The sequence below is a fragment of the Pseudomonas pichavaramensis genome, assembly GCF_050473265.1.
Lineage (GTDB): Bacteria > Pseudomonadota > Gammaproteobacteria > Pseudomonadales > Pseudomonadaceae > Aquipseudomonas.
Window position 1 is genome coordinate 56169 of the sequence record NZ_JBJKFJ010000017.1, and the last position, 44418, is coordinate 100586.

Below are 44418 nucleotides of genomic sequence, written 5' to 3' on the forward strand. Positions count from 1 at the left end.
GAGCCTATCCCGTAGGGTGCGCCATGCGCACCAGGCCGCATGGCTGAGCGGGGCGCGCGGCGCACCCTACCAGGGATCAGTTGTGGGCGTGCAGGGCTTCATTCAGCTCGATAGCCGACTTGTGGGTCTTGCACTCCACGGCGCCGGTCAGCGAGTTGCGGCGGAACAGCAGGTCCGGCTGGCCAGCCAGATCACGCGCCTTGACCACTTGCACCAGCTCGTTCTTGTCGTCGAGCAGGTTCACCTTGGTGCCGGCGGTGATGTACAGGCCGGCTTCAACGGTGTTGCGGTCGCCCAGCGGGATGCCGATACCGGCGTTGGCGCCGATCAGGCAGCCTTCGCCAACGCTGATGACGATGTTGCCGCCGCCGGACAGGGTGCCCATGGTCGAGCAGCCGCCGCCCAGGTCCGAACCCTTGCCGACGAACACGCCAGCGGAAACGCGGCCTTCGATCATGCCCGGGCCTTCGGTGCCGGCGTTGAAGTTGGCGAAGCCTTCGTGCATGACGGTGGTGCCTTCACCGATGTAGGCACCCAGACGCACGCGGGCGCTGTCGGCGATACGCACGCCGGCCGGTACCACGTAGTCGGTCATTTTCGGGAACTTGTCCACCGAGAACACTTCCAGCAGCTCGCCCTTCAGGCGGGCTTCCAGCTGACGCTCGGCCAGTTCGCTCAGGTCGATGGCGCCCTGGCTGGTCCAGGCCACATTCGGCAGCAGCGGGAAGATGCCGGCCAGGCTCACGCCGTGCGGCTTGACCAGACGGTGCGACAGCAGCTGCAGCTTCAGATAGGCCTCGGGGGTGCTGCTCAGCGCGGCGTCTTCAGCGAGGAAGGTGGCGACCAGCGGGTTGTGGCTTTCGGCCAGGCGGGTCAGCAGTGCTGCCTGGCCAGCGTCGACACCTTTCAGGGCTTCAGCCAGTTCGGCAGCCTGCGCGGTGGTGAAGGCGATGGCTTGGTTGCCACCTTCATAACCCAGCTTCTCGGCGGCCTTGGCCACCAGTTCGGCGCTCGGGTTGAGCAGTGGTTGGGCGTAGAAGACTTCCAGCCAGTTGCCCTGACGGTTCTGGGTGCCAACGCCGAAGGCGATGCTGAAGAGAGAAGTGCTCATAGATGGGTTCCTTGCAACGAAATCGGGGTGAGATTGTTCAGGCCAGCGCGGCTTGGTAGTTATCCGGTTTGAAACCGACCAGGGTCTTGTCGCCCAGATCAAGCACCGGGCGCTTGATCATCGAAGGCGCGGCCAGCATCAGCTCGATGGCCTTGGCCTGGTCGAGATCGCTTTTCTGCGCGTCATCCAGTTTGCGAAAGGTGGTGCCGGCGCGGTTGAGGATGGTCTGCCAGCCGTGCTCGTTGCACCACTTTTCCAGGCTCGCACGGTCGATTCCGGCGCTCTTGTAGTCGTGAAAGGCATAGTCGACCTGGTGTTCATCGAGCCAGGTTCTGGCTTTTTTCATGGTGTCACAGGCCTTGATGCCATACAGGACGTAACTCATTGATCTTCCTCTGATGAGTGGCGTGCCGGAAGGTCCGGGAAATACGGCGCGCCATTATGCCACGTCATGTCCCGACTTGGCGGTGGCTGTCACTGCGATGTGTTACGGCGCTAGAATTGCCATCTTTCGCCTAGTGCCAGTCAGTTAAGCCTCAATGCACCGAAACTGTAGGAGTGGCGCCCCGCCGCGAACCCGTACGACGCGGACTCGAAGCGCTTCGCCCCGGGTCGGGGCTCCTACGGAAAGCTGCCAGGGGCCTATCTGATCAGCATTAGCCTTTCGCCCCTTCCCGCCGGTTTCGCACCATGCAATTGCTCTACACCATCCTGACCATGTTGCTGGTGGTCAGTGGCACCCGTATTACCGCCCAGTTCATTCCCCTGCCGCTGCCGTTGTTGCAGATTCTGATCGGTGCGCTGCTGGCCATTCCGGCACTGGGCATGCACGTACGGCTCGACCCTGAACTGTTCCTGCTGCTGTTCATTCCGCCGCTGCTGTTCGTCGATGGCTGGCGCATGCCCAAGGGGCAGTTCCGCGAGCTGCGTACGCCCATTCTGCTGCTGGCCTTCGCCCTGGTATTCGTCACCATTCTGGGAGCAGGGCACTTCATCCACTGGCTACTGCCACAGGTGCCGCTGGCCGCCTGCTTTGCGCTGGCTGCCGTGTTGTCGCCGACCGATGCGGTCGCGGTGTCGGCGATCACTCATGGGCGTTTACCCAGCACGCTGAACAATCTGCTGCAGGGCGAGGCGCTGATGAACGATGCGTCCGGCCTGGTGGCGTTCAAGTTCGCTGTCGCGGCAACGCTCACCGGTATGTTCTCGATCACCGATGCCGGCCTGCAGTTTCTTCTGGTGGCTTTTGGCGGTCTGGCGATTGGCGTGGCGCTCAGCTATCTGCTGGGGCGTCTGCGTGCCTGGATGATTGGTCGTGGCTGGGAAGATCCGGCGCCGCATGTGCTGTTGCTCCTGCTGCTGCCGTTCGCGGCCTATGTGGCGGCCGAGCACCTGGGGCTGTCGGGGATTCTCTCCGCCGTGGCCGCGGGGATGATGCAGAGCCGCCTTGACCTGCTGCCCAGGCAGACCTCGACACGTTTGCTCAATCGCAGTGTCTGGGCGCTGCTGGAGTTCACCTTCAACGGCCTGATCTTCCTGCTGCTCGGCTTGCAGTTGCCAGACATTCTCGAGGCGGCGCTGGGTGGGCACGCGGCGCCCTGGCAGTTCGCACTGCAGGCGCTGGCCATGGTGGCGGCGATCTACCTGGTGTTGATGGTGTTGCGCTTCTGCTGGGTATACGGCTACTGGCGTATATCCGGAGCGCTGCGCCGTTTGCGCGGCGAACCGACACGGTTTGCCGGGCAGTCGCGTATTGCCTTGAGTGCGGTGCTGACTCTGGGCGGTGTGCGTGGGGCGGTGACGCTGGCGGGTGTGATGTCGCTGCCATTGCTGCTCAACAGTGGTGACGCGTTTCCTGAGCGCGACCTGCTGATTCTGATCGCTGCGGGGGTGATTCTGCTGTCGTTGCTGGTAGCCAGCATCGCCTTGCCGCGCATCCTGCCGCGGTTGCCGCAGGACAATGCCGCCGTGCATGAGCGCGAACTCAATTGTCATCGGGCGGTGATGCTGGAGTCGGCGATTCGCTATCTGGAGTCCGAGGATGAACGCGCTGCAGATGCCGATGGCGCCATTGCCTCGGTCGAGGTGAAGGCACGATTGATGAGTGAGTATCGCGATCTGCTGGAGCGCGCCCGTGGAGGGGAAGAGGCGCGCGAACAACAGCGTGAGGTCGACCGCCTGGAATACCGCCTGCGTTTGCAGGCGCTGCGCACTCAGCGTCTGGAGCTGTATCGCATGCGCAAGGACAACGAGCTGGACGACGATATGCTGAGCGAGATCCTGCGTGATCTGGATATCGCCGAGGCGCGGCTGCACAAGAGCTAGCAGCGCGTTGTTACTGTAGGAGCCCGCTTGCGGGCGATGGCCTCTGATTAAGCCATCGCCGGCAAGCCGGCTCCTACGGTTGTTGCGATTTCAGGCGCCGCGAATAAAGCGGGCAATACGCTCGGCGGCTTCGATGCATTCGGCCAGCGGCGCGACCAGCGCCATGCGCACACGGCCGGCCCCCGGATTGACGCAGTTCACTTCGCGCGACAGGTACGAACCCGGCACCACGGTGACATGCTCGCTGGCGAACAGGTCGCGGGTGAAGCTGGCATCGTCACCAGGCGTGCGTGCCCACAGGTAGAAGCCGCCATCAGGCCGTTGCACGTCCATCACCGGCGCCAGAATCTCCAGCACTGCATCGAACTTCTCGCGGTACAGGTCGCGGTTGGCGCGCACGTGGGCCTCATCGTTCCAGGCGGCGACGCTGGCCAGTTGGGTTTGCACCGGCATGGCGCAGCCGTGGTAGGTGCGATAGAGCAGAAAGTGCTTGAGGATTTGTGCATCGCCGGCGACGAAGCCCGAGCGCAGGCCGGGCAGGTTGGAGCGCTTGGACAGGCTGTGGAACACCACGCAACGCTTGAAGTCGCTGCGGCCGAGTTCTGCGCAGGCGCTGAGCAGACCGGGTGGCGGCGCGTCCTCGTCGAAGTACAGTTCGCTGTAGCACTCGTCGGCGGCGATCACGAAGTCATGCTGGTCGGCCAGGGCGATCAGCTTCTTCAGCGTGTCGAGTGGGATCAGCGCGCCGGTGGGGTTGCCCGGCGAGCAGAGGAACAGAATCTGGCAGCGCTGCCAGACTTCACCCGGTACCGCATCGAAGTCCGGGTTGAAACCATGGGCTTCCAGACACGGCAGGTAATGTGGCTCGGCGCCGGCGAGAAAGGCTGCGCCTTCGTAGATCTGATAGAAGGGGTTGGGGCTGACCACCAGGCCCTTGGCATTGCGGTCGACCACGGCCTGGGTGAAGGCGAACAGCGCTTCGCGAGTGCCGTTGACCGGCAGCACGTGGCGCGCGGGATCCAGCCAGCCAGCCGGCACGCCGAAGCGGCGTTCACACCAGTTGGCGATGCTCTGGCGCAGCTCCGGCAGGCCCAGGGTGGTCGGATAGACGGCAAGCTTGTCGAGGTTGGCGGTCAGTGCCTCGCCGACGAAGTCCGGCGAGCGGTGCTTGGGCTCGCCGATGGACAACGCGATGGGGCGCTTGTCCGCTGCCGGTTGCACGCTGCCGAGCAGTGCGCGCAGTTTCTCGAAGGGGTAGGGCTGGAGCTGGTCGAGGGCTGGGTTCATCGTGATCTCGTGTGCATCGGAAAGCGGGGCGGTTCGATCAGATACTGATCTGCTGCGTCTGCGGTTGAGTGCTGGGCTCGGACAGGCGGCGGATGATGGTTTCCTGCAGGCGTGCGCAGAGCTCCGGGTCGGACAGCGGCTGGTTGTTGGCGTCGGTGACGAAGAACACGTCCTCGACGCGCTCGCCGAGGGTGGCGATCTTGGCGTTCTGCAGCGACAGGTCGTATTCGAGGAATATCCGTCCGATACGTGCCAGCAGGCCGGGGCGGTCCGGGGCGGTCAGCTCGAGGACGGTCACCGGGCGTTGCGCGTCGTTGTGAATGGTCACCTGCGGGGCGAAGGCGAAATGCTTGAGCTGGCGCGGTACCCGGCGCTGGATGATGGTCGGGTAGTCGTCCGGGTTCTTCAGCGCCTCGATCAGGCCTTCACGGATCTGCTGGATACGCGCCGGGTTGTTGCCGATCGAGCCGCCGTCGGCATCCAGCACCACATAGGTGTCGAGGGTGAACTGGCTGGTGGAGGTGATGATCCGCGCGTCGTGAATGTTCAGGTTGAGCTGGCTCATCGCGGCCACGGTCACGGCGAAGAAGTCATGCTGGTCCGGTGCGTAGATGAAGATCTGCGTGCCGCCTTCGAACTCACGCTGGGTGGTTTCCTTCATCAATACCAGCGGGCCGCCATCGTTGGGGTGCTGGAGGATGGCGTCGGTATGCCAGGCCACGTCGCTGGCGGTATGACGCAGGAAGTAGTCGTCACCGAGCTGGCTCCACAGCTGTTCGGCATCGTCCGGGTCGGTACCGCCGCGGACCAGGGTATCCAGCGCGGCGCTCTGCGTCTGGCGAATCTGCTCTTCGCGGTCCAGCGGGTTTTCCAGGCCGCGGCGCAGGGCGCGTTTGGTCTCGGTGTAGAGCTGACGCAGCAGGCTGGCGCGCCAGGAATTCCACAGACTCGGGTTGGTGGCGTTGATGTCGGCCACGGTCAACACGTAGAGGTAATCCAGGTGGGTCTGGTCACCGACGAACTGGGCGAAATCATGGATCACCTGCGGGTCGGAGAGGTCCTTGCGCTGCGCGGTGGTGGACATCACCAGGTGGTGCTGCACCAGCCAGGTGACCAGGGCGCCGTCCCAGGCCGGCAGGTGGTGACGACGGGCGAAGGCGTCGGCGTCCACCGCGCCCAGTTCCGAGTGGTCACCGCCGCGGCCTTTGCCGATGTCGTGGTAGAGGCCGGCCAGGTAGATCAGCTCGGGTTTGGGCAGGCGCTCAATGAGTTTGCTGGCCAGCGGGAATTTCTCCGCCAGCTCCGGCCAGCGGAACTTGCGCAGATGCTTGATCAGGTTGAGGGTGTGCGCGTCGACCGTGTAGATGTGGAACAGGTCGTGCTGCATCTGCCCGACGATATGGCCGAACTCCGGCAGATAACGGCCGAGAATGCCGTAGCGGTTCATGCGCCGCAGGTTGCGGTGGATGCCCTCGCGGCATTTGAACAGTTCGATGAACAGGCTGGTATTACGGATATCGTTGCGGAAGTCGTCGTCGATCAGGTGGCGGCTGTCGCGCAGCAGGCGAATGCTGTCGGCGCGCACGCCCTTGATTTCCGGGTGTTGCGCCATCAGCACGAAAATCTCGATGATGGCGAACGGCGTGCGCTTGAAAACATTCGGATGGGTGACTTCGATATAACGGTCACGCACCTGAAAGCGGCTGTTCAGTGGTGTGGCCTGACCGCTTTCGCCGGCACGCAGGATGACTTCCTCGAAGTGCTGGTTGATCAGGTCCGACAGTTCGGAAATGGCCATGACCACGCGATAGTACTTCTGCATGAAGTGTTCGATGCTGCGCTTGCCATCGCCATCCTGGTAGCCGAACAGCGCGGCGATTCGGGCCTGGTGGTCGAACAGCAGGCGATCCTCGGCGCGCCCGGCGAGCATGTGCAGGGCGTAGCGCACCTTCCACAGGAACTCCTGGCTGGAGGAGAGCAGGGCATATTCGCTTTCCAGCAGGAAGCCCTGGCCGACCAGTGCCTGCAGGTTGAGCGTACCGAACTGGCGGCGGGCGACCCAGAGTACCGTCTGGATGTCGCGCAGACCGCCGGGCGAGCCTTTGACGTTGGGTTCGAGGTTGTACTCGGTGTCGTTGTACTTGCCGTGACGCGCCTTGCGCTCTTCACGTTTGGCCAGATAGAAGTGCTTGCTCGGCCACATCTCGTCCGTGCTGGTGACCTGCTGCATGCGCTGGCGTAGATGCTCGGGGCCGGCGATGGTACGGCTTTCCATCAGGTTGGTGATCACCGTCAGGTCGGCGCGGGCCTCCTCGGCGCATTCGTCGACCGAGCGTACGCTCTGGCCAACTTCCAGGCCGATGTCCCACAGCAGGGTAAGGAAGCCTTCGATGGGGTCGCGGAAGATCTCGTGATCGCTGCTGTCGAGCAGGATCAGCAGGTCGATGTCCGAATAGGGATGCAGTTCGCCACGCCCATAGCCGCCGACCGCCAGCAGGGCGATATCCGCATCTTCGCTCCAGGTGAAGCGCTTCCAGGCTTCTTGCAGGATCTGGTCGACGAACCAGGCGCGATCTTCGACCAGGCGGCGGATATCGCGACCGGCATGAAAGCGCGCATCGAGCACCTCATGCGCGCCGCGGATGGCTTTCTTGAATGCGGCGATGGGGCTGGACTTTAGTGCCAGCTCGGCCTGGAACTGACCACGGTCAAACAGTTCGGGGTCCATCTGCGGCATGCAATTGCCTTCCTTTATATCGGTCATGGGGTACGGAGTGCGCACCGTTGCGGTTGCTGGCGTAGCCGGCTCAGGCCGAAGTGCGGGCGATGGTGTCATCGCTGCGCAGGGTGAAGATCTCGTAACCGTCGGCCGTGACCAGAATGGTGTGCTCCCACTGTGCGGAGAGCTTGCGGTCCTTGGTGATGGCGGTCCAGCCGTCGCCGAGCAGGCGGGTTTCCGCGCGGCCCTGGTTGATCATCGGCTCGATGGTGAAGGTCATGCCTTCCTTGAGTTCCATGCCGGTGCCCGCCTTGCCGTAGTGCAGCACTTGCGGCTCTTCGTGGAACACGGCGCCGATGCCGTGGCCGCAGTACTCGCGCACCACGGAGAAACCGTTCTTCTCGGCATGTTTCTGGATCACTTCGCCGATATCGCCCAGGCGGGTGCCGGGTTTGACCAGCTCGATGCCTTTATACATGCACTCTTGGGTGACCTTTGCCAGGCGCTCGGCCCATTCGGCGACCTTGCCGACCATGAACATCTTGCTGGTGTCGCCGTGGTAGCCGTCCTTGATCACGGTGACGTCGATGTTCAGTACGTCGCCGTCTTTGAGAGGCTTGTCGTTGGGAATGCCGTGACAGACCACGTGGTTGATCGAAGTGCAGATCGACTTGGGAAAGCCCTTGTAGTTGAGCGGGGCGGGGATGGCCTTCTGTACGTTGACGATGTAGTCGTGGCAGAGGCGGTCCAGCTCATCGGTGGTGACGCCGGGCTTGACGTGCTCGCCGATCATTTCCAGCACTTCGGCGGCCAGGCGGCCGGCCACGCGCATTTTCTCGATTTCTTCGGCGGATTTGATGGTGACGGTCATATGAAGCTCTCGGGCACGAACGGAAAGGGCGCTATCTTAGCAGCTTCGCCGTGCCAGCCCCAAAGGGGCGCATGATCCGGCCGGAGTTGGGTTCGGATGTCTGCTTTGTTTGCCAGCTTTTGTAGCTTGCGCCGGCTTTGTGTGGTATAAAACGCGCCGCTTTACGGGCGCTGTGCCCGAAAGCTCAAACCCACACACGTATCGACACGGTTTTCTGGGTGCCTTTCGACAAGTTCGGAGGTTGGAAGCTGGGATACGTGGAGGCCTAACCCGACTTACTCAAGGAACTATCATGTCCCAAGTCAATATGCGCGATATGCTGAAGGCCGGTGTGCACTTCGGCCACCAGACCCGTTACTGGAACCCGAAAATGGGCAAGTACATTTTCGGCGCGCGCAACAAGATTCACATCATCAACCTCGAAAAAACCCTGCCGATGTTCAACGAAGCTCAGGCTTTCGTTGAGAAGCTGGCTGCTGGCAAGAACAAGATCCTGTTCGTCGGCACCAAGCGTTCCGCTGGCAAGATCGTTCGCGAAGAAGCTGCTCGTTGCGGCTCGCCGTTCGTCGATCACCGCTGGTTGGGCGGCATGCTGACCAACTACAAAACCATCCGTGCTTCGATCAAGCGCCTGCGCGAGCTGGAAACCCAGTCCCAGGACGGCACCTTCGCCAAGCTGACCAAGAAAGAAGCCCTGATGCGTTCGCGTGATCTGGAAAAACTGGATCGCAGCCTGGGCGGTATCAAGGACATGGGCGGCCTGCCGGACGCACTGTTCGTAATCGACGTTGACCACGAGCGCATCGCTATCACCGAAGCCAACAAGCTGGGCATCCCGGTTATCGGCATCGTCGATACCAACAGCAGCCCGGAAGGCGTTGACTACATCATCCCGGGTAACGATGACGCCATCCGCGCCATCCAGCTGTACATGGGTGCCATGGCTGACGCCGTGATCCGTGGTCGCAGCAACGCTGGTGGTGCCACCGAAGAGTTCGTCGAAGAAGCTCCGGCCGCTGAAGCTGCCGAAGGCTAAGCAGTAACGTTGCTCATATAGCGTTACGTGCTGAGCAAAAAGGGGGCTAGGCCCCCTTTTTGCCACTCAAAGATTTGATTTGGTTGAAGACCTACCGAGAGGATTTTCAAGATGGCAGAGATTACTGCAGCCCTGGTTAAAGAACTGCGCGAGCGCACCGGTCAAGGCATGATGGAGTGCAAGAAAGCACTGGTTGCTGCTGGTGGTGACATCGAGAAAGCGATCGACGACATGCGCGCTTCCGGCGCCATCAAGGCGGCCAAGAAGGCCGGCAACATCGCTGCTGAAGGCTCCATCGCCGTTCGTGTCGAAGGCGGTCGTGGTCTGATCATCGAAGTCAACTCGCAGACCGACTTCCTGGCTCTGCAGGACGACTTCAAAGGCTTCGTAAAAGAGAGCCTGGACGAAGCTTTCGAGCAGAACCTGACCGAAGCTGCTCCGCTGATCGCCTCGCGCGAATCCGCTCGTGAAGCGCTGGTTGCCAAGTGCGGCGAGAACGTCAACATCCGTCGTCTGACCGCTGTAACCGGTGACACCGTTGGTGCTTACCTGCACGGCCACCGCATCGGTGTTCTGGTTGTCCTGAAGGGCGGCAACGACGAACTGGCCAAGCACGTTGCCATGCACGTCGCTGCCTCCAACCCTGCCGTTGTTTCGCCGGACCAGGTTTCCGAGGAACTGGTTGCCAAGGAAAAAGAAATCTTCCTGCAGCTGAACGCCGAGAAAATCGCCGGCAAGCCGGAGAACATCGTCGAGAACATGGTCAAAGGCCGTATCGCCAAGTTCCTGGCCGAAGCCAGCCTGGTCGAGCAAGCCTTCATCATGGATCCGGAAGTCAAGGTCGGTGACCTGGTGAAGAAAGCCGGTGCTGAAGTCGTTTCCTTCGTTCGTTACGAAGTGGGTGAAGGCATCGAGAAAGCCGAGACCGACTTCGCTGCCGAAGTTGCCGCCCAGGTTGCTGCCAGCAAGCAGTAATTAGCGGTTCGGTAAGTGCCCCAAAGAGGCTGCCCGCTAACGCGTGCGGCCTCTTTGCCGAATAAGGGGGCGCAAAGTGACAGGGTCATCATGACAGGTGACTGGCGACACTAAGAAGGTGTCCGACAATTGCAGCTCTATGCTGCATACAGAATTCAAATCGCCGCAGGAGAGACTTGCTATGGCTCAGCAGACGACTGGTCGCCAACCACGCTACAAACGCATTCTGCTCAAACTTAGCGGCGAAGCCCTGATGGGCTCGGAAGACTTCGGCATCGATCCCAAGGTGCTCGATCGCATGGCGCTGGAAGTCGGCCAACTGGTCGGCATCGGCGTGCAGGTCGGCCTGGTGATCGGCGGCGGTAACCTGTTCCGCGGAGCCGCGCTGTCCGCTGCCGGCATGGACCGGGTCACCGGTGATCACATGGGTATGCTGGCCACGGTGATGAACGCCCTGGCCATGCGCGATGCGCTGGAGCGCTCGAACATTCCGGCCATCGTCATGTCGGCCATTTCCATGGTCGGCGTTACCGATCATTACGACCGCCGCAAGGCCATGCGCCATCTGAAAGGTGGTGAGGTGGTGATCTTTGCTGCCGGCACTGGCAACCCGTTCTTCACCACCGATTCGGCCGCCTGCCTGCGCGCCATCGAAATCGATGCCGATGTGGTGCTGAAGGCGACCAAGGTCGATGGCGTGTACACTGCCGACCCGTTCAAGGACCCGCATGCCGAGAAATTCGAGCGTCTGACCTATGACGAAGTGCTGGATCGCAAGCTGGGCGTGATGGATCTGACGGCGATTTGTCTGTGCCGCGACCACGCCATGCCGCTGCGGGTCTTCAATATGAACAAACCTGGCGCTCTGCTCAATGTAGTGGTGGGCGGCGCCGAAGGAACCCTGATCGAGGAGGAAGCACAATGATCAACGACATCAAGAAAGACGCTCAGGAACGTATGAGCAAGTCCCTGGACGCCCTGGGTCGCAACCTGGCCTCCATTCGTACCGGTCGTGCCCACCCGAGCATTCTCGACAGCATCAAGGTGCCGGCCTGGGGTAGCGACATGCCGCTGAATCAGGTGGCTGCGATTACCGTCGAGGACGCGCGCACCCTGAAGATCGTGGCCCACGACAAGAACCTCAGCGCGGCCATCGAGAAGGCCATCCTGACTTCCGATCTGGGCCTCAACCCGAGCAGCGCTGGCACCACCATCCGTGTGCCGATGCCGGCTCTGACCGAAGAGACCCGCAAGGGCTACACCAAGCAGGCGCGTGGCGTAGCTGAAGATGCCAAGGTGGCCGTGCGCAACGTGCGTCGCGATGCCCTGGCCGAGCTGAAGAAGCTGTCCAAGGCCAAGGAGATCAGCGAGGACGAGGAGCGTCGTGCCGCTGACGAGCTGCAGAAGATCACCGACAAGTTCGTTGCTGACGTAGACAAGGCCCTGGAGGCCAAGGAAGCGGACCTGATGGCCGTTTGACGGCTGAGCGCCAGACATGGACAAGAACAAACAGGCGGTGCCGCGGCATGTCGCCATCATCATGGACGGCAACAACCGCTGGGCAAAGAAGCGCCTGTTGCCGGGCGTGGCAGGGCACAAGGCGGGGGTCGACGCCGTTCGTGCGGTGATCGAGGTCTGTGCCGAGTCGGGTGTCGAGGTGTTGACCCTGTTCGCCTTCTCCAGTGAGAACTGGCAGCGTCCCGCCGATGAGGTTGGAGCGCTGATGGAGTTGTTCCTCAGTGCGCTGCGCCGAGAGGCCAAGCGCCTGCAGGACAACGACATCAGTCTGCGCATCATCGGTGACCGCTCACGCTTTCATCCGGAGCTACAGGCCGCAATGCGTGAGGCGGAGTTGCTGACAGCGGGCAGTCGCCGTTTCATCCTGCAAATTGCCGCCAATTATGGTGGGCAGTGGGATATTGCCCAGGCGGCTCAACGCCTGGCGCGCGAGGTTCAGGCTGGTCATCTGCAAGTCGAGGACATTACGCCCGGATTGCTGCAGGGTTGTCTGGCTACCGGCGACCTGCCGTTACCGGACCTGTGCATTCGTACGGGCGGCGAACATCGCATTAGCAATTTTCTCCTCTGGCAGCTGGCCTATAGCGAGCTGTATTTCTCCGACCTGTATTGGCCGGACTTCAAGCACGAGGCCATGCGCAAGGCGCTGGCTGATTTCGCCAACCGCCAGCGTCGCTTTGGCAAGACCAGCGAGCAGGTGGAGGCTGAGGCGGGTTCCTGATGCTCAAACAACGAATCATCACGGCATTGGTGCTGTTGCCCATTGCTCTGGGTGGATTCTTTCTGCTCGACGGTGCTGCCTTTGCCTTGTTCATCGGTGCGGTCGTTACGCTGGGCGCTTGGGAATGGGCGCGTTTGGCTGGGCTCGATGCCCAGTCGCAGCGAGTTGCTTACGCCGCCGCCGTGGCGGTGTTGCTGGGTGTGCTGTACCTGACGCCAGTCGTTGCGCCGCTGCTGTTGGTGGTGGCTGTGGCCTGGTGGCTGGTGGCAACCTTTCTGGTGCTCACCTACCCGGACAGTAGTCGCCTCTGGAGGGGCGTTGCGCGTCGGTTGCTGATCGGCTTGCTGATCCTGCTGCCGGCCTGGCAGGGCCTGGTTCTGCTGAAACAATGGCCGCAGGCCAATGCGCTGATCATTGCAGTGATGGTGCTGGTGTGGGGTGCAGACATTGGCGCCTACTTCTCCGGCAAGGCGTTCGGCAAGCGCAAGCTGGCGTCGAAGGTCAGTCCCGGTAAGAGTTGGGAAGGGGTGTATGGCGGGCTGGCGGCGAGTTTGTTGATCACCTTGCTGGTCGGTTTGCAGCAAGACTGGTCCTTCTCCGGGCTGCTGCTGGCGCTGCTGGGTGCGGCGCTGGTGGTGTTTATTTCCGTGATCGGCGACCTGACCGAAAGCATGTTCAAGCGCCAGTCCGGAATCAAGGACAGCAGTAATCTGCTGCCGGGACATGGCGGCGTGCTCGATCGTATCGACAGTCTTACCGCCGCCGTTCCGCTGTTCGCCGCGCTGCTCTGGCTGGCCGGCTGGGGTTCGCTGTGAGTGCAGTGCAGCGGGTCACCGTGCTTGGGGCTACTGGTTCGATCGGGCTCAGCACGCTGGATGTGATCGCCCGCCATCCCGAGCGTTACAGCGTGTTTGCCTTGAGCGGCTTTTCGCGTCTGGCCGAGTTGCGGGTGCTGTGTCTCAAGCATCGTCCTCGCTATGCCGTGGTGCCCGATGCCAAGGCTGCAAGCAGCTTGCAGGGCAGCCTGCAGGCTGACGGCCTGGATACTCAGGTGCTGTTCGGTGAAGAGGGTTTGTGCGCCGTCTCTACCGATGCCGAGGTCGATTGCGTGATGGCTGCGATTGTCGGGGCGGCTGGGCTGCGCCCGACACTGGCGGCCGTGCAGGCAGGCAAGAAGGTGTTGCTGGCCAACAAGGAGGCGCTGGTGATGACCGGCGCCCTGTTCATGCAGGCGGTCAGAAACAGTGGCGCCGTGTTGCTGCCGATCGACAGCGAGCACAATGCGATTTTTCAGTGCCTGCCGGGCGACTACTCCCAGGGTTTGCAACAGGTGGGTGTTCGCCGCGTGCTGTTGACGGCCTCCGGTGGGCCGTTCCGTGAAACCCCCCTGGCAGAGCTGGAGCATGTGACGCCCGAGCAGGCTTGTGCTCATCCGAACTGGTCAATGGGGCGCAAGATCTCCGTCGACTCGGCGAGCATGATGAACAAGGGGCTGGAACTGATCGAGGCGTGCTGGTTGTTCGATGCCCGCCCTGAGCAGATCGAGGTGGTGATTCACCGGCAGAGCGTGATCCATTCGTTGGTCGATTACGTCGATGGTTCAGTGCTGGCGCAACTGGGCAATCCTGATATGCGTACACCCATCGCCCATGCGCTGGCTTGGCCGGAACGCATCGATTCGGGGGTGTCGCCACTGGATCTGTTCGCTGTCGGTCGTCTCGACTTCGAGCGTCCTGACGAGCAGCGTTTCCCTTGTCTGCGTCTCGCTCGCGAAGCGGTGCAGGCCGGTGGCAGCGCGCCGGCGATACTCAATGCTGCCAACGAGGTAGCTGTAGAGGCCTTCCTGCAGCGACGCATACGTTTCAGCGACATCCCGCGTATGATTGAGTCCGTGTTGAACGCGCAACCGGTGCAGGCTGTCGAAGCGCTCGATGTTGTATTCGAGGCCGACGCACAGGCGCGTGCGTTGGCCGGCGAATGGTTTGCCCGTCATTGACGGAGCCTGTATTGACCCGGCGTGCGCCCGGCCGTGAGCGCCTCGTAGAGCTGGAGAAGTGAAATGAGTGGGTTGTACATGCTACTTGGCACCCTGATCGCTCTGGGTGTGCTGGTGACCTTTCACGAGTTCGGGCATTTCTGGGTGGCCCGCCGCTGCGGGGTCAAGGTGCTGCGTTTCTCCGTCGGCTTTGGCGCGCCATTGCTGCGTTGGCATGATCGTCAGGGGACCGAGTTCGTGGTGGCCGCCATTCCTCTGGGTGGCTACGTGAAGATGCTCGATGAGCGCGAGGGTAATGTGCCGGCCGAGCAGGTCGAGCAGGCCTTCAACCGCAAGAGCGTGCGTCAGCGTATTGCCATCGTTGCTGCCGGACCTGTAGCCAATTTCCTCCTGGCTCTACTGTTCTTCTGGTTCGTTGCCATGCTGGGCAGTCAGCAGGTGCGCCCGGTGATTGGCGCGGTGCAGCCTGACAGTCTGGCCGATCAGGCCGGCTTGCGTGCCGGAGAAGAGATCGTTGCGGTCAATGGTGAGGCCACCAGCGGCTGGGCGGCGGTCAACCTGCAGCTGGTCAGGCGCCTTGGTGAGAGCGGCGCCCTGAGTCTGCGGGTGCTCGAGCCTGGTTCGAGTGTCGAAACGACCAAGCAGGTGCAGTTGGATAACTGGCTGCGTGGCGTCGACGAGCCGGACCCGATTGGTTCTCTCGGTGTTCGTCCCTGGCGGCCGGTGCTCGAGCCGGTACTGGCCGAGGTCGATTCCAAGGGGCCGGCCTATGCTGCCGGCCTGAAAGAGGGTGATCGTCTGCTCGCGCTCGATGGCGAGTCGCTGGCTGACTGGCAGGATTTGGTTGACCGCGTGCGCAAGCTGCCGGGAGAAGCCGTGACCCTGCGCTTCGAGCGTGACGGGCAACTGCAGGATATTCAGTTGACCCTGGCCGCACGTGGTGAGGGTGAGGCGCGCAGTGGTTACCTTGGCGCGGGAGTGAAGGGGGTCGACTGGCCACCGGAAATGCTGCGCGAAGTTCGCTATGGGCCGCTCGAGGGCATTGCCGAAGGCGCTCGTCAGACCTGGTCGATGAGCCTTCTGACCCTCGATTCGCTGAAGAAAATGCTGTTCGGGGAGCTCTCGGTAAAAAACTTGAGCGGGCCGATAACCATTGCTAAAGTGGCGGGCGCTTCAGCTGAGTCAGGGCTGGGGGATTTCCTGAAATTCCTTGCATATCTGAGTATTAGCTTGGGGGTTCTCAATCTGCTGCCCATTCCTGTACTGGATGGTGGGCATCTGCTGTTTTACCTGGTTGAGTGGGTGCGTGGTCGCCCCTTGTCCGAGCGGATTCAGGGTTGGGGGATGCAGATCGGCATCAGTCTGGTGATCGGGGTCATGTTGTTGGCGCTGGTCAACGACCTCAGCCGTCTGTAAGCATTGCTGAATTGCGTTCTTGAGATTCATAAGAAGTGTCGCTTAGAGCGGCAGCTTTTATCGTCAGTTGGAATAAGAAAGGACTTCATGAAACGTCTGCTGCTACCTGCGGTTCTGTCCGCATTGATGATCGCCGAAGTTCACGCCGAGTCCTTCACCATCTCCGATATACGCGTCAATGGCCTGCAGCGGGTTTCCGCTGGCAGTGTATTCGGCGCGCTGCCGTTGAACGTGGGCGAGCAGGTCGATGATCGTCAGTTGGTCGACGCTACCCGATCGCTGTTCCGCACCGGTTTCTTCCAGGACATCCAGCTCGGTCGCGACGGCGACGTTCTGGTTGTCACCGTGGTCGAGCGTCCCTCCATCTCCGGCATCGAGATCGAGGGCAACAAGGCCATCAGCACCGAAGATCTGCTCAAGGGTCTGAATCAGTCCGGCCTGGCCGAAGGCGAGATCTTCCAGCGCGCCACCCTCGAAGGCGTGCGTAACGAATTGCAGCGTCAGTACGTAGCCCAGGGTCGTTACTCGGCCGAGATCGAAGCGGAAGTGATTCCACAGCCACGTAACCGTGTGGCGCTGAAGATCAACATCAACGAGGGCACCGTTGCGGCGATTTCCCACATCAACGTCGTGGGCAATACCGTCTTTTCCGATGAAGATCTGGTCGATCTCTTCGAGCTGAAGACCACCAACTGGTTGTCGTTCTTCCGCAACGATGACAAATACGCTCGCGAAAAACTCTCCGGTGACCTCGAGCGTCTGCGTTCCTACTATCTGGACCGCGGCTACATCAACATGGATATCAGCTCCACCCAGGTATCCATTACCCCGGACAAGAAGCACGTCTACATCACCGTCAACGTCGAGGAAGGCGAGAAATACAGCGTTCGCGACGTGAAACTGTCCGGTGACCTCAAGGTGCCGGAAGAAGACGTACGCGCGCTGCTGCTGGTCAAGGAAGGGCAGGTCTTCTCGCGCAAGATCATGACCACTACCAGTGAGCTGATCACGCGCCGTCTGGGTAACGAGGGCTACACCTTCGCCAACGTCAACGGCGTGCCGGAAGCGCACGACGAGGACAATACCGTCTCGATTACCTTCTTCGTCGACCCAGGCAAGCGTGCCTACGTCAATCGCATCAACTTCCGTGGCAACACCAAGTCCGAGGATGAAGTGCTGCGCCGTGAGATGCGTCAGATGGAAGGCGGCTGGGCCTCGACCTACCTGATCGATCAGTCCAAGGTTCGCCTGGAGCGCCTTGGCTTCTTCAAGGAAGTCAACGTCGAGACCCCGCAGGTGCCGGGCACTGACGACCAGATCGACGTCAACTACAGTGTCGAAGAGCAGCCGTCCGGCTCCATCACCGCCAGCGTCGGCTTTGCTCAGAATGCCGGCCTGATCCTGGGTGGCTCGATCAGTCAGAACAACTTCCTGGGTACTGGTAACAAGGTCAGCATCGGCCTGACCCGCAGTGAATATCAGACCCGTTACAGCTTCGGCTTCGTTGACCCCTACTGGACCGTCGACGGCGTCAGCCTGGGTTACAACGCCTTCTACCGCACCACTGACTACGACGAACTCGATGTCGACGTATCCAGCTATTCGGTCGACAGCCTCGGTGCCGGCGTCAATATCGGTTACCCGATCAGCGAGACCTCGCGTCTGACCTATGGTCTGAGCGTGCAGCAGGACAGCATCGATACCGGGCGTTACACCGTCGACGAGATCTTCGACTTCATCGATGCCGAAGGCGACAACTACCTGAACTTCAAGGGTTCGATCGGCTGGAGTGAGTCGACGCTGAACCGCGGCACCCTGGCGACTCGCGGACATTCGCAAAGCCTGGTGCTGGAGAGCACCTTGCCGGGCAGCGACCTGTCGTTCTACAAACTCGACTACCGTGGCCAGGTATTTACCCCGCTCAGCGATAACTACACGCTGCGCTTCCATACCCAGTTGGGCTATGGCGACAGCTATGGCAGCACTGCCGAGTTGCCGTTCTACGAGCACTACTACGCCGGTGGTTTCAACTCGGTACGTGGTTTCGAGGACAGCAGCCTGGGGCCACGTAGTACGCCGAGTACTGGTACCAAACCTGGCACTATCGCCGACCCGGATCAGGATCCGCTGCCGTTCGGCGGTAACGTGCTGGTGCAGGGTGGCGTGGAAATGCTGTTCCCGCTGCCTTTCGTGAAGGACCAGCGTTCCTTGCGTACTGCGTTGTTCTGGGATGTGGGTAACGTGTTCGACACCAACTGCAGCTCGACGCAGAAGCGTCTGAGCGACAGCTGCGATATCGATTTCAGCAGTCTGGCCAGCTCCGTGGGTGTCGGTGTCACCTGGATCACCGCACTGGGTCCTCTGAGTTTCAGCCTGGCAATGCCGATCAAGAAACCGGATGATGCCGATACTCAGGTATTCCAGTTCTCCCTGGGTCAGACCTTCTAACTTGTTTCACCGAAAGCCAACAGTTTTGTTGCAGGAGTGCATTGTGCGTAAGTTGACTCAACTGGTTCTGTTCACCGCCGCCCTGATCGCCACTCCGGCGTTCGCCGAGATGAAGGTGGCCGTGCTGAACTATCAGATGGCACTGCTCGAGTCGGATGCTGCCAAGCGTTATGCCGTCGATGCCGAGAAGAAGTTCGGTCCGCAGCTGAACAAGCTCAAGACCCTGGAAAGCGATGCCAAGCGTATCCAAGATCGTATGGTCAAAGACGGCGAGAAGATGCAGCAGGCCGAGCGCGAACGTCTTGAACTCGAGTTCAAGCAAAAGGCCCGTGACTTCCAGTTCCAGTCCAAGGAGCTTAACGAAGCCAAGGCGGTTGCCGACCGTGAGATGCTGGCCAAGCTCAAGCCGAACCTGGACAAGGCGGTGGAAGAAGTCATCAAGAATGGCAACTTCGACCTGGTACTCGAGCGCGGTGCGGTGATCGATGTCAAACCTCAGTACGACATCACTCGCCAGGTCATCGAGCGCATGAATCAGATGCGTTAAGCATGGCCGCGACATATACCCTCGGCCAGTTGGCCGAGCGCCTGGGTGCCACCTTGCGTGGCGCCGAAGGCAAGGTTATCTCGGGCCTGGCCACCTTGCAGGGGGCCGGGCCCGAACAGTTGAGTTTCCTGGCCAACGCCCAGTACCGCAAGTACCTGGCGCAGGCTCAGGCCGGTGCAGTGCTGCTGACGGCCGCTGACGCGGAAGGTTATGCGGGGGATGCGCTGATCGTCGCGAACCCCTATCTTGCCTACGCCCAGCTTTCCCATCTGTTCGATCGCAAACCCGTGGCCGCGGCAGGTATTCATGCCACTGCTCAGGTCGCCGATGATGCGCAGGTGGATCCGAGTGCCAGTATCGGCGCTTATGCGGTTATCGAGAGCGGTGCGCGTATCGGTGCAGACGTCAGCATTGGCGCGCATTGCGTGGTCGGTGCGCGCAGCATCATCGGTGATGGCGGCTGGCTGGCACCGCGGGTGACGCTGTACCACGACGTACAGATCGGCAAGCGTGTGGTCATTCAGTCTGGTGCCGTGATCGGTGGTGAAGGTTTTGGTTTCGCCAACGAGAAGGGCGTCTGGCAGAAGATCGCGCAAATCGGCGGAGTCACCATCGGCGATGACGTCGAGATCGGTGCCAACACCACAGTGGATCGCGGTGCGCTCTCCGACACCCTGATCGGCAATGGCGTGAAGCTGGATAACCAGATCATGATCGCGCACAACGTGCAGATCGGTGACAACACCGCCATGGCCGGTTGCTGCGGGATTTCCGGCAGCACCAAGATCGGCAAGAACTGCATGATCGCAGGCGGCGTTGGCATGGTTGGCCATATCGAGGTCTGCGACAACGTGTTCGTCACCGGGATGACCATGGTGACCCGTTCGATCACCGAGCCTGGAGCCTATTCTTCCGGTACCGCCATGCAACCGGCGGGTGAGTGGAAGAAGAGTGCGGCTCGTATTCGTCAGTTGGACGAGATGGCCAAGCGTCTGCGTGAGCTGGAAAAGCAGCTGGCCGCCGTGACCCAGACGGCGAATGTCTCATCTGATGCCTGAGCATGGCGCGCTGCCGTGCTCTTTTCTTTTCTTACAGGCTTAACCGGACATGATGGACATCAACGAAATTCGTGAATATTTGCCGCACCGCTATCCCTTCCTGCTGGTGGATCGTGTGGTGGACCTGGACGTCGAAGGCAAGACTGTTCGCGCCTACAAGAATGTCAGCATCAACGAGCCCTTCTTCAATGGCCACTTTCCCGAGCATCCGATCATGCCGGGCGTGCTGATCATCGAAGCCATGGCTCAGGCTGCCGGGATTCTCGGCTTCAAGATGATGGGCGTTAAGCCCGCCGATGGCACCCTGTATTACTTCGTCGGCTCCGACAAGCTGCGCTTCCGTTCTCCTGTCACACCGGGCGATCAGCTTGTGCTGGAAGCCAAATACCTGAGCGACCGTCGCAGCATCTGGAAATTCGAGTGCCGCGCTACTGTCGACGGCAAGGAAGTCTGCTCCGCTGAAATCATCTGTGCGGAACGCAAGCTATGAGTTCGATTGACCCTCGCGCCATCATCGACCCCAGTGCCAGATTGGCCGACGACGTAGTCGTCGGCCCTTGGAGCATTGTCGGGCCCGATGTGGAAATTGGCGAGGGTACCGTCATAGGTCCGCACGTAGTGCTCAAGGGACCGACCGTAATCGGTAAGCACAATCGTATCTATCAGTTTTCCTCGGTAGGCGAAGACACGCCGGACCTCAAATACAAGGGGGAGCCGACGCGCCTGGTGATCGGGGATCGCAATGTGATCCGCGAAGGCGTGACCATTCATCGCGGTACCGTGCAGGATCGTAGTGAAACCACCATCGGTGACCACAACCTGATCATGGCCTATGCCCATATTGGTCATGACAGCGTCATCGGCAATCACTGCATCCTGGTCAATAACACGGCTTTGGCGGGTCACGTATGGGTCGATGACTGGGCGATTTTGTCGGGCTACACCCTTGTGCATCAGTTCTGCCGCATCGGCGCGCACAGCTTTTCCGGCATGGGTACCGCCATTGGCAAGGATGTTCCTGCATTCGTCACCGTATTCGGCAACCCGGCCGAAGCGCGCAGCATGAATTTCGAAGGTATGCGTCGGCGTGGTTTTTCCGCCGAGGCAATTGCCGCATTGCGTAAAGGTTACAAGCTGGTATACCGCCAGGGGCTGACCGTCGAGCAGGCGCTGAACGAGCTGGCGGACTCCGCCGCCCAGTTTCCCGAAGTCGCAATATTTCGCGACTCCATTCAGGCGTCCACGCGCGGTATCACGCGCTAATCTCCGGTTCATTATGTACGGTCTCAGGCCTGAGCTCGTGCGCCGGCCGATCAGCATGTCCAGTCACCACTCCTTACATTCTGCTTTTGCCCTGCACGGCTTTAGCTCGTGAGACTTTCAGCAGGTTCCGAGACAGCTATGACCAGACCTCTTCGCGTCGCACTGGTCGCCGGTGAGGCGTCCGGTGACATTCTTGGTTCGGGCCTCATGCAGGCCATCAAGCAGCGCTACCCGGATGCCGAATTCATCGGTGTGGGTGGTGCGCGCATGGAAGCCGAGGGCCTGAAATCCTATTTCCCCATGGAGCGCCTGGCGGTCATGGGCTTGGTCGAGGTGCTCGGCCGTCTGTTCGAGCTTCTCGGTCGTCGTCGTCAGCTCGCTCGTGACCTGATCGCTGCGCAGCCCGATGTGTTCATTGGCATCGATGCACCAGATTTCAACCTCGGCCTGGAGCTCAAGCTGCGCCGTGCCGGAATCAAGACCGTCCACTATGTCAGCCCGTCGGTCTGGGCCTGGCGGCAGAAGCGCGTGCTGAAAATCCGCGAAGCCTGTGATCTGATGCTGACGCTGTTCCCCTTCGAAGCGCAGTTCTACGACGAGCACCAGGTGCCTGTGCGTTTCGTCGGTCATCCACTGGCTGATGCGATTCCGCAGCAGGCGGACCGCGCGGCTGCTCGTGAAGCGCTGGATCTGCCTCAGAACGAGCCGGTGGTAGCCTTGATGCCGGGCAGCCGCGGCGGAGAAGTGGGGCGCCTGGGCGATCTCTTTCTCGATGCCGCCATTCGTCTTCGTTCGCTGCGACCCGGTGTTCGCTTCCTGCTGCCCTGCGCCACGCCCGAGCGGCGCACGCAACTCGAACAGATGCTCGCCAGTCGTGATTTGCCGCTGACCCTTCTCGATGGCCGTTCTCACGAGGCGCTGGCCGCTTGCGATGCGGTGCTGATCGCCTCGGGCACTGCGACTCTGGAAGCGCTGCTGTACAAGCGCCCGATGGTTGTCGCCTACCGCGTAGCGCCCATGACGTATCGGATTCTCAAGCGCCTGGTGAAAAGTCCTTACATCTCGCTGCCTAACCTGTTGGCCGAGCGTCTGCTGGTGCCGGAGCTGATCCAGGATGCAGCCACTGCAGATGCTCTGGCTCAGGCTGTAGCGCCCCTTATCGACGGTGGTCAGGTGCAGACCGAGGGCTTCGATGTGATTCATCGTGCGCTGCGCCGCGACGCCTCTGTGTCAGCGGCCGATGCCGTGCTGAAACTGGCGGGGCGCGCCTGATGCAGCTTGGGTTGGATTTCACGCTGGTCGAAGAACTGGTGGCCGGTGTCGACGAAGTCGGCCGCGGCCCGCTCTGCGGTGCGGTGGTCACGGCTGCGGTGATCCTTGATCCGGCCCGTCCGATTCTGGGCTTGAACGATTCGAAGAAGCTCACTGAATTACGCCGTGAGGCACTGTTCGATGAGATCCGCGAAAAGGCGCTGGCCTGGTGCATTGCCCGCGCCGAGGTGGAAGAGATCGACCGCCTGAATATCCTCCACGCCACCATGCTGGCCATGCAGCGTGCCGTTGAAGGCTTGTCGGTGACGCCCAGGCTGGCGTTGATCGATGGTAATCGCTGCCCGAAGCTGGCGGTGCCCAGTGCGCCGGTGGTCAAGGGTGACAGCCGGGTGCCGGCGATTGCTGCTGCCTCGATCCTGGCCAAAGTCAGCCGCGACCGTGAGATGCTCGAGATGGATCGCCTGTATCCGGGCTACGGCATCGCCGGGCACAAGGGCTACCCCACGCCGGTGCACCTCGAAGCGCTCAAGCGCCTGGGACCGACGCCGATTCACCGGCGTTCCTTCGCCCCGGTGCGTGCCTTGTTGGAAGGCGTTTAACTGTGTAGCCCGGATGCAATCCGGGAAATGCCAAAGCTGCTGAACCTCTGGCCCTAAGCCAGACCCTCTTAGGCTACAATTCGCGCTTTGTCGTTTTCACCTGCAAGGCCGCCCATGACCCAAGCGTTCGTCCATCTGCGTCTGCACACCGAATATTCCCTGGTCGATGGCTTGGTGCGGGTCAAACCGCTGATCAAAGCCGTTGCCGGTGCCGGTATGCCGGCGGTGGCAGTCACCGACATGAGCAACATGTGCTCGCTGGTGAAGTTCTACAAGACCGCCATGGGCGCTGGGGTCAAACCAATCTGCGGTGCCGACATCTGGATGGCCAGCGCCGAGGAAGATGGTCCGCTGACCCGCCTGACCCTGTTGGCGATGAATGCCAAGGGCTATCGCAACCTTACCGAGCTGATCTCGCGTGGCTGGTCCGAAGGGCAAAGCAACGATCTGGTGATCATCCAGCGTGACTGGGTCAAGGCTGCTGCCGAAGGGCTCATCGCGCTCTCCGGCGCGCGCGAAGGCGAAGTTGGTATGGCCTTGCTGGCCGGTGACGAGGCTTTGGCCGAGACGCGTCTGCGTGAGTGGATGCAGGTGTTCCCGGAGCGTTTCTATCTGGAGGTGCAGCGCACCAGTCGCGTCGGTGACGAGGAGTATCTGCACGCCGCCGTGGCGCTGGCTGATCGTGTCGAAGCACCGCTAGTGGCCACCAATGATGTGCGCTTCATCAAGCAGGACGACTTCGAGGCCCACGAGACCCGCGTCTGCATCGGTGAAGGTCGCACCCTAGATGATCCGCGCCGGCCGCGGCATTACTCCGACCAGCAGTACCTGAAAAGCGCCGAGGAGATGTGGGAGCTGTTTTCCGACCTGCCGGAGGCCCTGGAAAACACCGTCGAGATCGCCAAGCGCTGCAACATCGAGGTGCAGCTCGGTAAATACTTCCTGCCGGATTTCCCCACGCCGGGCGGCATGGGCATCGACGACTACCTGCGCCATGCCTCCTTCGAAGGTCTGGAAGAGCGCCTCGAGGTGCTACTGCCTAAGGACACGCCGGACTACGAGGCGAAGAAGCAGGTCTACATCGACCGCCTCAACTTCGAACTCGACATCATCATTCAGATGGGTTTCCCCGGTTACTTCCTGATCGTGATGGACTTCATCCAGTGGGCCAAGAACAACGGCGTGCCGGTCGGCCCGGGCCGTGGTTCGGGTGCCGGTTCGCTGGTGGCCTACGTGCTGAAGATCACCGACCTCGACCCGCTGGCCTATGACCTGCTGTTCGAACGCTTCCTCAACCCCGAGCGGATCTCCATGCCCGACTTCGACGTCGACTTCTGCATGGATGGCCGCGACCGGGTAATCGACTACGTGGCCGAGAAATACGGGCGTAACGCGGTGAGTCAGATCATCACCTTCGGCTCCATGGCGGCCAAGGCGGTGGTGCGCGACGTGGCGCGGGCGCAGGGCAAGTCCTACGGCCTGGCCGATCGTCTGTCGAAGATGATCCCCTTCGAAGTGGGCATGACCCTGGAGAAAGCCTTCGAGATGGAGGAGCCGCTACGCGACTTCCTCAAGAACGACGAAGAAGCCCAGGAAATCTGGGACATGTCGCTCAAGCTCGAAGGCGTGGTGCGCGGTACCGGCAAGCACGCCGGGGGGGTGGTGATCGCGCCGACCAAGCTCACCGACTTTTCGCCGATCGCCTGTGACGAGGAGGGCGGCGGCCTGGTGACCCAGTTCGACAAGGATGACGTCGAGCAGGCCGGGCTGGTCAAGTTCGACTTCCTCGGCCTGCGTACCCTGACCATCATCAAGTGGGCGATGGAAACCATCCACCGCGAGCAGAAGCGCGCCGGTGCCAGCGATGAAGAGCTGGTCAACATCGACTTCATCCCACTGGATGACAAGAAAACCTACGACATGCTGCAGAAGGCGGAGACCACCGCGGTCTTCCAGCTTGAATCGCGCGGCATGAAGGAGCTGATCAAGAAGCTCAAGCCCGACTGCCTGGAAGACATGATCGCACTGGTGGCGCTGTTCCGCCCCGGTCCGCTGCAGTCCGGCATGGTGGATGACTTCATCAACCGTAAGCATGGTCGTGCCGAGCTGTCCTACCCGCACCCGGACTACCAGTACGCCGGCCTGGAGCCGGTGCTCAAGCCGACTTACGGCATCATTCTGTATCAGGAACAGGTGATGCAGATCGCTCAGGTCATGGGTGGCTACACCTTGGGCCAGGCGGACATGCTGCGCCGCGCCATGGGTAAGAAGAAGCCCGAGGAAATGGCCAAGCAGCGTGGCGGCTTCATCGAAGGTTGTGCCAACAACAACATCGACGCCGAGCTCGCGGGCAACATCTTCGACCTGGTGGAAAAGTTCGCCGGCTACGGTTTCAACAAATCCCACTCGGCGGCCTATGGCCTGGTGTCCTACCAGACTGCCTGGCTCAAGGCGCATTACCCGGCGCCGTTCATGGCCGCGGTGCTCTCGGCGGATATGCACAACACCGACAAGGTGGTGATCCTGGTCGAAGAGTGCCGCAACATGAAGTTGCGCATCGATCCGCCGGACGTGAACGTCTCCGAGTACAAGTTCACCGTCAATGATGACGGCCGTATCGTCTACGGCCTGGGGGCGGTCAAGGGCGTAGGCGAGGGGCCGGTCGAGGCCATCGTCGAATGCCGCGCCGAAGGTGGGCCGTTCAAGGACCTGTTCGACTTCTGTAACCGCGTCGACCTCAAACGTATCAACAAGCGCACGCTCGAGGCGCTGGTTCGCAGCGGCGCGCTGGATCGTCTCGGCCCGTACTACCAGGATGAGCTCAAGGCCTACCAGGCCAGTGTGGACAAGAATCGCGCGGTGCTGCTGGCCTCCATGGAGGAGGCCGTGCAGTCCGCCGAGCAGACTGCACGCAGTGCCGAGAGTGGCCATATGGATCTGTTCGGTGGCCTGTTCGCCGAGCCTGAGGCGGATGTCTACGCCAATCACCGCAAGGCTCGTGAATTGCCGATCAAGGAGCGCCTGAAGGGCGAGAAGGACACCCTGGGCATTTATTTGTCCGGTCACCCCATCGACGAATACGAAGGCGAGATCCGCCGCTTCGCCCGTCAGCGCATCGTCGAGCTCAAACCGGCGCGCGATACCCAGACCATCGCCGGGATGATCGTCAACCTGCGGGTAATGAAGAACAAGAAGGGCGACAAGATGGGCTTCATCACCCTCGATGACCGTTCCGGGCGTATCGAGGCCTCCCTGTTCGCCGACGCATTCGCCAGCAACCAGGCGCTGCTGCAAAACGATGCGCTGGTGGTGGTCGAAGGTGAAGTCAGCAACGATGACTTCTCCGGTGGCCTGCGCCTGCGCGCCAAGCGCGTGATGAGCCTGGAGGAAGCGCGTACTGGCCTGGCTGATAGCCTGCGGGTAAAAGTTGCCAGTGCTGCTTTGAAGGGCGATCGTTTGCGTTGGCTGGCCGAGTTGTGCAGCAAGCACAAGGGCGCCTGCCCGGTGACGCTGGACTACAGTGGTGAAGAGGCACGCGCCTTGCTTCAGTTTGGCGACGCCTGGCGAATCGATCCGGCTGATACTTTGATTCAGGCATTGCGTGACCAGTTCGGGCGCGACAACGTCTTTTTGCACTACCGCTGATGCAAGTGGGGGAAATCCCCCGGTATTGGCAACGACACCCGTGGGTGTCGACCCGCTGCGCCCTATCCATTAAGGTAGGGCGCCTAATGGATACAGCTCCCCGGCCACTTGGCCGTCGACGCAAGACGGATGACTATGAACCCGAATTTCCTCGACTTCGAACAGCCGATCGCCGACCTGCAAGCCAAGATCGAAGAGCTACGCCTGGTTGGTAACGACAACTCGCTGAACATCAGCGATGAGATCGCCCGCCTGCAGGACAAGAGCAGCGCTCTGACTGAAAGCATTTTCGGCAACCTGACCAGCTGGCAGATCGCTCAGCTCGCCCGTCATCCTCGCCGCCCTTATACCCTGGACTACATCCAGCACATCTTCACCGAGTTCGATGAGCTGCATGGCGATCGTCACTTCTCCGACGACGCTGCCATCGTCGGTGGTGTGGCGCGTCTCGGCGATCAGCCGGTGATGATCATCGGTCACCAGAAAGGCCGCGAAGTGCGTGAGAAGGTGCGTCGCAACTTCGGCATGCCGCGTCCTGAAGGCTACCGCAAGGCCTGCCGCCTGATGGAAATGGCCGAGCGCTTCAACATGCCGATACTCACCTTCATCGACACCCCCGGTGCCTACCCAGGTATCGATGCCGAGGAGCGTGGGCAGAGCGAGGCCATCGCCTGGAACCTGCGTGTGATGGCACGCCTGAAAACCCCTATCATCGCCACCGTTATCGGTGAAGGTGGTTCTGGCGGCGCACTGGCCATCGGCGTGTGTGATCAACTGAACATGCTGCAGTACTCCACCTATTCGGTGATCTCGCCGGAAGGCTGCGCCTCGATCCTGTGGCGTACCGCCGAGAAGGCGCCGGATGCAGCTGAAGCCATGGGTATCACTGCCGAGCGTCTGAAGGATCTGGGCATCGTCGATCAGGTGATCGCCGAGCCGTTGGGCGGCGCCCATCGCGATCCGGCTGCGGCCTCCGAGTCGATCCGTCAGGAGCTGACCAAGCAACTGGCCAGCCTGCAGAAGCACGACACCGATGCGCTGCTCAAGCGCCGCTATGACCGCCTGATGAGCTACGGCATCGCCTGATTCATCACGCGCAAACAACAACGGGCCTTCGGGCCCGTTGTTGTTTTAAGCTTGGCCGATGACTGCACTCGACTCACGCCTGCGCCAGGCGCTGCAACCCTGGCGCGAGGCTTCCTCCTGGCGTGTTGCCTTTTCCGGTGGGCTGGACTCCAGCGTGCTGCTGCATCTGCTCGCCAGGCTGGCACGGCAGGAGAAACTGCCGCCGCTTTCCGCCATTCATGTCCATCATGGTCTGCAGCCGGCGGCCGATGCCTGGCCAGCGCATTGCGCGCGCATTTGCGCGCAGCTGGCCATTCCCCTGGAGATTGTTGCGGTGCAGGTGGCCCCGGGTGCCAGCCTCGAACAGGCGGCGCGACGTGCGCGCTATGCCGCTTTCAGTGAGCGGCTGGGGCATGACGAGATATTGCTCAGTGCCCAACATCGTGACGATCAGGCCGAAACCCTGTTGTTTCGCCTGTTGCGCGGGGCGGGGGTGCGTGGCCTTGCAGGCATGCCTGCCAGTCGTTCGCTTGGAGGGGGGCGGTTGGTTCGGCCATTGTTGAATTGCTCGCGAGCCGAATTGCTTAGCTATGCACAGGCGCATGACCTGCACTGGATTGAAGACCCGAGCAATGCCGACGAGCGTTTCAGTCGCAACTTTCTGCGCCGGCAGGTGATGCCGCTGCTGGCGGGGCAATGGCCGCAGGTGACGAAAAGTCTCGCGCGCAGCGCCGCGCATTTGCATGAGGCAGAGCAATTGCTGGGCGAGCTGGCCCGGATGGATTTGTTTGCAGCTGCTGCTGACTCGCCTTTTTCCTGGCTGCCATTACCGTCGCTCAGTTTGTCGGCGGTAAAGCAACTGAGCGATGCTCGGCAGCGCAACCTGTTGCGCTATTGGCTGGGGTCTTTGAGCCGTATGCCCGACAGCGATCACTGGGCCGGCTGGCGTGATTTGCGCGACGCGGCCGGGGATGCCTGCCCCGTCTGGAGGCTGGCGGATGGCGAGCTACTGCGTGCCGACGATCGTTTGTGCTGGCTCAGTGGTGAATGGCTTGCGCAGCCTGTGCGGCTGGACCTCCCTTGTGATGGGCTTTACGGCGCATTCGACCTGCCTGGTAATGGTCGTGCGCAGGTGATGGGTAGCTTGCCTCAGGGAAACTGGCGACTGCGATACCGCCAGGGCGGCGAATCGCTGCAGCTGGCCAGCCGCGGCAGGCGTGATCTCAAGCGGCTACTCAATGAGATGCGTGTGCCGGCATTCGTCCGTCCCAGGCTGCCATTGTTGTTCGATGGCGATGAGCTGATGGCGGTGGCTAATCTGGCTCAATCAGCGCATTTGCAGGCGTGTGGCGTGCATCTTCACTGGTCGCCGCCGATCGGCGCGCAAGGTTTGAGCTGGTAAGGCCTTTCGGGTAGACTACGCTCCCGTCTTAATACAGCTTTTGCCGACTCCCGCAGGGAGCTTGGCGGGCTTGCCATTGTTCGTTGCTAGTAATGGCGTTCCTTCGCTTTCCCCGGCGGCACTGACCGCTTAAACGCAGACTTCTAGGGTTTTTCATGACGCGCTACATCTTCGTCACGGGTGGTGTTGTTTCTTCATTGGGGAAAGGCATCGCCTCGGCTTCACTGGCGGCCATCCTGGAGGCGCGGGGCCTGAAGGTCACCATGCTCAAGCTGGACCCTTACATCAACGTCGATCCGGGCACCATGAGCCCGTTCCAGCACGGTGAGGTGTTCGTCACCCACGACGGCGCCGAGACCGACCTCGACCTGGGCCACTACGAGCGGTTCATCCGCACCACGATGACCAAGGGCAACAACTTCACCACGGGACGCGTGTACGAGGACGTACTGCGCAAGGAGCGCCGTGGTGACTACCTGGGCGCGACCATTCAGGTCATCCCGCACATCACCGACGAGATCAAGCGTCGCATCATCAAAGGCGCCGGCGATGCCGACGTAGCCCTGGTGGAGATCGGCGGCACCGTGGGTGACATCGAGTCGCAGCCGTTCCTCGAGGCTATTCGTCAGCTGCGTGTAGAAGTGGGTGCCAAGCGCGCCATGCTCATGCACCTGACCCTGGTGCCGTACATCGCTACCGCTGGCGAGACCAAGACCAAGCCGACCCAGCACTCGGTCAAAGAGCTGCGCTCCATCGGCCTGCAGCCGGACGTGTTGGTGTGCCGCTCCGATCATCCGATCGACGTGTCTTCGCGCCGCAAGATCGCCCTGTTCACCAACGTTGAAGAGCGTGCGGTGATCAGCCTGGAAGACGTCGATACCATCTACAAGATTCCGGGCGTGCTGCACGCTCAGGGGCTGGATGACTTCGTCGTCGAGCGCTTCGGTCTGGAGTGCGGCAGCGCCGACCTGTCCGAGTGGGATCGCGTAGTCGATGCCAAGCTCAACCCGGAAAAAGAAGTCACCATCGCCATGGTCGGTAAGTACATGGAGCTGCTCGATGCGTACAAGTCGCTGATCGAAGCGATGAGCCACGCCGGCATCCAGAACCGTACCAAGGTCAATCTGCGCTATATCGATTCCGAAGATATCGAGAACCAGGGCACCAGCCTGCTCGAAGGTGTCGACGCCATTCTGGTGCCGGGTGGCTTCGGTCTGCGCGGTGTGGAAGGCAAGATCAAGACCGTGCAGTACGCCCGTGAAAACAAGATCCCTTACCTGGGTATCTGCCTCGGCATGCAGGTTGCGGTCATCGAATACGCCCGTAACGTGGTGGGCTGGAATGATGCCAACTCCACCGAGTTCGACATGGCCAGCCAGCACCCGGTGGTCGGTCTGATCACCGAGTGGCAAGACGCGACCGGCGCCACCGAGCAACGCAGCGAGAGCTCCGACCTGGGGGGCACCATGCGTCTGGGCGCCCAGGACTGCCAGCTGCTGGCCGGCTCCAAGGTGCACGGTTGCTATGGCAAGGACGTGATCGTCGAGCGTCACCGTCACCGCTACGAGGTGAACAACAACCTGCTGCCGCAGCTGACCGGGGCAGGTCTGAAGGTCACCGGTCGTTCCGGCGACGGCGCATTGGTCGAAGTGGTCGAGGCGCCGGATCATCCGTGGTTCGTGGCCTGCCAGTTCCACCCGGAATTCACCTCCACGCCACGTGATGGCCACCCGCTGTTCAGCGGTTTCGTCAACGCTGCGCTGGCGCAGAAAGCGAAGAAGGTCTGACCCATGGCGCAGAAGATCATCAAGGTTCGCGATATCGAGATCGCCAACGACAAGCCATTCGTGCTGTTCGGTGGCATCAACGTACTCGAGTCGCGTGACCTGGCCATGCAGGCTTGTGAAGAGTACGTGCGAGTGACCGAAAAACTCGGCATTCCCTACGTGTTCAAGGCCAGCTTCGACAAGGCCAACCGCTCCTCCGTCACGTCCTTCCGCGGCCCTGGCCTGGAAGAGGGCATGAAGATCTTCGAAGAGGTGAAGAAGACCTTCGGTGTGCCGGTGATCACCGACGTGCACGAGCCGCATCAGGCGGCTCCTGTGGCTGAAGTGTGCGACATCATCCAGCTGCCGGCCTTCCTCTCGCGGCAGACCGATCTGGTGGTGGCCATGGCCAAGACCGGTGCGGTGATCAACATCAAGAAGGCGCAGTTCCTCGCGCCGCAAGAGATGAAGCACATCCTCAACAAGTGTGAGGAAGCCGGTAACGATCAACTGATCCTCTGCGAGCGTGGTTCGAGCTTCGGCTACAACAACCTGGTGGTGGACATGCTCGGCTTCGGCATCATGAAGCAGTTCGAGTACCCGGTGTTCTTCGACGTGACCCACGCCCTGCAAATGCCAGGTGGTCGCGCCGACTCCGCTGGCGGTCGTCGTGCCCAGGTCACCGACCTGGCCAAGGCGGGCATGAGCCAGGGCCTGGCCGGCCTGTTTCTGGAGGCGCATCCGGACCCGGAAAATGCCAAATGCGATGGTCCTTGTGCGCTGCGCCTGAACAAGCTGGAACCGTTCCTTGCACAGCTCAAGCAGCTGGATGACCTGGTGAAGGGTTTTCCGCCAATCGAGACTGCCTGAATCGGTCGCAATCCGGTAAAGTGCCGCCCCAGCTAAATCCCCCTGACCCGTGAGTCAGAGTGAGCCGTCGATCTGCCCGCGGGTAGCGACGGCCCAGTGCAGCCTGTTGCTGCCGTCTTATCGTCAACTTTGGAGCGTTATCAAGAATGGCAAAGATCGTCGACATCAAGGGTCGTGAGGTTCTCGACTCCCGTGGCAACCCCACTGTGGAAGCCGATGTAATTCTGGAAGGTGGCATTGTTGGTAGTGCGTGTGCTCCGTCTGGCGCCTCCACCGGCTCGCGCGAAGCGCTGGAGCTGCGTGATGGTGACAAGAGCCGTTACCTGGGCAAGGGCGTCCTGAAAGCCGTGGCCAATATCAACGGTCCGATCCGTGATCTGCTGCTGGGCAAGGATGCAACCGCCCAGGTCGAGCTGGACCGCGCAATGATCGAACTCGACGGTACCGAGAACAAGGCCAAGCTGGGCGCCAACGCCATCCTCGCCGTGTCCCTGGCTGCTGCCAAGGCTGCTGCGCAAGCCAAAGGCGTGCCGCTGTACGCGCACATCGCCGACCTCAACGGTACCCCGGGCGTCTACTCGATGCCGGTACCGATGATGAACATCATCAACGGCGGCGAACATGCCGACAACAACGTCGACATTCAGGAATTCATGGTGCAGCCGGTTGGCGCCAAGAACTTCGCCGATGCGCTGCGTATGGGCGCCGAAATCTTCCATCACCTCAAAGCCGTACTGAAGGCCCGTGGCCTGAACACCGCTGTCGGTGACGAAGGCGGCTTCGCGCCGAACCTGGCGTCCAACGAAGACGCTCTGGCGGCCATCGCCGAAGCCGTGGCCAACGCCGGCTACAAGCTGGGCGACGACGTCACCCTGGCCCTGGATTGCGCTTCCAGCGAGTTCTACAAGGATGGTCAGTACGACCTGGCCGGTGAAGGCAAGGTGTTCAGCGGTGAAGGCTTCGCCGACTACCTGGCCGGTCTGACCGAGCGTTATCCGATCATCTCCATCGAAGACGGCATGGACGAGTCCGACTGGGCCAGCTGGAAAGTCCTGACTGACAAGATCGGTGCCAAGGTGCAGCTGGTTGGCGACGACCTGTTCGTCACCAACACCAAGATTCTCAAGCGCGGTATCGACGAGAAAATCGGTAACTCGATCCTGATCAAGTTCAACCAGATCGGCTCGCTGACCGAGACCCTGGAAGCCATCCAGATGGCCAAGGCCGCTGGCTTCACCGCTGTGATCTCGCACCGCAGCGGCGAAACCGAAGACAGCACCATCGCCGACCTGGCCGTGGGTACTGCTGCCGGCCAGATCAAGACCGGTTCGCTGTGCCGCTCCGATCGCGTCTCCAAGTACAACCAACTGCTGCGTATTGAAGAGCAGCTCGGTGCTAAAGCCCCGTACAAGGGCCGTGCCGAGTTCCGCGGCTAAGCATCGCGTGACGAAAAAGGGCGACGCAAGTCGCCCTTTTTCGTGGGCGAGTCGCTCACTACAGGGAACCATTGCACGGATGCAGGACCTTAAAACCCATGTCACTCATCAGTCCGCTTCTTTTCAAGCATGAATACAGCCCCTACCATGCCGATGACTCTTTTCGCGAGCCGCCGCTCCATGCGTAGTCCGTACTGGCTGTTCATCGTGCTGATCCTGTTGCTGGCTGGCCTGCAATATCGCCTGTGGGTCGGTGAGGGCAGTCTCGCTCAGGTGAGCCGACTGCAGCAGCAGATTGCCGAGCAGCGCGGCGAGAACGAGCGCCTGCTGGAGCGTAACCGTATCCTCGAGGCCGAGGTGATGGAGCTCAAGCGCGGTATGGAAACCGTGGAAGAGCGCGCCCGCCAGGAATTGGGCATGCTCAAAGAGGGCGAGACCCTCTATCTGTTGACCGAATGAGCACCCACTTCTGGCTGGTGATCCCGGCCGCTGGTATTGGCTCGCGCATGGCGGCAGATCGGCCCAAGCAATACTTGCAGGTGGCCGGCCTGAGTATTCTCGAACACACCCTGCAGCGTTTTCTCGATCATCCTGCCTTGCGTGGTGTGGTGGTGAGCCTGGCTGCCGATGATCCTTTCTGGCCCGAGCTGGCCGTTGCCCGCGACCCGCGTATCCGGCGCGCCGCAGGTGGTCGAGAGCGGGCTGACTCGGTGCTGGCCGGTCTCGAAACCTTGAAGAGCTGTGGCGCTGCCGATGATGACTGGGTGCTGGTGCATGATGCCGCGCGTCCCAATCTGGCGGCCGATGATCTGCAGCGCCTGCTGGATAGCCTTGCCGACGACCCTGTCGGCGGTCTCCTGGCGGTGCCGGCACGTGACACGCTCAAGCGCGCCGGGCCTGATGGCCGGGTCCTGGAAACCGTCGACCGCAGCGTGATCTGGCAAGCCTATACACCGCAGATGTTCCGTCTGAATGCCTTGCATCAGGCGTTGACGAGGGCTTTGCAGGCTCAGGTGGCGATCACCGATGAAGCCTCGGCGATGGAGTGGGCCGGGCTGGCCCCGCGTTTGATCGAGGGCAGGGCGGATAACCTCAAGGTGACCCGCCCGGAAGACCTGCAGTATCTGCAGCGTTTGTGGTCAGAGGCGCTTTGAGCGACTCAGTGTGCCCAGGGCTTGGCTTCCTTGCCGAGGTTGCGTTCCAGGGCGCTGGTCAGCTTGTTCATGGCGCCGTCGATTGCCTGGTGCAGTTCAGGCGCATCGTGGGAAACCGTTAGCGGATCGCGTCCTTTCATGCGCGCCTCCATCTTGCAGCGTTTGTCCTGTGGGCCGTTCTTGAGTGCATTCTCGTCGGAGAGATGGAATTCGATCCGGGTGAGATGGTCTTCGTAGCGTTGCAGCTTGGCGTGTACGCGATTGCGAATGTCGTCTCTAAGGGCCATAGAGGAGGCAACGTGCTTGCCGCTGTTGACCAGAACCTGCATAACCAATTCCTCATGCTGATCAGTATCGGACGCCCCTGGCGTGGGGCTCATGGTTACGACGCGGTTGCCTGGCGCGAGTTTCCCGCCAGCTTGTGACATTCCATGACCATTCAGTCTGGCGTCAGCTCGAGAGGCTGTATTCGGCGCGCTGGCTGAGGCCTGAGCGCAAGGTGTCGATGAGTTGACGTACCTTGGGTGACAAGTGACGTTGCTGTGGATAGAGCGCCCACACTGCAGTGTTGGGTGGGCGGTGTTGTTCCAGCAGTGAAATCAGGCGCCCGCTGTGCAGGTGTTCGAGCACGTAGTAATCCGGCAGTTGGCAGAGGCCGAAGCCCCTTAGCGCGGCGTCGAGCACCGACTGACCGCTGTTGCAGCGCCAGTTGCCCTGCACGCGGACCTGGGTTTCCCGGCCACCTTGCGCAAAACTCCAGTGATCGCTGCTGCCAATCAGGCAGTTGTGTCGCGCCAGCTCCGATAACGAATGCGGGCGGCCGTAGCGTTGCAGGTACTCCGGTGCCGCACACAGATACATCTCGCGCGGTGCCAGACGTGCGGCCATCAAACGTGAATCCTGCAGGCGGCCCAGGCGAATGGCCAGATCCAGACCCTCATGCAGCAGGTCGAGCTGGCGGTTGGATAGCTCGATTTCCACGCGCAACTGGGGGTGCCTGGCCATGAAGTCATTGACCAACGGCACGATGAAGCGCTCGCCGTAGGCCACGGCACAGGTCATGCGCAGCAGGCCCTTGGGTTCGGCACCGAGATCGCCGACTGCGCGCAGGGCCTCTTCGCGGGCGTCCTGCAGGCGCTGGCAGTGTTGCAGAAAGGTCTGTCCGGCCTCGGTCAGCACCACGCGCCGGGTACTGCGGTAGAACAGGCGGCTCTGCAGGCGCTCTTCGAGACGCGAGACCTGGCGGCTGACCTGCGAGGTCGACAGGCCCAGATGTTCGGCAGCGATATTGAACTGGCCGCATTCGGCCACGGCGACGAATTCGTCGAGTCCTTCCCAGCGATTCATCTCGTTTCCTTGGTTGATTGCGCAAAGCGTGCCGCGATTATCCCTGTATGGCAATAATGTTTTGATGTTTGCTCAATTGTCTCGCTTTTCCTATGTATTAGACTGCCCGCCACTTTCATCCATGCTCAGGAGAGCTTTCATGATCAAGTCCCGTGCTGCCGTCGCTTTCGGCCCCAACGAGCCGCTGAAAATCGTCGAGATCGACGTCGAGCCGCCAAAGGCCGGTGAAGTGCTGGTACGCATCGTCGCCACCGGTGTCTGCCACACCGACGCCTACACCCTGTCCGGTCAGGACTCCGAGGGTGTGTTCCCCTGCGTGCTGGGTCACGAGGGTGGCGGCGTCGTTGAAGCCGTGGGCGAGGGCGTGACCTCGGTCAAGGTCGGTGATCACGTGATCCCGCTGTACACCGCCGAGTGTGGCGAGTGCAAATTCTGCAAATCGCAGAAGACCAACCTGTGCAGCTCGGTCCGTGCGACCCAGGGCAAGGGCCTGATGCCGGACGGCACCACCCGCTTCAGCTACAACGGCGAGCCGATCTACCACTACATGGGTTGCTCGACCTTCTCCGAGTACACCGTGCTGCCGGAAGTCTCGGTTGCCGTGATCCCGAAAGAAGCCCCGCTGGACAAGGTCTGCCTGCTCGGCTGCGGCGTAACCACCGGCATCGGTGCCGTGCTCAACACCGCCAAGGTGGAAGAGGGCGCTACCGTGGCCATCTTCGGTCTGGGCGGCATCGGTCTGGCGGCGATCATCGGTGCCAAGATGGCCAAGGCCTCGCGCATCATCGGTATCGACATCAACCCGGGCAAGGAAGCGGTTGCCCGTGAGCTGGGCGTGACCGATTTCGTCAACCCGAAAGAGCACAGCAAGCCGATCCAGGAAGTCATCGTCGAGATGACCGACGGCGGCGTCGACTACAGCTTCGAGTGCATCGGCAACGTGCAGCTGATGCGTGCGGCGCTGGAGTGCTGCCACAAGGGTTGGGGCGAGTCGACCATCATCGGCGTGGCCCCGGCCGGTGCCGAGATCAGCACCCGTCCTTTCCAGCTGGTGACTGGTCGCGTCTGGCGCGGCAGCGCCTTCGGTGGCGTCAAGGGCCGTACCGAGCTGCCAGGCTACGTCGAGAAGTCGCAGAAGGGCGAAATCCCGCTGGACACCTTCATCACCCACAACATGGGTCTGGACGAAATCAACGAAGCCTTCGAGCTGATGCACGAAGGCAAGAGCATCCGTACCGTCATCCACTTCTGAGTCTATGGGCGCAGCCTGCTCTGCAGGGCTGCGCCGCAGGCTGAATGGACTGACGCGCCCGTGGCCTCTGGCTGCGGGCGACGGTTTCCTCTTTCGCTGGAGGTTTCATGGAAAATATTTCCTGCCAGAAGAGCTTCGGTGGCTGGCACAAGCGTTACAAGCACCGTTCGAGCACCCTCGGTTGCGACATGGTGTTCGCCGTCTACCTGCCGCCACAGGCCGAGCAGGGCGTCAAGCTGCCGGTGCTGTACTGGCTGAGCGGGCTGACCTGCACCGACGAGAACTTCATGCAGAAAGCCGGCGCGCAGCGCCTGGCGGCCGAGCTGGGTCTGGTCATCGTGGCGCCGGACACCAGTCCGCGTGGCGAAGGTGTGCCGGACGATGAAGCGGGTGCCTACGACTTCGGTCTGGGTGCCGGCTTCTATGTCAACGCCACCCAGGAGCCCTGGTCGCGCAATTACCGCATGCATGACTACGTGGTCAACGAACTGCCGGCGCTGATCGAGGCCAACTTCCCGGTTTCCGATCGTCGTGGCATTTCCGGCCACTCCATGGGCGGCCATGGTGCGCTGGTGTGCGCGCTGCGCAACCCGGGTCGCTACCTGTCGCTGTCGGCGTTCTCGCCGATCACCAACCCGATGAACTGCCCCTGGGGCGAGAAGGCGCTGTCGCGCTATCTCGGTGAAGACCGTTCGCGCTGGAAGGAGTGGGATGCCTGCGCGCTGCTCGCCGACGCCAGCGAGCGCCTGCCGATCCTGGTGGATCAGGGCGACCGCGACGACTTCCTCGAAGGCCAACTCAAGCCCGAGGCGCTGGAAGCCGCGGCCAAGGCGGCGGGGCATCCGCTGACCCTGCGTCTGCAGCCTGGTTACGACCACAGCTACTACTTCATCGCCAGCTTCATCGACGATCACCTGCGTCACCATGCGCAGGTGCTGAACCAGGCCTGAGGCAGCGGCGTCACCCGGATTTCATCCGAGTCAGTCGCCAAACCGGTTAGAATCGCGCCCTGACATTTTCAGGGCGTTGTTCTTTATGCGTATCGGTCATGGCTACGATGTACACCGCTTCGGCGAGGGCGATTTCATTACCCTCGGCGGTGTGCGCATTCCTCACAGATTTGGCCTGGTGGCCCATTCCGACGGCGACGTGCTGCTGCACGCGCTGAGCGATGCCCTGCTCGGTGCCGTCGCGCTCGGCGATATCGGCAAGCACTTTCCGGATACCGATCCGACCTTCAAGGGCGCCGACAGCCGCGTGCTGCTGCGCCATGTGTTGAGCCTGGTGCAGGGCAAGGGCTACGCGGTGGGCAATGTCGATGCCACCATCATCGCCCAGGCGCCGAAGATGGCGCCGCATATCCAGGCGATGCGTGAGTGCATTGCGGCGGACCTGGACGTCGAGCTGGATCAGGTCAACGTCAAGGCCACCACCACTGAGAAGCTCGGCTTCACCGGGCGTGAGGAAGGGATCGCGGTGCACGCCGTGGCTCTGCTTATCAAACCATGAACGAATTGCAGCTGCTGGGCCCGCGCGCCTATGGCGAGCCCTGCGGGCGCGCCGTGCTCAAGGCCACGGCCGAAGACTTTCAGGTCGATGAGGTGCTCGACATTCCGCTCACCGGCCAGGGTGAACACCTCTGGCTGTGGGTGGAGAAACGCGGCCTGAACACCGAGGACGCGGCCCGCCGCATCGCCCGTGCCGCGGGTCTGCCCCTCAAGGCCGTCAGCTATGCAGGCCTCAAGGACCGCCAGGCGCTGACCCGCCAGTGGTTCAGTCTGCATCTGCCGGGCAAGGCCGATCCCGATCTGACGTCAGCCGAAAGCCCGGCGCTGAGCATCCTCAAGCGTGAGCGGCATAACCGCAAATTGCAGCGCGGTGCCCATGCCGCCAACGGCTTCATTCTGCGCCTGACGGCTTTGCAGGCTGACCGTGAACTCCTGGAGCAGCGTCTGCGGCGGATCGCCGAGCAGGGTGTGCCCAACTATTACGGGTTGCAGCGCTTCGGTTTCGATGGTGGCAACGTGCTGGAAGCGCGGCGCTATGCCGAGCGCGACGAACTACCGGTACAGCGCAATCTGCGTTCGCGCCTGCTGTCGTCGGCACGTAGCTACCTGTTCAACCGCGTGCTGGCCGAGCGGGTCGCCGCAGGGAGCTGGAACCAGGCGTGCGTGGGCGACCTGCTGGCCTTTACCAGTAGTCGTAGTTTTTTCATGGCCGGGGAGGCCGAGTGTCAGGATCCGCGGCTGTCGATCCTCGATCTGCATCCCACCGGACCGCTATGGGGTGAAGGCGAGCCTGCCACAGCGCATACCGTGCAGGAGCTGGAAAAAAACGTTGGCGAGCAGGAACCGGCTCTGCCGAACTGGCTGGCCAAGGCGGGAATGGCTCACGAACGACGCATTCTGCGCCTCCCCATTCAGAGCCTGACGTGGCATTATCCGGAACCCGATATTCTGCAACTTGCATTCGTCCTGCCGGCCGGGAGTTTTGCCACCGTCGTGGTGCGCGAGCTCGTCGACCTCATGCCGACAGGGCAGACGGATACTCCATGCGAATTCTGATTTCCAACGACGACGGGGTGAACGCACCCGGTATCGCCGCGTTGCACCAGGCGCTGGCCGATTACGCCGAGTGCGTGGTGATTGCGCCGGCCGAAGACAAGAGCGGTGCCAGCAGTGCACTGACGCTCGATCGTCCGCTGCATCCGGGGACACTGTCCAATGGTTACATCAGCCTCAACGGCACGCCGACCGACTGCGTTCACCTGGGCATCAACGGCCTCCTGGAACAAGCGCCAGACATGGTCGTCTCCGGGATCAACCTGGGAGCGAACCTGGGCGATGACGTGCTCTATTCAGGCACTGTTGCCGCTGCGCTGGAAGGGCGTTTCCTGAGCAAGACGGCATTTGCCTTCTCGCTGCTTTCGCGCCTTCCGGACAACTTGCCGACAGCAGCCTACTTCGCTCGCAAGCTGGTCGAGGCGCACGAGCGGCTCGAACTGCCGCCGCGCACGGTGCTCAACGTCAATGTGCCGAACCTGCCGCTCGAGCACATTCGCGGTGTGCAACTGACCCGTCTCGGTCACCGCGCACGCGCAGCTGCGCCGGTCAAGGCGGTCAATCCGCGTGGCAAGGAAGGCTACTGGATTGCCGCAGCTGGCGATGTCGAAGATGGCAGCCCGGGCACCGATTTCCACGCGGTGATGCAAGGCTACGTCTCCATCACCCCACTGCGGCTCGACAGGACATTCAACGAGGCCCTCGAAAGTATGGATGGCTGGTTGGAGGGCATCTTCTGATGCGCGGACAGGATGACATGCAGCGCAGCGGGATCGGTATGACCTCGCAGCGTACCCGTGAACGGCTGATCCAGCGTCTGTACGAGGAAGGCCTCTCCAACGCCAGGGTGTTGGAGGTGATTCGGCGTACTCCACGTCACCTGTTCGTCGATGAGGCGCTGGCGCACCGGGCTTACGAAGACACATCGTTGCCCATCGGTCATAACCAGACCATCTCCCAGCCTTACATGGTCGGCCGCATGACCGAGTTGCTGCTGGCCGCAGGCCCGCTGGACAAGGTACTGGAGATCGGCACCGGCTCTGGCTACCAGACCGCCGTGCTGGCGCAGTTGGTCGAACGGGTGTTTTCGGTGGAGCGCATCCAGGCGTTGCAGGAGCGCGCCAAGGAACGCCTGGTCGAACTCAAGTTGCGCAATGTGGTCTTTCGCTGGGGCGATGGCTGGGAGGGCTGGAATGCCCTCGGGCCTTACAACGGCATTATCGTCACGGCGGCTGCAGCTCAAGTGCCGCAGGCGTTGCTCGATCAACTGGCTCCTGGCGGACGCCTAGTCATACCCGTTGGCAGCGGGGATGTGCAGCAGTTGCTGCTGATCGTGCGTGAGGAGGAGGGATTCTCCCAGCATGTGCTCGACGCGGTGCGTTTCGTACCTTTACTCAATGGCCCGGTGGCCTGATCGCTTTATCGTTCTGGAAGGATCCATGAAGAAACACTTTCTGCTCTACGCCAAGGGCATGGCCATGGGCGCTGCCGATGTGGTGCCGGGCGTTTCCGGGGGCACCATTGCCTTCATCAGTGGCATCTACGACGAATTGCTGCGATCCATCGCGGGTCTTCCTGGTGCACTCGTGCTGCTACTACGCGGCCGTCTCAAAGATGCCTGGCAGAAAGCCAATGCGACCTTTCTGCTGGTACTGTTCAGCGGTATCTTGACCAGCATCCTCACGCTCGCTCGCGTGATTACCTACTTGCTCAAGCATCATCCGATACCCGTCTGGTCATTCTTCTTTGGTTTGATTCTGGTCTCCACCTACATGGTGGGACGTGAAATAGGCCGCTGGAACTGGACGCGGGTATTGAGTTTCCTGCTCGGCCTTAGTTTCGCCTACTGGATCACCGTGGCGGCGCCAATGCAGTGGGGCAGTGACCTACCTACCTTGTTCCTTGCGGGGGCGATCGCCATCTGTGCGATGATCCTGCCGGGCATCTCCGGCAGTTTCATCCTGCTGCTGCTGGGGCTGTACTCGGTTGTGCTGGGGGCGGTTAAGGATCTCAATCTTCTCGTGCTGGGCGTGTTTGCTGCAGGTTGTATGGTCGGCCTGCTGAGTTTCGCTCGGTTGCTCAGTTGGTTGCTGGCACGCTGGAGTGATCTCAGCCTGGCATTTCTCAGTGGTTTGATGCTCGGTTCGCTGAACAAGGTCTGGCCTTGGAAGGAGACCCTGAGTTGGCGCATCGATAGCAAAGGGGAACAGGTCCCGCTGCTGCAGAGCAACCTGTTGCCGGGCCAATTCGCCGAGCTCAGTGGCCAGGATCCGCACCTTCTAATTGCGTTGTTGCTGGCTGTCGGGGGTATCGCTCTCGTTTTGAGCCTGGAGTGGTTGGCACAGCGTCAGCCTGCCGATACTGGTCGGCCCGAATAAATACGGCACAATAGACGCCGTACTTGGAATCGTTCAGGGAGCCATCGGGTGAGTTGCACCGTCGTTAATGTTCTCGGCCGCGCCGTTACAGTGCTCCGCCTGCCTCTGGCCATGCTCGCTTTGACTGCACTGGCCGGCTGCGTCAGCTCGCCTCCAGGCGGGGTACAAGTGGTTGACCGCGGGCAGAACCAGGGACGTGCTCCGGTCGTGCACCGGCAACCAGTACGCAGTGGTCAGTACGTCGTGCAGCGTGGCGATACCCTGTATTCCATTGCCTTTCGTTTCGGTTGGGACTGGAAGGCGTTGGCGGCACACAACAACCTGCGCGATCCCTACCTGATTCGGGTTGGTCAGGTCATCCGCTTCGACAATCGTTCGTTGGCCAGCCAGCCAGTGGCTACTGCCGTTCCTCGTCCAAGTACGCCTGTTGTTACCCAGCAACCGGCACCGAGTCGTCCTGTCGTTACGGCACCACCGGCAAGTCAACCGGCCAAGCCGCCCGTGGCGAGCACTCCCGCCACTACTCCCGTGACGCCTGTGAGTCGCTCTTCCAGCGGCTGGGCATGGCCAACCCAGGGCTCAGTGATCAGTCGTTTTTCCTCAAACGGTAGTTTGAATAAAGGCATTGATATCGCCGGGGAATTAGGACAGCCTGTTTTAGCTGCGTCTGATGGGTCAGTGGTGTACGCCGGGAGTGGTTTGCGGGGCTACGGCGAGTTGATCATCATCAAACACAGCGACACCTACGTAAGTGCCTACGGTCATAACCGCAGGCTGTTGGTACGGGAGGGGCAGCAGGTCAAAGCCGGGCAAAGTATTGCCGAGATGGGGTCTACAGGGGCCGACCGGGTGAAACTGCACTTCGAGATTCGCCGCCAAGGTAAACCTGTCGATCCGCTGCAATACCTGCCACGTCGTTGATCCGCCGCTGACCCGTTCCATCACGTAGGAGGGACGGGCTCAGGTATGGCCAGGACGGTTCCGCCAGAGTCTGTTGTCGAACTCAGCTAGGGACAACAACAATGGCTCTCACCAAAAAAGAAGCGCCGGAGTTTGACGTCGACGATGAACTGCTCCTGATGGAGCCGGGCATCGTATTGGGTGAGGTTCAGAGCGATGAGGTGGATGCACCGGTCGCGCGTGCCAAGTCCAAGAACGCCACGCCCTCCAAGCAGCACAAGTATATCGACTACACCCGGGCGCTCGACGCCACTCAGCTTTACCTCAACGAAATCGGTTTCTCTCCATTGCTCACTCCCGAAGAGGAAGTGCACTTCGCGCGCCTGGCGCAGAAGGGCGATCCTGCCGGGCGCAAGCGGATGATCGAGAGTAACCTGCGTCTGGTCGTCAAGATCGCCCGGCGTTATGTCAATCGAGGTCTGTCTTTGCTCGATCTGATCGAGGAGGGCAATCTCGGGTTGATTCGCGCAGTGGAGAAATTCGATCCGGAGCGCGGTTTTCGTTTTTCGACCTATGCGACCTGGTGGATCCGCCAGACCATCGAACGGGCCATCATGAACCAGACGCGGACCATCCGCTTGCCGATTCATGTGGTCAAGGAGCTCAACGTCTATCTGCGGGCGGCTCGTGAACTGACCCAGAAGCTCGACCACGAACCTTCTGCGGAAGAAATTGCCAACCTGCTGGAAAAACCGGTGGGTGAGGTCAAGCGTATGCTGGGTCTTAACGAGCGAGTGTCCTCGGTGGATGTGTCGCTCGGTCCGGACTCGGACAAGACGCTGCTCGATACCTTGACCGATGATCGACCTACCGATCCCTGCGAGCTGCTGCAGGACGATGATCTGTCGCAAAGCATCGATCAGTGGCTGTCGGACCTGACTGATAAACAACGTGAGGTCGTCGTGCGACGCTTCGGTCTGCGCGGCCACGAGAGCTGTACGCTGGAGGAGGTGGGCCAGGAGATCGGCCTTACTCGCGAGCGTGTCAGGCAGATCCAGGTTGAAGCGCTCAAGCGCTTGCGTGAAATTCTCGAGAAGAATGGCCTCTCCAGCGACGCGCTGTTCCAGTAGCCTTCGCTTCGATCATAAACCCGGCTACGGCCGGGTTTTTTCTGTGCGCCCGTGTAAGTCATTACTTACAAGTGCTGTCAGTGTTTGTGCTTAAGAGGCTGCGACTTTGTCCTTCTATTGTTGTAACTTATTGTTTTTATTGATTTTTAATTTTTAATGAACTGTTTTTTCTGAATTTGATCCTCTTGCGCCGCTACCAGGATTGGCTAGTATCACAACCGTGCTCAGGGATAAGCACAGGCCGTCAGGACGATGGTCAGGAACATCGCAAGGCGCGATTCATCAGGACGATGAGTTGGGAAACAAAGGGACTAGGGAATAAAAGTGGGCGGCGCAAGCCGCCCCTTTTT

The 44418-nt window shown here is 61.3% G+C and carries 40 protein-coding genes; 33 read left to right on the forward strand and 7 right to left on the reverse strand.

Translation table 11 applies throughout. From position 1 onward, the window contains the following. Window positions 1-76: 76 nt before the first annotated feature. A complete protein-coding gene (dapD, locus tag ACJRW5_RS22560) occupies window positions 77-1111 on the reverse strand; it encodes a 2,3,4,5-tetrahydropyridine-2,6-dicarboxylate N-succinyltransferase (RefSeq protein WP_484572727.1) in 1035 nt (344 codons plus the stop codon). 37 nt (window positions 1112-1148) lie between these two features. After that, window positions 1149-1496, reverse strand: a complete 348-nt coding sequence (locus ACJRW5_RS22565) for an ArsC family reductase (protein ID WP_484572728.1) — start codon at window positions 1494-1496, stop codon at window positions 1149-1151. Between the two features lie 305 nt (window positions 1497-1801). Between ACJRW5_RS22565 and ACJRW5_RS22570 the strand changes: the two genes are divergently transcribed. Beyond that, window positions 1802-3436 (forward strand): Na+/H+ antiporter, encoded by a 1635-nt coding sequence (locus ACJRW5_RS22570; RefSeq protein WP_484572729.1) that lies wholly within the window; start codon window positions 1802-1804, stop codon window positions 3434-3436. Between the two features lie 90 nt (window positions 3437-3526). Here ACJRW5_RS22570 and dapC read toward each other — a convergent pair whose 3' ends face one another. The 3 genes from dapC to map form a co-directional block, all read right to left on the reverse strand. Continuing rightward, entirely contained in the window at window positions 3527-4723 is a 1197-nt protein-coding gene (dapC, locus tag ACJRW5_RS22575) for a succinyldiaminopimelate transaminase (protein WP_484572730.1), read from the reverse strand. 37 nt (window positions 4724-4760) lie between these two features. Then, window positions 4761-7460, reverse strand: coding sequence for a [protein-PII] uridylyltransferase (locus ACJRW5_RS22580; RefSeq protein ID WP_484572731.1), 2700 nt, complete (start codon window positions 7458-7460; stop codon window positions 4761-4763). Between the two features lie 70 nt (window positions 7461-7530). Then, window positions 7531-8313: a type I methionyl aminopeptidase gene (gene map / locus ACJRW5_RS22585; protein WP_484572732.1), complete on the reverse strand. Its 783-nt coding sequence runs from the start codon at window positions 8311-8313 to the stop codon at window positions 7531-7533. A 292-nt stretch (window positions 8314-8605) separates the two neighbouring features. Between map and rpsB the strand changes: the two genes are divergently transcribed. From rpsB to ispD, 23 genes are all read left to right on the forward strand, one after another. Continuing rightward, entirely contained in the window at window positions 8606-9349 is a 744-nt protein-coding gene (gene rpsB / locus ACJRW5_RS22590) for a 30S ribosomal protein S2 (RefSeq protein ID WP_159973134.1), read from the forward strand. A gap of 111 nt (window positions 9350-9460) precedes the next feature. Continuing rightward, window positions 9461-10324, forward strand: coding sequence for a translation elongation factor Ts (tsf, locus tag ACJRW5_RS22595; protein WP_484572733.1), 864 nt, complete (start codon window positions 9461-9463; stop codon window positions 10322-10324). Window positions 10325-10505: 181 nt separating this feature from the next. Then, complete coding sequence (pyrH, locus tag ACJRW5_RS22600) at window positions 10506-11249, forward strand: UMP kinase (protein ID WP_484572734.1); 744 nt, start codon at window positions 10506-10508, stop codon at window positions 11247-11249. Next, window positions 11246-11803 (forward strand): ribosome recycling factor, encoded by a 558-nt coding sequence (gene frr, locus ACJRW5_RS22605; RefSeq protein WP_484572735.1) that lies wholly within the window; start codon window positions 11246-11248, stop codon window positions 11801-11803. Before pyrH ends, frr begins: the two co-directional genes overlap by 4 nt. A 16-nt stretch (window positions 11804-11819) precedes the next feature. Then, window positions 11820-12563 carry a polyprenyl diphosphate synthase gene (gene uppS, locus ACJRW5_RS22610; protein WP_484572736.1) on the forward strand — a complete coding sequence of 248 codons (744 nt, stop codon included), beginning with the start codon at window positions 11820-11822 and terminating at the stop codon, window positions 12561-12563. After that, complete coding sequence (locus tag ACJRW5_RS22615; protein ID WP_484572737.1) at window positions 12563-13378, forward strand: phosphatidate cytidylyltransferase; 816 nt, start codon at window positions 12563-12565, stop codon at window positions 13376-13378. The genes uppS and ACJRW5_RS22615 overlap by 1 nt, the downstream gene beginning before the upstream one ends. Next, on the forward strand, window positions 13375-14559 hold the full coding sequence (ispC, locus tag ACJRW5_RS22620) for a 1-deoxy-D-xylulose-5-phosphate reductoisomerase (RefSeq protein WP_484572738.1): 1185 nt from the start codon (window positions 13375-13377) through the stop codon (window positions 14557-14559). The genes ACJRW5_RS22615 and ispC overlap by 4 nt, the downstream gene beginning before the upstream one ends. Before the next feature lie 63 nt (window positions 14560-14622). Next, window positions 14623-15975, forward strand: coding sequence for a sigma E protease regulator RseP (gene rseP, locus ACJRW5_RS22625; protein ID WP_484572739.1), 1353 nt, complete (start codon window positions 14623-14625; stop codon window positions 15973-15975). Between the two features lie 87 nt (window positions 15976-16062). Then, the gene (gene bamA, locus ACJRW5_RS22630) at window positions 16063-18423 is read left to right on the forward strand and encodes an outer membrane protein assembly factor BamA (RefSeq protein WP_484572740.1); all 2361 of its coding nucleotides are present in this window, start codon (window positions 16063-16065) and stop codon (window positions 18421-18423) included. Between the two features lie 43 nt (window positions 18424-18466). Then, on the forward strand, window positions 18467-18970 hold the full coding sequence (locus tag ACJRW5_RS22635; RefSeq protein ID WP_197857846.1) for an OmpH/Skp family outer membrane protein: 504 nt from the start codon (window positions 18467-18469) through the stop codon (window positions 18968-18970). 2 nt (window positions 18971-18972) lie between these two features. Then, window positions 18973-20028 (forward strand): UDP-3-O-(3-hydroxymyristoyl)glucosamine N-acyltransferase, encoded by a 1056-nt coding sequence (gene lpxD / locus ACJRW5_RS22640; RefSeq protein ID WP_484572741.1) that lies wholly within the window; start codon window positions 18973-18975, stop codon window positions 20026-20028. Between the two features lie 49 nt (window positions 20029-20077). Next, entirely contained in the window at window positions 20078-20518 is a 441-nt protein-coding gene (gene fabZ, locus ACJRW5_RS22645) for a 3-hydroxyacyl-ACP dehydratase FabZ (protein WP_017363778.1), read from the forward strand. Continuing rightward, entirely contained in the window at window positions 20515-21291 is a 777-nt protein-coding gene (gene lpxA / locus ACJRW5_RS22650; RefSeq protein WP_484572742.1) for an acyl-ACP--UDP-N-acetylglucosamine O-acyltransferase, read from the forward strand. The genes fabZ and lpxA overlap by 4 nt, the downstream gene beginning before the upstream one ends. Before the next feature lie 138 nt (window positions 21292-21429). Next, window positions 21430-22563 (forward strand): lipid-A-disaccharide synthase, encoded by a 1134-nt coding sequence (gene lpxB / locus ACJRW5_RS22655; RefSeq protein ID WP_484572743.1) that lies wholly within the window; start codon window positions 21430-21432, stop codon window positions 22561-22563. Then, window positions 22563-23162: a ribonuclease HII gene (gene rnhB, locus ACJRW5_RS22660; RefSeq protein ID WP_484572744.1), complete on the forward strand. Its 600-nt coding sequence runs from the start codon at window positions 22563-22565 to the stop codon at window positions 23160-23162. Before lpxB ends, rnhB begins: the two co-directional genes overlap by 1 nt. 114 nt (window positions 23163-23276) lie before the next feature. Beyond that, complete coding sequence (gene dnaE, locus ACJRW5_RS22665; protein ID WP_484572745.1) at window positions 23277-26807, forward strand: DNA polymerase III subunit alpha; 3531 nt, start codon at window positions 23277-23279, stop codon at window positions 26805-26807. A gap of 135 nt (window positions 26808-26942) precedes the next feature. Beyond that, the gene (locus ACJRW5_RS22670; RefSeq protein ID WP_484572746.1) at window positions 26943-27893 is read left to right on the forward strand and encodes an acetyl-CoA carboxylase carboxyltransferase subunit alpha; all 951 of its coding nucleotides are present in this window, start codon (window positions 26943-26945) and stop codon (window positions 27891-27893) included. Window positions 27894-27951: 58 nt separating this feature from the next. Next, complete coding sequence (gene tilS / locus ACJRW5_RS22675; RefSeq protein WP_484572747.1) at window positions 27952-29274, forward strand: tRNA lysidine(34) synthetase TilS; 1323 nt, start codon at window positions 27952-27954, stop codon at window positions 29272-29274. Window positions 29275-29429: 155 nt separating this feature from the next. Next, window positions 29430-31061 carry a CTP synthase gene (locus tag ACJRW5_RS22680; RefSeq protein WP_484572748.1) on the forward strand — a complete coding sequence of 544 codons (1632 nt, stop codon included), beginning with the start codon at window positions 29430-29432 and terminating at the stop codon, window positions 31059-31061. A gap of 3 nt (window positions 31062-31064) precedes the next feature. Then, window positions 31065-31910, forward strand: coding sequence for a 3-deoxy-8-phosphooctulonate synthase (gene kdsA / locus ACJRW5_RS22685; RefSeq protein ID WP_484572749.1), 846 nt, complete (start codon window positions 31065-31067; stop codon window positions 31908-31910). Between the two features lie 146 nt (window positions 31911-32056). Beyond that, window positions 32057-33346 carry a phosphopyruvate hydratase gene (eno, locus tag ACJRW5_RS22690; protein WP_484572750.1) on the forward strand — a complete coding sequence of 430 codons (1290 nt, stop codon included), beginning with the start codon at window positions 32057-32059 and terminating at the stop codon, window positions 33344-33346. 180 nt (window positions 33347-33526) lie between these two features. Further along, complete coding sequence (locus ACJRW5_RS22695) at window positions 33527-33805, forward strand: septum formation initiator family protein (RefSeq protein ID WP_037053844.1); 279 nt, start codon at window positions 33527-33529, stop codon at window positions 33803-33805. Further along, complete coding sequence (gene ispD, locus ACJRW5_RS22700; protein WP_484572751.1) at window positions 33802-34500, forward strand: 2-C-methyl-D-erythritol 4-phosphate cytidylyltransferase; 699 nt, start codon at window positions 33802-33804, stop codon at window positions 34498-34500. Before ACJRW5_RS22695 ends, ispD begins: the two co-directional genes overlap by 4 nt. A gap of 5 nt (window positions 34501-34505) precedes the next feature. On the opposite strand, the gene ACJRW5_RS22705 is transcribed toward ispD, so the two are convergent. Then, window positions 34506-34829, reverse strand: coding sequence for an HPF/RaiA family ribosome-associated protein (locus ACJRW5_RS22705; protein WP_484572752.1), 324 nt, complete (start codon window positions 34827-34829; stop codon window positions 34506-34508). A 121-nt stretch (window positions 34830-34950) separates the two neighbouring features. Further along, window positions 34951-35847, reverse strand: coding sequence for a LysR family transcriptional regulator (locus ACJRW5_RS22710; RefSeq protein WP_484572753.1), 897 nt, complete (start codon window positions 35845-35847; stop codon window positions 34951-34953). A gap of 139 nt (window positions 35848-35986) precedes the next feature. Here ACJRW5_RS22710 and ACJRW5_RS22715 point away from each other — a divergent pair, with 139 nt between their 5' ends. The 9 genes from ACJRW5_RS22715 (at window position 35987) to rpoS (ending at window position 44068) form a co-directional block, all read left to right on the forward strand. Further along, entirely contained in the window at window positions 35987-37099 is a 1113-nt protein-coding gene (locus tag ACJRW5_RS22715) for an S-(hydroxymethyl)glutathione dehydrogenase/class III alcohol dehydrogenase (protein WP_484572754.1), read from the forward strand. Window positions 37100-37206: 107 nt separating this feature from the next. After that, window positions 37207-38049 (forward strand): S-formylglutathione hydrolase, encoded by an 843-nt coding sequence (gene fghA, locus ACJRW5_RS22720; protein WP_484572755.1) that lies wholly within the window; start codon window positions 37207-37209, stop codon window positions 38047-38049. An 85-nt stretch (window positions 38050-38134) separates the two neighbouring features. Beyond that, on the forward strand, window positions 38135-38608 hold the full coding sequence (gene ispF / locus ACJRW5_RS22725) for a 2-C-methyl-D-erythritol 2,4-cyclodiphosphate synthase (RefSeq protein WP_484572756.1): 474 nt from the start codon (window positions 38135-38137) through the stop codon (window positions 38606-38608). After that, window positions 38605-39663: a tRNA pseudouridine(13) synthase TruD gene (gene truD / locus ACJRW5_RS22730; RefSeq protein WP_484572757.1), complete on the forward strand. Its 1059-nt coding sequence runs from the start codon at window positions 38605-38607 to the stop codon at window positions 39661-39663. The genes ispF and truD overlap by 4 nt, the downstream gene beginning before the upstream one ends. Further along, entirely contained in the window at window positions 39651-40400 is a 750-nt protein-coding gene (surE, locus tag ACJRW5_RS22735; protein WP_484572758.1) for a 5'/3'-nucleotidase SurE, read from the forward strand. Before truD ends, surE begins: the two co-directional genes overlap by 13 nt. A gap of 38 nt (window positions 40401-40438) precedes the next feature. Continuing rightward, on the forward strand, window positions 40439-41074 hold the full coding sequence (locus ACJRW5_RS22740) for a protein-L-isoaspartate(D-aspartate) O-methyltransferase (RefSeq protein ID WP_484572762.1): 636 nt from the start codon (window positions 40439-40441) through the stop codon (window positions 41072-41074). Between the two features lie 25 nt (window positions 41075-41099). Next, window positions 41100-42038, forward strand: a complete 939-nt coding sequence (locus ACJRW5_RS22745) for a polyprenyl-phosphate transporter (protein ID WP_484572759.1) — start codon at window positions 41100-41102, stop codon at window positions 42036-42038. A gap of 48 nt (window positions 42039-42086) precedes the next feature. Beyond that, the gene (locus tag ACJRW5_RS22750; RefSeq protein ID WP_484572760.1) at window positions 42087-42959 is read left to right on the forward strand and encodes a peptidoglycan DD-metalloendopeptidase family protein; all 873 of its coding nucleotides are present in this window, start codon (window positions 42087-42089) and stop codon (window positions 42957-42959) included. Window positions 42960-43060: 101 nt separating this feature from the next. Beyond that, the gene (gene rpoS / locus ACJRW5_RS22755) at window positions 43061-44068 is read left to right on the forward strand and encodes an RNA polymerase sigma factor RpoS (protein WP_484572761.1); all 1008 of its coding nucleotides are present in this window, start codon (window positions 43061-43063) and stop codon (window positions 44066-44068) included. Window positions 44069-44418 lie beyond the last annotated feature (350 nt).

What these genes read in the sequence shown, in the direction of transcription:
- dapD (WP_484572727.1), bottom strand. Translation starts at nt 1,111, where the DNA reads ATGAGCACTTCTCTCTTCAGCATCGCCTTCGGCGTTGGCACCCAGAAC.
- ACJRW5_RS22565 (WP_484572728.1), bottom strand. Translation starts at nt 1,496, where the DNA reads ATGAGTTACGTCCTGTATGGCATCAAGGCCTGTGACACCATGAAAAAA.
- ACJRW5_RS22570 (WP_484572729.1), top strand. Translation starts at nt 1,802, where the DNA reads ATGCAATTGCTCTACACCATCCTGACCATGTTGCTGGTGGTCAGTGGC.
- dapC (WP_484572730.1), bottom strand. Translation starts at nt 4,723, where the DNA reads ATGAACCCAGCCCTCGACCAGCTCCAGCCCTACCCCTTCGAGAAACTG.
- ACJRW5_RS22580 (WP_484572731.1), bottom strand. Translation starts at nt 7,460, where the DNA reads ATGCCGCAGATGGACCCCGAACTGTTTGACCGTGGTCAGTTCCAGGCC.
- map (WP_484572732.1), bottom strand. Translation starts at nt 8,313, where the DNA reads ATGACCGTCACCATCAAATCCGCCGAAGAAATCGAGAAAATGCGCGTG.
- rpsB (WP_159973134.1), top strand. Translation starts at nt 8,606, where the DNA reads ATGTCCCAAGTCAATATGCGCGATATGCTGAAGGCCGGTGTGCACTTC.
- tsf (WP_484572733.1), top strand. Translation starts at nt 9,461, where the DNA reads ATGGCAGAGATTACTGCAGCCCTGGTTAAAGAACTGCGCGAGCGCACC.
- pyrH (WP_484572734.1), top strand. Translation starts at nt 10,506, where the DNA reads ATGGCTCAGCAGACGACTGGTCGCCAACCACGCTACAAACGCATTCTG.
- frr (WP_484572735.1), top strand. Translation starts at nt 11,246, where the DNA reads ATGATCAACGACATCAAGAAAGACGCTCAGGAACGTATGAGCAAGTCC.
- uppS (WP_484572736.1), top strand. Translation starts at nt 11,820, where the DNA reads ATGGACAAGAACAAACAGGCGGTGCCGCGGCATGTCGCCATCATCATG.
- ACJRW5_RS22615 (WP_484572737.1), top strand. Translation starts at nt 12,563, where the DNA reads ATGCTCAAACAACGAATCATCACGGCATTGGTGCTGTTGCCCATTGCT.
- rseP (WP_484572739.1), top strand. Translation starts at nt 14,623, where the DNA reads ATGAGTGGGTTGTACATGCTACTTGGCACCCTGATCGCTCTGGGTGTG.
- bamA (WP_484572740.1), top strand. Translation starts at nt 16,063, where the DNA reads ATGAAACGTCTGCTGCTACCTGCGGTTCTGTCCGCATTGATGATCGCC.
- lpxD (WP_484572741.1), top strand. Translation starts at nt 18,973, where the DNA reads ATGGCCGCGACATATACCCTCGGCCAGTTGGCCGAGCGCCTGGGTGCC.
- fabZ (WP_017363778.1), top strand. Translation starts at nt 20,078, where the DNA reads ATGATGGACATCAACGAAATTCGTGAATATTTGCCGCACCGCTATCCC.
- lpxA (WP_484572742.1), top strand. Translation starts at nt 20,515, where the DNA reads ATGAGTTCGATTGACCCTCGCGCCATCATCGACCCCAGTGCCAGATTG.
- lpxB (WP_484572743.1), top strand. Translation starts at nt 21,430, where the DNA reads ATGACCAGACCTCTTCGCGTCGCACTGGTCGCCGGTGAGGCGTCCGGT.
- rnhB (WP_484572744.1), top strand. Translation starts at nt 22,563, where the DNA reads ATGCAGCTTGGGTTGGATTTCACGCTGGTCGAAGAACTGGTGGCCGGT.
- dnaE (WP_484572745.1), top strand. Translation starts at nt 23,277, where the DNA reads ATGACCCAAGCGTTCGTCCATCTGCGTCTGCACACCGAATATTCCCTG.
- ACJRW5_RS22670 (WP_484572746.1), top strand. Translation starts at nt 26,943, where the DNA reads ATGAACCCGAATTTCCTCGACTTCGAACAGCCGATCGCCGACCTGCAA.
- tilS (WP_484572747.1), top strand. Translation starts at nt 27,952, where the DNA reads ATGACTGCACTCGACTCACGCCTGCGCCAGGCGCTGCAACCCTGGCGC.
- ACJRW5_RS22680 (WP_484572748.1), top strand. Translation starts at nt 29,430, where the DNA reads ATGACGCGCTACATCTTCGTCACGGGTGGTGTTGTTTCTTCATTGGGG.
- kdsA (WP_484572749.1), top strand. Translation starts at nt 31,065, where the DNA reads ATGGCGCAGAAGATCATCAAGGTTCGCGATATCGAGATCGCCAACGAC.
- eno (WP_484572750.1), top strand. Translation starts at nt 32,057, where the DNA reads ATGGCAAAGATCGTCGACATCAAGGGTCGTGAGGTTCTCGACTCCCGT.
- ACJRW5_RS22695 (WP_037053844.1), top strand. Translation starts at nt 33,527, where the DNA reads ATGCGTAGTCCGTACTGGCTGTTCATCGTGCTGATCCTGTTGCTGGCT.
- ispD (WP_484572751.1), top strand. Translation starts at nt 33,802, where the DNA reads ATGAGCACCCACTTCTGGCTGGTGATCCCGGCCGCTGGTATTGGCTCG.
- ACJRW5_RS22705 (WP_484572752.1), bottom strand. Translation starts at nt 34,829, where the DNA reads ATGCAGGTTCTGGTCAACAGCGGCAAGCACGTTGCCTCCTCTATGGCC.
- ACJRW5_RS22710 (WP_484572753.1), bottom strand. Translation starts at nt 35,847, where the DNA reads ATGAATCGCTGGGAAGGACTCGACGAATTCGTCGCCGTGGCCGAATGC.
- ACJRW5_RS22715 (WP_484572754.1), top strand. Translation starts at nt 35,987, where the DNA reads ATGATCAAGTCCCGTGCTGCCGTCGCTTTCGGCCCCAACGAGCCGCTG.
- fghA (WP_484572755.1), top strand. Translation starts at nt 37,207, where the DNA reads ATGGAAAATATTTCCTGCCAGAAGAGCTTCGGTGGCTGGCACAAGCGT.
- ispF (WP_484572756.1), top strand. Translation starts at nt 38,135, where the DNA reads ATGCGTATCGGTCATGGCTACGATGTACACCGCTTCGGCGAGGGCGAT.
- truD (WP_484572757.1), top strand. Translation starts at nt 38,605, where the DNA reads ATGAACGAATTGCAGCTGCTGGGCCCGCGCGCCTATGGCGAGCCCTGC.
- surE (WP_484572758.1), top strand. Translation starts at nt 39,651, where the DNA reads ATGCGAATTCTGATTTCCAACGACGACGGGGTGAACGCACCCGGTATC.
- ACJRW5_RS22740 (WP_484572762.1), top strand. Translation starts at nt 40,439, where the DNA reads ATGACCTCGCAGCGTACCCGTGAACGGCTGATCCAGCGTCTGTACGAG.
- ACJRW5_RS22745 (WP_484572759.1), top strand. Translation starts at nt 41,100, where the DNA reads ATGAAGAAACACTTTCTGCTCTACGCCAAGGGCATGGCCATGGGCGCT.
- rpoS (WP_484572761.1), top strand. Translation starts at nt 43,061, where the DNA reads ATGGCTCTCACCAAAAAAGAAGCGCCGGAGTTTGACGTCGACGATGAA.